Source organism: Streptomyces sp. NPDC057137, from assembly GCF_042670825.1.
In the GTDB taxonomy this organism is placed as follows: domain Bacteria; phylum Actinomycetota; class Actinomycetes; order Streptomycetales; family Streptomycetaceae; genus Streptomyces.
In genome coordinates this window covers 1-57,671 of sequence record NZ_JBHUUW010000051.1, presented here as the reverse complement: position 1 = coordinate 57,671, position 57,671 = coordinate 1, and the positions used below count along the sequence as shown (strand labels likewise).

General features: G+C 68.8%; 48 protein-coding genes and 1 tRNA gene (1 of these 49 running past the window's edge). 23 read left to right on the top strand and 26 right to left on the bottom strand.

Annotation, left to right across the window (positions count from 1 at the left end; translation table 11 throughout):
- The 4 genes from ACFT9I_RS30165 to ACFT9I_RS30150 all read right to left on the bottom strand — a co-directional run.
- On the bottom strand, positions 1-91 hold the 5' portion of the coding sequence (locus tag ACFT9I_RS30165; protein ID WP_382569432.1) for a sodium:solute symporter family protein. The gene continues 1,484 nt to the left of window position 1, outside the view; 91 of the gene's 1,575 nt are visible here — the first part of the coding sequence; the start codon lies at positions 89-91; its stop codon lies beyond the left edge, outside the window.
- A gap of 507 nt (positions 92-598) precedes the next feature.
- Positions 599-808 (bottom strand): DUF397 domain-containing protein, encoded by a 210-nt coding sequence (locus ACFT9I_RS30160; protein WP_078494319.1) that lies wholly within the window; start codon positions 806-808, stop codon positions 599-601.
- A 185-nt stretch (positions 809-993) separates the two neighbouring features.
- Positions 994-1,851, bottom strand: a complete 858-nt coding sequence (locus tag ACFT9I_RS30155; protein WP_382569430.1) for a helix-turn-helix domain-containing protein — start codon at positions 1,849-1,851, stop codon at positions 994-996.
- A gap of 291 nt (positions 1,852-2,142) precedes the next feature.
- Entirely contained in the window at positions 2,143-2,865 is a 723-nt protein-coding gene (locus ACFT9I_RS30150) for a GPP34 family phosphoprotein (RefSeq protein WP_381930669.1), read from the bottom strand.
- Positions 2,866-3,369: 504 nt separating this feature from the next.
- On the opposite strand from ACFT9I_RS30150, the gene ACFT9I_RS30145 reads away from it, so the two are divergent.
- Positions 3,370-5,886, top strand: a complete 2,517-nt coding sequence (locus ACFT9I_RS30145; protein WP_382569428.1) for a serine hydrolase — start codon at positions 3,370-3,372, stop codon at positions 5,884-5,886.
- 178 nt (positions 5,887-6,064) lie between these two features.
- A complete protein-coding gene (locus ACFT9I_RS30140; protein ID WP_382569426.1) occupies positions 6,065-7,921 on the top strand; it encodes an MFS transporter in 1,857 nt (618 codons plus the stop codon).
- A 47-nt stretch (positions 7,922-7,968) separates the two neighbouring features.
- Here ACFT9I_RS30140 and ACFT9I_RS30135 read toward each other — a convergent pair whose 3' ends face one another.
- The 5 genes from ACFT9I_RS30135 to ACFT9I_RS30115 form a co-directional block, all read right to left on the bottom strand.
- A complete protein-coding gene (locus ACFT9I_RS30135; RefSeq protein ID WP_382569424.1) occupies positions 7,969-9,054 on the bottom strand; it encodes a C40 family peptidase in 1,086 nt (361 codons plus the stop codon).
- A gap of 52 nt (positions 9,055-9,106) precedes the next feature.
- Positions 9,107-9,589 carry a poly-gamma-glutamate biosynthesis protein PgsC/CapC gene (locus ACFT9I_RS30130; protein ID WP_354607488.1) on the bottom strand — a complete coding sequence of 161 codons (483 nt, stop codon included), beginning with the start codon at positions 9,587-9,589 and terminating at the stop codon, positions 9,107-9,109.
- Positions 9,586-11,292: a poly-gamma-glutamate synthase PgsB gene (gene pgsB / locus ACFT9I_RS30125; RefSeq protein WP_382569421.1), complete on the bottom strand. Its 1,707-nt coding sequence runs from the start codon at positions 11,290-11,292 to the stop codon at positions 9,586-9,588. Before pgsB ends, ACFT9I_RS30130 begins: the two co-directional genes overlap by 4 nt.
- Positions 11,293-11,298: 6 nt before the next feature.
- Positions 11,299-13,665 (bottom strand): HAMP domain-containing protein, encoded by a 2,367-nt coding sequence (locus ACFT9I_RS30120; RefSeq protein WP_382569420.1) that lies wholly within the window; start codon positions 13,663-13,665, stop codon positions 11,299-11,301.
- Between the two features lie 621 nt (positions 13,666-14,286).
- Positions 14,287-15,582: a CapA family protein gene (locus ACFT9I_RS30115; RefSeq protein ID WP_382569418.1), complete on the bottom strand. Its 1,296-nt coding sequence runs from the start codon at positions 15,580-15,582 to the stop codon at positions 14,287-14,289.
- Between the two features lie 20 nt (positions 15,583-15,602).
- Here ACFT9I_RS30115 and ACFT9I_RS30110 point away from each other — a divergent pair, with 20 nt between their 5' ends.
- The 10 genes from ACFT9I_RS30110 (at position 15,603) to ACFT9I_RS30065 (ending at position 22,860) form a co-directional block, all read left to right on the top strand.
- Entirely contained in the window at positions 15,603-16,595 is a 993-nt protein-coding gene (locus ACFT9I_RS30110) for a hypothetical protein (protein WP_382569416.1), read from the top strand.
- A 38-nt stretch (positions 16,596-16,633) separates the two neighbouring features.
- Complete coding sequence (locus ACFT9I_RS30105; protein ID WP_382569414.1) at positions 16,634-17,026, top strand: VOC family protein; 393 nt, start codon at positions 16,634-16,636, stop codon at positions 17,024-17,026.
- Between the two features lie 133 nt (positions 17,027-17,159).
- Positions 17,160-18,488 carry a phytase gene (locus ACFT9I_RS30100; protein WP_382569412.1) on the top strand — a complete coding sequence of 443 codons (1,329 nt, stop codon included), beginning with the start codon at positions 17,160-17,162 and terminating at the stop codon, positions 18,486-18,488.
- A 284-nt stretch (positions 18,489-18,772) separates the two neighbouring features.
- Entirely contained in the window at positions 18,773-19,000 is a 228-nt protein-coding gene (locus tag ACFT9I_RS30095; RefSeq protein ID WP_382569410.1) for a hypothetical protein, read from the top strand.
- Entirely contained in the window at positions 18,978-19,490 is a 513-nt protein-coding gene (locus tag ACFT9I_RS30090; RefSeq protein WP_382569409.1) for a DUF6879 family protein, read from the top strand. Before ACFT9I_RS30095 ends, ACFT9I_RS30090 begins: the two co-directional genes overlap by 23 nt.
- Positions 19,491-19,542: 52 nt before the next feature.
- Positions 19,543-20,394 carry a helix-turn-helix domain-containing protein gene (locus tag ACFT9I_RS30085; protein ID WP_382569434.1) on the top strand — a complete coding sequence of 284 codons (852 nt, stop codon included), beginning with the start codon at positions 19,543-19,545 and terminating at the stop codon, positions 20,392-20,394.
- Between the two features lie 84 nt (positions 20,395-20,478).
- A complete protein-coding gene (locus ACFT9I_RS30080) occupies positions 20,479-20,892 on the top strand; it encodes a hypothetical protein (protein WP_382569407.1) in 414 nt (137 codons plus the stop codon).
- A gap of 83 nt (positions 20,893-20,975) precedes the next feature.
- Entirely contained in the window at positions 20,976-21,542 is a 567-nt protein-coding gene (locus ACFT9I_RS30075; protein WP_382569405.1) for a hypothetical protein, read from the top strand.
- A 35-nt stretch (positions 21,543-21,577) separates the two neighbouring features.
- Positions 21,578-22,372, top strand: coding sequence for a hypothetical protein (locus ACFT9I_RS30070; RefSeq protein ID WP_382569403.1), 795 nt, complete (start codon positions 21,578-21,580; stop codon positions 22,370-22,372).
- Positions 22,369-22,860 (top strand): GNAT family N-acetyltransferase, encoded by a 492-nt coding sequence (locus ACFT9I_RS30065; protein ID WP_382569402.1) that lies wholly within the window; start codon positions 22,369-22,371, stop codon positions 22,858-22,860. The genes ACFT9I_RS30070 and ACFT9I_RS30065 overlap by 4 nt, the downstream gene beginning before the upstream one ends.
- Here ACFT9I_RS30065 and ACFT9I_RS30060 read toward each other — a convergent pair.
- Both ACFT9I_RS30060 and ACFT9I_RS30055 read right to left on the bottom strand, forming a co-directional pair.
- Positions 22,857-23,066 carry a DUF397 domain-containing protein gene (locus ACFT9I_RS30060; RefSeq protein WP_382569400.1) on the bottom strand — a complete coding sequence of 70 codons (210 nt, stop codon included), beginning with the start codon at positions 23,064-23,066 and terminating at the stop codon, positions 22,857-22,859. The genes ACFT9I_RS30065 and ACFT9I_RS30060 overlap by 4 nt on opposite strands.
- A gap of 5 nt (positions 23,067-23,071) precedes the next feature.
- Complete coding sequence (locus tag ACFT9I_RS30055; RefSeq protein WP_382569399.1) at positions 23,072-23,950, bottom strand: helix-turn-helix domain-containing protein; 879 nt, start codon at positions 23,948-23,950, stop codon at positions 23,072-23,074.
- 272 nt (positions 23,951-24,222) lie between these two features.
- Between ACFT9I_RS30055 and ACFT9I_RS30050 the strand changes: the two genes are divergently transcribed.
- Together ACFT9I_RS30050 and ACFT9I_RS30045 are read left to right on the top strand one after the other, a co-directional pair.
- Positions 24,223-24,654 carry an ATP-binding protein gene (locus tag ACFT9I_RS30050; protein ID WP_382569397.1) on the top strand — a complete coding sequence of 144 codons (432 nt, stop codon included), beginning with the start codon at positions 24,223-24,225 and terminating at the stop codon, positions 24,652-24,654.
- The gene (locus ACFT9I_RS30045) at positions 24,654-25,085 is read left to right on the top strand and encodes a DUF6415 family natural product biosynthesis protein (RefSeq protein WP_382569395.1); all 432 of its coding nucleotides are present in this window, start codon (positions 24,654-24,656) and stop codon (positions 25,083-25,085) included. The genes ACFT9I_RS30050 and ACFT9I_RS30045 overlap by 1 nt, the downstream gene beginning before the upstream one ends.
- 175 nt (positions 25,086-25,260) lie before the next feature.
- Here the strand turns inward: ACFT9I_RS30045 and ACFT9I_RS30040 are convergent, their stop codons facing one another.
- A complete protein-coding gene (locus ACFT9I_RS30040; protein ID WP_382569393.1) occupies positions 25,261-26,196 on the bottom strand; it encodes an NADP-dependent oxidoreductase in 936 nt (311 codons plus the stop codon).
- Between the two features lie 67 nt (positions 26,197-26,263).
- On the bottom strand, positions 26,264-27,160 hold the full coding sequence (locus tag ACFT9I_RS30035) for a DODA-type extradiol aromatic ring-opening family dioxygenase (protein ID WP_382569391.1): 897 nt from the start codon (positions 27,158-27,160) through the stop codon (positions 26,264-26,266).
- A 123-nt stretch (positions 27,161-27,283) separates the two neighbouring features.
- Here ACFT9I_RS30035 and ACFT9I_RS30030 point away from each other — a divergent pair, with 123 nt between their 5' ends.
- Together ACFT9I_RS30030 and ACFT9I_RS30025 are read left to right on the top strand one after the other, a co-directional pair.
- Positions 27,284-27,757 (top strand): MarR family winged helix-turn-helix transcriptional regulator, encoded by a 474-nt coding sequence (locus ACFT9I_RS30030; RefSeq protein ID WP_382569389.1) that lies wholly within the window; start codon positions 27,284-27,286, stop codon positions 27,755-27,757.
- A gap of 94 nt (positions 27,758-27,851) precedes the next feature.
- A complete protein-coding gene (locus tag ACFT9I_RS30025) occupies positions 27,852-28,397 on the top strand; it encodes a DUF6882 domain-containing protein (RefSeq protein ID WP_382569387.1) in 546 nt (181 codons plus the stop codon).
- 67 nt (positions 28,398-28,464) lie between these two features.
- Here ACFT9I_RS30025 and ACFT9I_RS30020 read toward each other — a convergent pair whose 3' ends face one another.
- From ACFT9I_RS30020 to ACFT9I_RS29980, 9 genes are all read right to left on the bottom strand, one after another.
- Entirely contained in the window at positions 28,465-29,265 is an 801-nt protein-coding gene (locus ACFT9I_RS30020) for an enoyl-CoA hydratase/isomerase family protein (RefSeq protein ID WP_382569385.1), read from the bottom strand.
- Complete coding sequence (locus ACFT9I_RS30015; protein WP_382569383.1) at positions 29,262-30,509, bottom strand: cytochrome P450; 1,248 nt, start codon at positions 30,507-30,509, stop codon at positions 29,262-29,264. Before ACFT9I_RS30015 ends, ACFT9I_RS30020 begins: the two co-directional genes overlap by 4 nt.
- 92 nt (positions 30,510-30,601) lie before the next feature.
- The gene (locus ACFT9I_RS30010) at positions 30,602-31,981 is read right to left on the bottom strand and encodes a cytochrome P450 (RefSeq protein ID WP_382569381.1); all 1,380 of its coding nucleotides are present in this window, start codon (positions 31,979-31,981) and stop codon (positions 30,602-30,604) included.
- A gap of 10 nt (positions 31,982-31,991) precedes the next feature.
- A complete protein-coding gene (locus ACFT9I_RS30005; RefSeq protein ID WP_382569379.1) occupies positions 31,992-32,552 on the bottom strand; it encodes an ATP/GTP-binding protein in 561 nt (186 codons plus the stop codon).
- Between the two features lie 3 nt (positions 32,553-32,555).
- Positions 32,556-32,939, bottom strand: coding sequence for a DUF742 domain-containing protein (locus ACFT9I_RS30000; RefSeq protein WP_382569377.1), 384 nt, complete (start codon positions 32,937-32,939; stop codon positions 32,556-32,558).
- Positions 32,932-33,777, bottom strand: a complete 846-nt coding sequence (locus tag ACFT9I_RS29995; protein ID WP_382569375.1) for a roadblock/LC7 domain-containing protein — start codon at positions 33,775-33,777, stop codon at positions 32,932-32,934. Before ACFT9I_RS29995 ends, ACFT9I_RS30000 begins: the two co-directional genes overlap by 8 nt.
- Complete coding sequence (locus tag ACFT9I_RS29990; protein WP_382569373.1) at positions 33,774-34,952, bottom strand: ATP-binding protein; 1,179 nt, start codon at positions 34,950-34,952, stop codon at positions 33,774-33,776. Before ACFT9I_RS29990 ends, ACFT9I_RS29995 begins: the two co-directional genes overlap by 4 nt.
- Positions 34,953-35,821: 869 nt before the next feature.
- Positions 35,822-37,477 carry a hypothetical protein gene (locus tag ACFT9I_RS29985; RefSeq protein WP_382569371.1) on the bottom strand — a complete coding sequence of 552 codons (1,656 nt, stop codon included), beginning with the start codon at positions 37,475-37,477 and terminating at the stop codon, positions 35,822-35,824.
- 301 nt (positions 37,478-37,778) lie between these two features.
- On the bottom strand, positions 37,779-39,167 hold the full coding sequence (locus tag ACFT9I_RS29980; protein WP_382569369.1) for an MFS transporter: 1,389 nt from the start codon (positions 39,165-39,167) through the stop codon (positions 37,779-37,781).
- A 155-nt stretch (positions 39,168-39,322) separates the two neighbouring features.
- Between ACFT9I_RS29980 and ACFT9I_RS29975 the strand changes: the two genes are divergently transcribed.
- Together ACFT9I_RS29975 and ACFT9I_RS29970 are read left to right on the top strand one after the other, a co-directional pair.
- A complete protein-coding gene (locus ACFT9I_RS29975; protein WP_382569367.1) occupies positions 39,323-40,246 on the top strand; it encodes a helix-turn-helix transcriptional regulator in 924 nt (307 codons plus the stop codon).
- A 96-nt stretch (positions 40,247-40,342) separates the two neighbouring features.
- A complete protein-coding gene (locus tag ACFT9I_RS29970) occupies positions 40,343-41,665 on the top strand; it encodes a hypothetical protein (RefSeq protein WP_382569365.1) in 1,323 nt (440 codons plus the stop codon).
- Between the two features lie 203 nt (positions 41,666-41,868).
- On the opposite strand, the gene ACFT9I_RS29965 is transcribed toward ACFT9I_RS29970, so the two are convergent.
- The 3 genes from ACFT9I_RS29965 to ACFT9I_RS29955 form a co-directional block, all read right to left on the bottom strand.
- Positions 41,869-45,333 (bottom strand): type ISP restriction/modification enzyme, encoded by a 3,465-nt coding sequence (locus ACFT9I_RS29965; RefSeq protein WP_382569363.1) that lies wholly within the window; start codon positions 45,331-45,333, stop codon positions 41,869-41,871.
- Positions 45,334-46,128: 795 nt separating this feature from the next.
- The gene (locus tag ACFT9I_RS29960; RefSeq protein WP_382569361.1) at positions 46,129-48,204 is read right to left on the bottom strand and encodes an N-6 DNA methylase; all 2,076 of its coding nucleotides are present in this window, start codon (positions 48,202-48,204) and stop codon (positions 46,129-46,131) included.
- 1,300 nt (positions 48,205-49,504) lie between these two features.
- Positions 49,505-49,577: transfer RNA gene (locus ACFT9I_RS29955), tRNA-Arg, on the bottom strand.
- A gap of 328 nt (positions 49,578-49,905) precedes the next feature.
- Here ACFT9I_RS29955 and ACFT9I_RS29950 point away from each other — a divergent pair.
- From ACFT9I_RS29950 to ACFT9I_RS29940, 3 genes are all read left to right on the top strand, one after another.
- Complete coding sequence (locus ACFT9I_RS29950; RefSeq protein WP_382569359.1) at positions 49,906-52,125, top strand: MMPL family transporter; 2,220 nt, start codon at positions 49,906-49,908, stop codon at positions 52,123-52,125.
- Between the two features lie 68 nt (positions 52,126-52,193).
- Positions 52,194-53,441: a sensor histidine kinase gene (locus tag ACFT9I_RS29945; RefSeq protein ID WP_382569357.1), complete on the top strand. Its 1,248-nt coding sequence runs from the start codon at positions 52,194-52,196 to the stop codon at positions 53,439-53,441.
- On the top strand, positions 53,438-54,100 hold the full coding sequence (locus tag ACFT9I_RS29940; protein ID WP_382569355.1) for a response regulator: 663 nt from the start codon (positions 53,438-53,440) through the stop codon (positions 54,098-54,100). Before ACFT9I_RS29945 ends, ACFT9I_RS29940 begins: the two co-directional genes overlap by 4 nt.
- A gap of 81 nt (positions 54,101-54,181) precedes the next feature.
- On the opposite strand, the gene ACFT9I_RS29935 is transcribed toward ACFT9I_RS29940, so the two are convergent.
- Entirely contained in the window at positions 54,182-54,679 is a 498-nt protein-coding gene (locus ACFT9I_RS29935; RefSeq protein ID WP_382569353.1) for a hypothetical protein, read from the bottom strand.
- A 173-nt stretch (positions 54,680-54,852) separates the two neighbouring features.
- On the opposite strand from ACFT9I_RS29935, the gene ACFT9I_RS29930 reads away from it, so the two are divergent.
- Both ACFT9I_RS29930 and ACFT9I_RS29925 read left to right on the top strand, forming a co-directional pair.
- The gene (locus ACFT9I_RS29930) at positions 54,853-55,212 is read left to right on the top strand and encodes a DoxX family protein (protein WP_382569351.1); all 360 of its coding nucleotides are present in this window, start codon (positions 54,853-54,855) and stop codon (positions 55,210-55,212) included.
- Between the two features lie 304 nt (positions 55,213-55,516).
- On the top strand, positions 55,517-57,634 hold the full coding sequence (locus tag ACFT9I_RS29925) for a BTAD domain-containing putative transcriptional regulator (protein WP_382569349.1): 2,118 nt from the start codon (positions 55,517-55,519) through the stop codon (positions 57,632-57,634).
- The last annotated feature ends 37 nt before the right edge of the window (positions 57,635-57,671 follow it).

Here is a 57,671-nt window from a genome sequence, read left to right as displayed (position 1 = left end):
GGACGTCGCCCACGCGCTTGTGGGACCAGACGCCGATCGCGACCATCACACCGAAGTATCCGATGAGCACGGTCCAGTCGAGACTGTTCATGTGCCCCCTCCAGGGGTCCGCCTTGTGAACGTTGGTGCTCTTCGTCAGTGCGTCCGGTCAGCGGCGCCCCCGTGCGGGAGCGGGGACTTCGGGGATTGAATCGCTACTCACGCCAGTGGGTCAAGGGTTCCAGCGGTCATAAATGTGAACGTGGGTCAGAAAGCCGAACGATTTTACTAGTTCTTGACCTGGTGGGGCGTTGTCGTGAACGTGACGGGAACCACACGATGGGTGGGCGCTTCGTCAGAACGCGGTAGTAGGTAGCAGTACCGCAACGCAACAGAAACGACCGCACGGGATGCGGGTCCCGTGCGGCCGAGAGGGAGTTCGTGTGAAGTGAGGGCATGGCCGAGCCCCCTCGGCCAGGACGGCGGACAGGTCGAGAGGGCTCATTCCGTGCTGTGGGGCTCTGTTGCTGGGTGGTGCCGGTGGTGCCGGTGGTGCCGGTGATGCCGGGTGGTGCGGTGGCGCTGTGCGGCTCAGTTGGGGCGGTGGGGGGTAACGGGCTCAGCCGAGATCGAAGGCGCCCTGGTTCATCTCCTGCACGAATGTGGTCCACGATCCGGGGACAAAGGTGATCGACGGACCCTCGGGGGCCTTTGAGTCGCGTACGGCAATTGCCTGCACGACGGGAGACTTGACCTCGACGCATGCGCCGTTTCCGCCGGAGTACGAGGACTTGGTCCAGGTGTCCGTAGCGCCCTGAAGAATTGCCATGTTCGGTTCGCTCCGATTCAGCAAGTGGTGTCAATACGCCAACTTCTTGCTGGCAAGATCGACGCTACTAGCCGCGATCGACGCGTGGGGCGGCCGTTCACTCGACCGGATGAGATATCCCGGTGGACCCTTTCGGTACGAGTCCACCGGGTGTATTCTGCCGCCCCTGCTTCTCTCGAACTCCCTTAGCGGGCGTATCCCTTGGCGATGTCCGAGATGAACTCGCGCGTCTGGTCCGCATTCAACGCCTGCGCGCGAAGGTGTTCGTACATCACGCTGTACTTCTGGACGTCGTTCGCCTTCTCCAGATAAAGATCACTCGTGACGCCCTCGATGTAGACCACGCTCGAATCCGTGGCGTCCGGGAATTCGAGGATCGCGTAATGCCCGCTGATGCCCGGATGGGCGCCCATCTCGAACGGCAGCACCTGCACCGTGACATGGGGGAGCTGCGACAGCTCGACCAGGAACTCCAGCTGCTCGCGCATCAGATGCCTGCCGCCGACCACGCGGCGCAGCGCCGACTCGTCGATCACGGCCCAGAGCCGCAGCGGCAGTTCGGGCGCGTTGACCCGCTCCTGGCGGCGTACCCGTACGCTGACGCGCTTCTCGACGTCCGTGGGTGAGGTCTCCGGGAGCGCGCCGGTGATCAGCGCCTCCGCGTAGCCCCGGGTCTGGAGCAGGCCGGGCACGACCTGCGGTTCGTACACACGCAGCGAGGCGGCGTCCGTCTCCAGGCCGATGTAGACGCTGTACGGGATATCGCCGAAGGCGTGCCACCAGCCTTGCTGGCGCGAGTCCTTGGCCATCTGCATCAGCGACTCGACAATGCGGTTGTCCTCGACCTCGTACACACCGCAGAGGTCGCGGACATCGCGCTGGCTGATGGAACGGCGACCGTTCTCAAGACGGCTGATCTTCGACTGGGAGACCAGCAGGCGCTCCGCCACCTCCTCGGCCGTCATGCCTTTGACCTCGCGGAGCCGGCGCAGCTCCTGGCCCAATCGGCGTCGCCTGACGGTGGGATTGACACTGGACGCCACGGAAACGGCACCTCCTGCTGAGTAACTGCGTAGCTCTGTGTGTCTACGTCTCAGCAGACTGCCACCGATGGCCCCAACTGCGCTGGAAAACAGCCACAGAGGGGAAAGCACGGGCGGTAAGTGGACACGGCGCGGCCGGAGCCTGTATTCGGGCGCGCGACGCGCGGGGCAGCCGGTTGTACGGCTGACCCCGCGCGTCCTTTGCGGCTCCCGAACCGGGTCTCTGGGGACGTCGGCGCGGCGGATTGCGATACCCGCGTGCGGTCGTGTCCGTGTTCCGTCCGTGCTTTCTCAGTGCGCCGCGACGCGGGCCATGCCGCCCGCGCGCTGCGGCTGCATCGGTACGGCCGGCGGTCGGCCTCCCGGTGCGGGATTACGGCGCGGCTGAGCGGCCACACCGTTCTGGACGTCCATCACGGCATGCGCCACGAGACCGCCCATGGGGTCGTGTCTGATCAGGTCCCGGAGCCGGGAGCGCGACGAGCGCCCCTCGTTCCCGGGGTACAGGTGCTTGCCCAGTCCGACCGCGTGGGCCAGTGCGGCGAGCGCCGCGGTCCGCGGGTCCGGCGGTACGCCGGTGCGGATCGCACTGTCCAGCCGTGACCTGATGTCGCGGCTGATCGCTGTCTCCGTCGCCTGGTAGCGAGTCGTCGGCAGCACTCCGCACATCTGGCCCGCCACGGCATGAACCATGCCGCACCGCTCCAGATGCGAGAGGTAAATCTGGCGGAGCCCCAGTCGGGGCCCGCCGATCCAGTGAACTGCGCGAACCGGGCTGCCGCGTCGGCGCAGCAGTTCCAGCGCGGAGTCCAGAGTCGGATCTCCGGTCGGCCGCGGCATCACCACGGCGATACGATCCCCGTCAGGGGCTATCCGTCCTGCCAGAGCCAGCTCTACAAGCTGGGCTCCGGCCAGGCCGAGGTCGAGCGACTGCGGCTGCGCTGTGGTACCCGTGGCCGGGTCCAGAGCGAGCAACAGGAGCTCCTCCGGAATACTTCTGCGGCTCTTGCCCATCCATGCCTCCCCGCGTGGATGAATGACAGGGTGACCCCTCTCACATTGGTCTGTCGAGAGTGCCTGGCCGCTTTGTACGGGAACCGTTATGTATGTCGTTCTCGTCTGGCACTTGAGCTGTGGTTTCACACAGGACACTGATAATCGGTTCGGAGAGTGCGGCGGCGGAGCGCGCGAGCGCCGCCAGGGCCGCACATCGCATGAGGAGGCACGGTGGCGGGCGAGTCCCCCGACAAGTCGGAGCAGCGGAAGTCGTCGGGGGAGGCGACGCCGACCTCGACGTCGCCTCAGGACGCTCAGGAACAGGACCCGAGGTTCGCGGTCTTCCGTGAGTCGGCTGCGGCTGCCACTGCCGGGGAGGCGGATCAGCCGGCTGCCAACGGCAAGGACGCGACGGCGGCGACGGACGGTTCCTCGGACGCCCCTGCCGACCGGTCGGCGGCCGTTTCCGAGGCTCGGGGGGCATCGGACGGCTCCGGGGCTCCTGAGGCCGCTGAGGCGCGTGTGACGGCTTCTGAGGGGTCTTCGGCGGGGTCGCCCACGGGCGGGCGGGAAGCGGAACCGGCAGCGGACGCCGCCGCGAAGGCCGTGCGACCGGCGGACACGGCCGATCCGGAGGCGGAACGCGAACCGGAGCCCGAACTGGAATCCACGACCGAACCGAAGTCCGAGTCGCCGTCGGAGCGGGGCGCCGAGCCCGGATCCGCGTTCACGACGGCGAAGCCGGAGGCCACGCCTACGTCGCGGCCCACCCCCGACGAGCCCGGCGTCGACCAGCGGACGGCCGTCTTCAAGGCGTTGAAGCCCGCGCCGGAGTCCGCGCCTGCTGCCGCGCCGGGGTCCGAGGGCCGATCCGATTCCCGTACGGCGGCCGACGCCGGGCCGCAGTCGTCGGCTGAGGTCACGCCGGGCGGGCGTGACGGCGCGTCGGCGAAGCCGGACGGTACGTCCAAGTCCCGGTCCGCCTCCGGCGAACCGGAAGCCGAGCGCGGGTCCGCGACCGACTCGTCCGAGGTTGATCGGAAGACCGCGGTCTTCAAGACGTCGCAGTCAGAACAGTCAGAACAGTCCGAGAAGTCGGCGTCGCAGCGGGCGGTGGGCGAGCCCGCGTTCGCGCCGGCGAAGCCGGAAGCCGCACCGAAGTTGCGGCCCACCTCCGACGAGGCCACGTCGCGGCCCGAGGGCCGATCCGATTCCCGTACGGCGGCCGACGCCGGGCCGGGCGGGCGCGACAGCGCGTCGGCGAAGTCGGACGGCACGTCCGAGTCCCGGTCCGCCTCCGCCGAACCGGAAGCCGGGTCCGGGTCTGCGGCCGATGAGGACGGCGTCGATCGGAAGACCGCGGTCTTCAAGGCGTTGAAGCCCACATCCGAGCCCCCGTTCGCGCCTGCGAAGCCGGACAGCTCGCCGAAGGCGGACGGCGCGCCCCCGTCCCGACCCACCCCGGCCAAGCCGGAAGCCGGGCAGGACGCCGAGTCCAAGTCCGACACCGGGTCCGACGAGCCCGGCGTCGATCGGAAGACCGCCGTCTTCAAGGCGCTCAAGCGGCCCGGGGTCGACCAGCCCACCGCCATGCTCAAGCTCCCGCCGCAGACGCCCGCCCCCGCCCCGAGCGAGTTGCCCGCCGAGCGCACCAGCAGGTTCGTGCCTCTGCGGGCCGACGAGGTGCGGGTGCCCGCGAAGCCCGCGGGTGGGCCCGTTGTCGAGGCCGAGCGGACGCGGCAGCAGCCCATGCCGCCGTTGCCGCCGCTCGATCTGCTCGCCGAGCTGACCAACAAGCCGGCGCCGCCCGAGACTCCGACCCGTACCGTCGTCAGGCGGGTCAAGATCTGGACGCCGCTGCTCGTGCTCGTACTGATCATCTTTGCGGTCGTACAGTTCGTGCGTCCGCTCCCGACGCCCTCGCTGAACCTCACGGCGAAGTCGACGTACACCTTCGAGGGCGACAAGCCCGCGCTGCCGTGGCCCGGTGAGGGCCAGGGCTTCATGGCGGCGACCGGGCTCGGCACGGTCGACTCGTTCGGTGAGCAGAAGGCCGTGCCGATCGGCAGTGTGGCCAAGGCCATGACGGCGTACGTCGTCCTGCAGGACAAGCCCCTGAAGAAGGGCGAGAAGGGTCCGTCCATCACGGTCGACGCCAAGGCCGAGGAGGACGGCGGGCTCGACGCGCAGGGCGAGTCGACGCTCAACACCGTGAAGGAGGGCGACAAGCTCACCCAGCACGACGCGCTGGCCGCCCTCATGATCCCGTCCGCGAACAACATCGCCCGCCTGCTGGCCCGTTGGGACACGAACGGCTCCGAGGAGGAGTTCGTCAAGAAGATGAACGACACCGCCGAAGAGCTGGGCATGAAGAACACCACGTACACCGACCCGTCCGGCCTCGACGCGACGACGGTCAGCTCTGCCGAGGACCAGGTGAAGCTCGGCCAGAAGCTGGTCGAGATCGAGGCGCTGATGGACATCACCAAGCTCCCCCAGTGGACGGACCCGTCGGGCAAGACCTGGCGGAACTACAACACCCTCGTCCCGTACGACGGCGCGCTCGGCATCAAGACCGGCTCGACCACCAAGGCGGGCGGCAATCTCCTCTTCGCCGCGCACAAGATGGTCGGCGACACCGACCAGCTGATCGTCGGCGCGGTCCTCGGCCAGCACAAGTCGCCGATCATCGACACCGTCAACGCGGTGAGCAAGGACGTCATGCGCGCGACGCAGGACGAACTGGAGGGCGCGACGATAGTGAAGAAGGGCCAGGTCGTCGGCGAGGTCGACAACGGCATGGGGACGACCGTGCCGGTCGTCGCCGTCGAGGACGTGAAGGCCGTCGGCTGGTCGGGTCTCACCGTCAAGCTCGAACTGACCAGCGGTGCCAAGGCCGTACCGGAGACCGCCGCCGCCGGGACGCACGTCGGCACGCTCACCGTGGGCGAGGGCAAGAGCCAGGTCGAGGTGGCCGTCGCGCTCCAGGGCGACCTGACCGAGCCCACGTTCGGCGACAAGCTGACGCGGGTCGGCTGACCCGGCACGGGAGGGCGCCGGAAATGGCGCCCTCCCCGCCCCTGGCCGCGTGCTAGCGTCCGATCAAGGGCAGCCAGGCAACTCGGGACGCGTGGACGGCGTCCTTACTTCCTCCAGGGCCGGACGGACCGCAGGGGGGCCGGCACACCGGGCTGACGGTGAGACGGGGAGAGTCGCAGTGACCACCGCTGAGCCGACGCGCGCCGACGGCAGCACCAGCACGAGCAGCAGTACGAGTACAAGCACCAGTACGAGCACAACGCCGCCCACCGGGGCGACGGGGAAGACCGTGGGGGCCGGCCAGGCCCCCGAGCCCGCCAAGGACCTGCGCAGCCGCGTGCTGCGGCACCCCGTCCTGCTCACCGGCGTGGTCGCCGGGATCGTGCACGTCCTCTGGTTCTTCTTCCTCGCGAACAGCGGCGGCGACATCGCCGCGCAGGACGCGTGGGCCGAGTTCGTCGGCCGCCACCCGGACTCCGCGTACAACCTCGCCTGGTACGGCGGGATGCACCCCGTCTCGTACAGCGTCGTCTCGCCGTACCTCATGTCGCTGCTCGGCGTCCGTACGACGATGATGATCGTAGGGACCGTCTCGGCCGCCCTGACCTCGCTGATCCTCTACCGCGTCAAGGCCGTCCGGAATCCGCTGGCGTGCTCGTTCGCCGGGGTCTTCGCCTTCCTCTGCAACGCGCTCTCCGGCCGTGTGACGTTCGGTCTCGGCACGATGTTCGCGCTCGGCGCCGTCGCCGCCGTCTTCTGCTGGCCGCACCGCTGGCGCTACAAGCGCTGGGCCAAGGGCGTCGTCGCCGCGCCCCTCGCCGGGCTCGCGACGGCCGCCAGTCCCGTGGCGGGACTGTTCCTCGGTGTCGTCGCCGCCGCGCTCTTCCTCAACAAGCGGCGTCCCGGCGCGTACGCGGTCGGGCTCGCCCCGGTCGCCGTCGTCGCGCTCTCCGCCTGGCTGTTCCCGTTCTCCGGCACACAGCCGATGTCGCTCGGGACCGCGTCGCTGCCCTTCCTCTTCGCCGTCGTCGCCTTCTTCCTCGTGCCGCGCGACTGGCACACGGTCCGTACCGCCGCCGCCGTCTACGGCATCGGGACCCTGCTGACCTGGGTCATCGACTCCCAGATCGGCTCCAACGTGTCGCGGCTCGCGATGATCGTCGGCGGTGTGGTGCTGCTCGCCGCGCTGCCGTACGCCGTGCCGCGCTCACGCAAGTGGTACGCGCTGGTGCTGGCCTTCGCCGCGTTCAACTTCTGGATCGGCTACAAGGGCGTCGACGACATCATCCGCACCGCGCCCACCGCGTCCTGGACCCGTGAACTGGCGCCGCTGGTCAACGAGTTGCAGGAGGTCGGCGCCGAGCGCGGCCGGGTGGAGGTCGTCCCCGCCAGCAGCCACCGCGAGGCGTCGGCGCTCGCGCCGTACGTCAACCTGGCCCGTGGCTGGAACCGGCAGGCCGACATGGAGCGCAACCCGCTCTTCTACGACGACAGCCTCACCGACGACAGCTACCGCGCCTGGCTCGACCGCTGGGCCGTCCGCTACGTCGTGCTGCCCAAGGGCCGCCCGGACAACGGCGCGGGCCTGGAGGCGGAGCTCGTACAGCGCGGCCTGCCCTATCTGAACCACCTGTGGGGCGACGCCAACTGGCAGCTCTACGAGGTCCAGGACCCGATGCCGCTGGCCGACCCGCCGGCCGTCGTGCGGGAGGCGTCGGCCAACGAGCTGACCATAGAGGTGAAGACCGCCGGAAGGGTGCTGATCCGCATCCCGTACTCGCGCTGGCTCGCCGTCGTGGACGAGAAGGGCGAGAGCCTGGACCGCCCGGAGGAGACAGCCGCGTCCAAGGCGGACGAGGACGGCCCCAAGAAGTTCACCAACCCCAACGGCTGTGTGTTCCGGGCCGAGAAGAACACGGAGGGCGACGAGTGGACGGAGCTGCTGGCCCCGCGCCCGGGGACGTACCGTATCTCCGCTCCGTACCAACTCCGTCCGGGCACACCCTGCCCCGAGGAACTGCGCGACGAGGGCTGACGACCGCCCCCGCCGCACCGCTCCCGCCGCGCTCCTGGACCAGTGGCTCAGAGGCGCTTGGCGCTGCGCAGCGTCTTCGCGTAGTAGCCGTTGCCGTCCAGGCGTGACGTGCCGCCCTTGTCGCCGATCGTCGGGCCGTTGACCTCCTCGCGGCTGGACACGAATATCTGGTGGCCGTCGGTGTCGACGCCCAGATAGATCCCGACGTGGTCCAGCCGCTCCTTGGTCCGCGCGTCGAGCTTGAAGAACACCAGGTCGCCCGGCTGCAGCACGCTGATCGACTTCGGCCGCTCGAACGGCGTGCTGCCCCGCAGCTTGATGATGTCGGTGCCGGTCCCCTCCGCGCGGGCCATGCCGTTGGCGGTACGCGGCAGTCCGTCACCGCTCTTGTCGTCCGCCATCAGCGGGAACCGGCCCCGGTAGCCGAAGACCGTCCGGATGAAGCCCGAGCAGTCGATGGAGCGGTAGCGCTTCTGCTCCGGCTGGATGGTCGTGCCGTCGCGGAAGGTGTACGGAATGCCCAGGTAGTCGTAGAAGTCCGACTGTTCGAGCCGGTAGTCCGCGCCCTCACTGCCCTCGGGGTTGATCGGGCCGAAGTCCGCGTCACCGGCGTACGGGGTGCCCTCGTCGTCCTCCTTGACCGGGGCGCCCTCGACGTACTGGAAGGCGTACGCGAACAGGTCGTCCTCCTCGCTGCCGTAGAACTCCTCGAACCAGTCCTTGAACCACTTCTCCTTCTCGGCGGCCTTCTTCCACGGCTCGGGCATCAGCCGCACCCAGTTCTCCGTCACCACCCGGGACTTGGTGCTCGTCGGCTCGGAGAAGGTACGGCTCGGCCCGGTCAGCGTCGCGGTGCGCGCGCCGTCGGTGAAGGTGGCGAGTACGGCCCCGCTCCCGGAGCGCAGCACGGAGCGCTCGGGGTTCTTCAGCCGCTCCCACTTCTGCTCGCCGGACCGCGTGTCCCCGGCCGACGTCAGGTCCGGGGTGTCCGTGATCGCCTGGACGGCGGGCGCCTTCGCCTGCTCGTCCTTGCGGAGTTCGACGGTGAGGTACGCGCTGCCCGCGAGCAGCGCGATGACGGTGGTCGCGTGCAGGACGCGGCGGCCACCGCGTTTCTTGGCCTTGGCACTCATGAGAGGTCAGCTCCGGAGGCTTCAGTGGGCACGTGGGCGGTCGGTCGGCCGGTCACGTGGTGGGCAGGGCGCCGAGCAGGATGCCGGCGGTGAGGACGACGTACGCCATGAGCGTGACCGTGCCGGTGGCGAGGATGGTCGCCCCCTTCGGCTGGCGGACGAGCTGGTACGCGATGAGGCCCGGCACGATGAAGCCGAGCGTCTGGTTCGCGTACAGCAGGGGGAACTCCAGCGACAGCACGAACATCACCGTGGCCTGGAGAAGCACGCCGATGAGGACGACGGCGGAGAAGAGGCGCTTTCCGTAGAGGATCACGAAGCGCTGGACGAGGAGCGTGCTCACGTACGTCAGCACGGTCACGCCGACGACCATGGCGGCACGCTGGAGGTCCTCGACGAGGGTCAGCGCCAGCCAGCCGGGGGTGATCATGCCGCCGGGGGAGAGGTTGGTCGTCAGATAGCAGATCAGGGAGAACATCAGGCCCAGGCCGATGCCTATCGCGGCGATCTCGGGCGTGAGGACTGCGGGGATCAACGGGGTTCTCCAGGATTCTGCGGAGTGTGCGGGGTGCGGGGGGTCTGCGGGGGCTGTGGCTCGTGCCCGGGTCGGTGCTCGGGGGCGTGCCCGGGTTCGTGCTCGTCCGGCGCGGGGCCCGGCATCCGCACGGGCTCGAAGGGGCCGCGCGGTTTGGCGGCGGCCGGCCGCTGGTAGCGCTCCTCGTACGCCTGGGGGTAGGGCTGGAACGGGTCGATGTGGGGCGAGTAGCGCTGGAGCTTCATCGTCTCGTCGTGGCGCGGGTGTTCAGCGGTGCCGCCCGACGAAGCGGGGGCGGCGGGGGTGGTGGGCGCGGGCGGTTGCCCGGTCAGCCGGGCGACCAGCTCGGTGGCCGGCTCGATCGCGCGCCTGGGGGTCTGCTGCGGTACGACGACCACCGGGAGCGCCGCGGTCGCGGCCGGGTCGGCGGCCGGGGCCGGGGCAGGGGTCGGAAGCACCGCCGGGGTCCCTGTTGACGCGGGGACCGGGTCCGCTTCCGCTTCCGCCTCCGGGTCCGGCGTCTCGTCCGCCGGCAGCTCCGCCAGGTGCTCCAGCAGCAGCTCGCCCTGACCGTGGATGTTGCCGATCGCGACCAGCGACGAGTCCGGCCCGAGCTGCGCCAGCAACTCCCGCATGAACTCCTCGGGATCGCGCTTGTCACCGCCCAGGTCCACCGCGCGCGAACGCCACTCCGCCGGAATCGCGTCGATCGCGCTCTTCGCCGGGTGCCCGATGACGAACACCTTGTCCGGCTGGAGGTCGGGGACGATCTCGCCCATCTGCCCGTTGCGCTCGACTCGGTCGGGACGGCAGTTGATGACGACGTTCAGCGGGCGGGAGATCGCGCCCAGGTCGAGCAGCTGGTTGATGTTCATCAGCGTCGACTCGGGGTCGTTCGCGGCGAAGACGTTCGCGAACCGCAGCCGGTTGCCCTCCGGCGTGAGATACCGCTCGACCGACAGGACACCCGGGTCCGGCGGCGCGTCGTACATGCCCTGGAGCGCCGTCTCGCGCTCCACGCCCATCAGTTCGGCGACCTTCAGCGCGATCGACACGTTCTCCTTGAACGTGAACCAGCTGAAGCCGCGCAGCTCCTCGTCGCTGACCGTCTCCGGGTCCGCGTAGATCAACTGGCAGTTCCGCGCGTCCGCCTCCTCCTGGAGGATGTCGAATCGTTCCTTCTCCGCCGTGACACAGATGCCGTCCTCCGGCATCGAGCGCGACAGCGAGCGCGCGACGTCGTCCAGCGTCGGCCCCATCTCGGCGAGATGGTCCTCACGGACGTTGCACAGCACGCCGATCGTGGAGCGGATCAGCTTGGACTGGTTGATCTCCTGGAGGGCCGGCATGACGGCCATGCACTCGATGACCAGCGCGTCGGGGTTGTACGACGCGGCGCGCCGTACGATCCCGATCTGCTCCACCACGTTGGCGATGCCGAACTTCCGGTAGACCGGCTCCTCGGTCGCGTCCGGGTGGATGAAGCGGGCGGCCGTGCCGGTGGTCTTGGCGACGGTGACCAGGTCGCCGCCGCGCAGTGCGCCCGCGCAGAGGCGGGTGATGGAGGACTTGCCGCGGATGCCGTTGACCAGCACGCGGGCGGGGATGCGGTCGAGGTTGGTGAAGTGGCGGCGCTGCTCGACGACGCCGGCGACCAGCAGGAAGGCGGAGCACACCAGCAGGACGGTGTAGAGGAAGAGCACGGTCGGTCAGTTCCTTCCGGCGGGTGCGCGCACAGGGGCGGCGGCGGGGGCCGTCGCCCCCGCGCTGTCCCGTTTGCGTTGTTCGAGCACCTGCTGGCGCAGCAGTTCCAGGGAGCGGGCGATGGCGCCGACCTCGTCGTGGTGGCGCGGGTAGAGCACGGTGCGGCGGTCGCCGTCCGCCAGCGCCTCGGCCTGCTTGGCCACCTCGCGCAGCGGCCGTACGACGACGATGTGCAGCCAGCCCAGACAGGCCGCGGCCGCGGTGATGCCGAGGAGGCCGGCCAGGACGGTGCGGTTCTGGAGGTTGTACTCCGGGATCGCCAGTCCGGCGGCCGGCTGCCAGCTCACCACCATCCAGTTGAGCGACTTGGCGGCGCCGCCGCCGACGAACGGGGCCGCGCCCGCGACCTGCACGCCGCTGCCGTCGCGGTAGACGACACCGCCCGCGCGGGCGCTGATGCCGGTCTTCTGGCTGGTGCCCGCGGCCAGTTCCTCCAGCCGCGCGGAGGGCAGGTCCTCGAAGGCCAGATAGCCCGAATTGCCGCCGAGGACACGCCTTTCGGCGTCGACGACACGGATCTCGCCGAGGCCCGGCCGCTTGAGGAGGGAGTTGATGAAGTCGATACGGAACTCGCCGATGACCGTGCTGCCGTCGCGTCCCGGCAGTTCGGCGTAGCTCGCGATGACCGGCTCCGTACCGGAGTCGTTGAGGACGGTGATGGGGTCGGCGAACGGACGGCCGTCCTTGCTGTCGCCCTTCTTGTCCTCGGGCAGCCGGGGGGACTCGCCGGACTGCGCCAGGATCTTGCCGTCGGCGGCGCGTACGTACAGGGAGCGGTAGCGCGTGTGGTCGGTACGGGTGCGGTCCAGGACCTTCGTCATGTCCTCGGGCGAGGTGCGCGCGCCGAGCAGACCGGCGACGGACACCAGGTCGGCGTGGCCTTCGTTGAGCGAGCGGCGTACCCGGTCGGAGAGGGTGTCGGTGCGCTCGCGCTGGTCGTTGGTGATCTGTTCCGGTACGACGGCGGTGGCGTCGGCCCGGTTGAGCAGGAGCAGCATCGGGGCGGACCAGACGAGCAGCAGGATGCCGCTGACGGCGAGCAGGGCGCGGGCCCCGATCCGGCCTCGGCGGCCGGGCCGTGCGGTGTTCCTGCCGCCGGGCGTGCCCGCCCCGGCCTCGTCCGCGTCGGAGCGCTCCCCGAGGAGCTGGCGGCGCAGCCGCTCCAGCGCCTCCCCGATCCGGGCGGCCTCGCCGTGGCGGGGCACGCGGACCGGGCGGGTCAGATCGTCGCGGGTGAGCCGCCGGCTCTCCAGGAAGAGGCGCAGCAGCGGCCGTTGGACCGTACCGAGCAGGACGCCGACGGCGAGCGCGCCGATCAGCAGCAGCGCGCCGGCGGCGAGCAGCCCGAACAGCGGGTCGGTGACCCGGGTCGGGTCCTCGGCGACGTCCACCATGGCGACGACGGTCAGCCCGAGGGAGGTGGCGACGGTGCCCTTGCCGGCCTCGGGGCCGGAGAGGGCCGCGTAACCGGCGATGGCGCGGTCACCCTGGGAGATACCGCCGCGCAGGCTGCCGCTGACGCCCAGGTAGCCGCCCTCGCCGGGGTCGTTGGCCTTCAGGGGGTGCTCGTCGGCTCGCTTGGCGGCGACCTTGGCGAACGCCGTGAGCTGCTTCTTGGAGCGCTCGATGCCGGTGCGCTGGTACTCGGTGACGACCTGTTCGCTCTCCGGGATGCCGTCGCTGCTGAGGATGCGGCCGGTGCTGTCGATGACGGCGATGGAGCGGAACTTGCCGAGGCTGATGCCGGGGAAGCGCAGGCTGCTGGAGGCGATGAGCAGTTGCTGGGGCTGTCCCTTCCAGGACAGCAGTTCGAGGGAGAGCAGCCGGGTCTCGCCGTTGGCCAGGCGCACCATGCGGGGGCTGAGCCCGTCCTTCTCGGAGAGCTTGGCGGTGTCGATCGCGGCGACGGGCACGTTCTCGCCGCGGGCGGCGAGCATCCGGCCCGAGGAGATCTCGACGACGGCGGTGCCGACCCACTTCTGGTAGACGCTGCCGATCTTGTCGACGACGGCGTCCGGCTGGGCCGGGTCTCCCGCGTTGAACAGTCCGGCGGTTCTCGCGAGGTCGGCGGCGCTCTCGTCGATGGAGGCGCGCATCGCGACGGCGCCGTCCTCCGCGAAGTGCTGCTGCGAGGTCATGACGGCCTTGGGTACGGATTCCTCGCCGGCCCGGCCGAAGCCGAGGGCCGTGATTCCGGCGAGGGAGAGCAGCAGCGCGGACAGGACCGCGATGGGCGGGCGGATGCCGCCCAAGAGGGACATGTCGGCCCGCCTGCGGACCTTGTGCCGTCGCTTCGCGGACGAAGCGGCCATGAGCGTTCCCCTTCGGGTGTTCGTGATCGGCGGGTTCTGTGCGTGCGTGCGGGCGCGCGGAGAACAGCCCCAGCCGGAAGTGTCCGACTCGCAGGCCTTGGGGAAGGTTGCACGAGGAGTGACCGGTGTGATCTACGCGACGTTTGGAGCGGGTGATTCCGTCAACGCGCGCGGGTGGGCCGGGCGGGGCCTGTCCCGGCTGGTCGGGCCGCCCGTGCCTCCGGGCGTGCCGGGCTCGTGCCGACGGTGCGGGCGCCCGGGCCGGGCGGGACGTGGCGAGCCGGCCGGGCCGGTCGCCGGCCCCAGCCCGGTCCGCCCGCGCCGGGCGGGACGCGGGGTGATCGAGTTGCCCCGGGCACGGGCAGCACGGGCAGCGCGGGCAGCGCGGGCCTGTCCCGGCCGAAGGCCGGGCCGGGCGCGCAGCGTCCGTGCCGTCGGCCGGGCTCCGGTTCCGTCCGCCGCCTCCGGCAGCGTCCCACCGGGAGGGACGTGGCGAGCCGGCCGGCCCGGTCGCCGCCCGTCCCGTCGGCACCGCCCGCTCGGCCGGGCGGCCGACCCGGTCGTCGGTCACCCCGTCGGCACCGTCCGCTCAGCCGGCCGGGCGGCGGGCGGGCGGGCAGCTCAGTCCGGCAGTTCGTTCAGCGGCCGCAGGCCGTCCTTCGAGGCGCCCCGGTTGAGCATCGTGCCCCGGGTGCGTTCGAAGGCGAGGCGGTACTGGGCGCGTTCCTCGGCGGACAGGTCCTTGTCGGTGCGCAGCGCGCCCGCGATGTCCAGCAGGCGGTGGTCCTTCGCCGCACCCTTCGCGCCGGTGGTGGACTGCTCGACGGCCTCGCCGTCCGCGGTCGCCTCGCCGTCCTCCTCCGGCGGGATCGTGACGAACGTCGGCGCGTACCGCGCCTCCACGTCCCACCCGCCGCCGGACTTCTTGTGGAACTCGAACCAGCCGATGGCGCCTTCCTCGGTCAGCCCGGACGGCACGTCGTGCCGGGCGAGCTGGTTCCCGAGGCCGTACGCGATCCAGGTGCCGTCCACCTTCTCCATCGGCTGCACCACATGCGCGTGGTGGCCGATGATCAGGTCGATACCGGTCTCCTTCGCGAGCCGCCGGCCCAGCTTGAGCTGCGAGCCGCTGGGGTCGGGATGGTGCTCCCGCCCCCAGTGGATGCTCAGGATCACCGCCTCCGCGCCGGCCTTGCGCGCCGCCTTCTCGGCGGCGGCGATCGCGTCGAACGAGGTCTTGTTGGCGACCCAGGGCTTGTCGGCCGGCAGCTCGCGCCCGTTGAACCCGAGGGTGTACGAGAGCTGCGCGACTTTCACGCCCTTCACGTCCACGATCAGCGGCTTCGCCGCCTCGGCGGCGCTGCGCGCGGAGCCGGTGTGCTTCAGCCCGGCCGCGTCCAGGGCGTCCAGGGTGCGGGTCACGCCACCGGGTCCGTCGTCCATCGTGTGGTTGGAGGCGGTCGAGCAGGTGTCGTACCCGGTCGTCTTGATCGTCTTGGTGATCTGCGGCGGCACCAGGAAGTCGGGGAAGCTCCGGAAGGGGCCCTTGGGCCCGGCCACCACCGGCTCGAAGTGGCAGATGGCCAGGTCCGCCTTGCTGATGACGGGCTTCACCCCGGCCATGATCTTGTCGAAGTCCGGTTCCGGGACGTCGTCGCCGACCTTCTTGCCGACCGCCTCGGGGACCTCGGTGACCCCGGCGTCCCGGTACCCCTGCTCGGTCAGCTGCGGGTGGATCAGGATGTCGCCCGCCGCGGCGACGGTGAAGGACGGTTCGCCCTTGGGCCCCGCCGCGTCGCTGTCGCCGTCGACGAGGGAACAGCCGGCCGCGGTCGTGGCGAGGAGCGCGAGCGTGAGTGCGACGGTGTTCCGGGGCAGGCGTATGCCTGCGATGGACGTGTTTCGGTGTGTTCTCACCCTGATACTTTCACTCGAACATGAGCCCTGATCCGACCAAAAAGATAACGGCACCGGCGAACCTGCCACGCACCGCCGTACTTCTGGCGCTCCTGGTGGCAGCGGTCGCCGTGGTCGTCCCGGCGCTCGACAGGTCCCGTACCGACGCCCCGAACCCCGGCCCCGCCCCGACCGACGGGCCCTCGCCCGGTCTGGAGCGCCGGCTCTCCTCGTACGCCACCGGGGTCGTCGCCGACTCCCGCTACCGCCCCCCGGACCGCGCCGAACGCGAGGCCCTGGCCGAGGGCGTCGCGCTGTACCTGGACGGCGAGCACGCGAAGGGCGAGCGCAGGCTGGCCGAGGTGGACTTCGGCGTACGGATCGTGCGGGACGCGCCGCGCGACGGGGGCGGGTCCGGCCGCCGGTACGCGGAGATCGCCGACCGCACGGACGAGACCCGGCGCGGCTGGGGACGGGTCTACGTCGACCTGGACACCGCGCCGCGCTACAGCGTCCAGGTCCCGCACCCGGTCGCCGACGCGTACACCGACCGGCTCGGGGCGGGCATACTGCGCGGCGCGCCGGGCGGGGTCCTGGTCATCGCGGGCGCCCACCGCCGGGCGGGCGACGGGAACGCGGCCGATGTCGCCCACCGCCGGGACACCGTCTTCCACGCGGTCTCCGCCGAACTCGTCGCCCGCGGGCTCCCCGCCATCCAGGTCCACGGCTACGCCGACAGCAGCGTCCCCGGCCGCGATCTCGTCGTCTCCACCGGCGCGGGCGACCGCGCCCGCCCCCAAGGGCGCACGCTCGCGGACGCGTTGGACGACGACGGGTTCCGGGTCTGCCGGGCCTGGGAGGACACGTGCCCGCTCGAAGGGCGGAACAACAAGCAGGGGAGGCTCGCCGCCGACGAGGGGGTGCCGTTCCTGCACGTCGAGGTGAGCCGGGCGGTGCGCGGCGACGCGGCGCGCACGGCGCGGGCGGTCGCGGCGATGGCGACGGCGGTACGGGAGTGGGCAGCCGGAAATTGACCTGCGGGGTCCCCGCCCGCCGGTGCACAGTGACGGCCATGACTTCTCGCGTACGACACGTGACCATCGACAGCGCCGACGCCTACCGCCTCGGCACCTTCTGGGCCGACGTGCTCGGCACCACGGTGGACGCCGACGACAAGCCCGGAGACGACGAGGTACTGGTGGCCGCGGACGGCATCACGCTGCTGTTCGTGGAGGTCCCGGAGCCCAAGTCGGTGAAGAACCGTATCCACGTCGACCTCGAACCCCAGGACCGCACCCGCGAGGAGGAGATCGAACGCCTCCTGACCCTGGGCGCCACCCTGGTGGCGGACCACCGCGTCCCCGACGGCCGGGGCTGGGCGACCCTGGCGGACATCGAGGGCAACGAGTTCTGCGTGGAGCGCAGCAAGGGCGAACGGCCGGCGTCGGCGGCGGCCGCGGTATAGGTCCTCAAGTCCCGGTCCGGCCCGCGCTGTTCATGTCCGGGACGACTGGCCTTTCCGCCGGTGCGGGGAGACCCTTCACCCGGCGACTTCATGGTTGGTTGGCCGTGCTCGCGACATGAAAGGGACCACTTTTATGACTCAGCCGCACCGACCGCACCGACCGCACGCCACCGTCGGCCGTCTCACGGTGTTCACCGCGCTGGCCGTGCTCGCCACCGCCGTGCCCCACTCGGCCGTGGCGGCGGCCGGCGCGTCCGGCGAACTGCCGGGCGTGCGGCCGACCGCCGAGACGCCCGCCGTGTACGACGACGAGGCGGGCGGCAACGCGGACGCCGACGACCCGGCGATCTGGCGCGACCCCGCCGACCCGGCCCGCAGTCTCGTCGTCGCCACGCTCAAGGAGGGCGGCCTGCGCGTCTACGACCTCGACGCGCGCGAAGTGCAGTCGGTGCAGGCGCCGGCGGCCCCCGGCCCGGACGACGCCCCCGGCCGGTTCAACAACGTCGACCTCGTGCACGGCGTGAAGGTCGGCTCCGGCAGGAGCGACCTGGCCGTCACCAGCGATCGCGGCAGTGACCGGCTGCGGATCTACCGCATCGACGGAGACAGCTCCAAGACGCCCCTCACCGACATCACCGACCCCTCGGCGCCGCCGATCTTCTCCTCCTCGCAGGAGGAGATCAACGAGCAGCGCACCGCGTACGGCCTCGCCACCTGGACCGACCCGGCCAGCAACCGCTCGTACGCGGTGGTCAGCCGGCGCGAGCGCACCGCGCTGCGCCTGCTGGAGCTGACCCCGCGCGCCGACGGCACGGTCTCCTACCGCACGGTGCGCACGCTCAAGCTGCCTTCCGAATTCAGACTGCCGAACGGCAAGACCTGGACCCCGTGCGGCGAGCCGGGCGAACAGCCCCAGGTCGAGGGCATGGTCGTGGACCCCGAGACCGGCACTCTCTACGCCGGCCAGGAGACCGTCGGCATCTGGCGGCTGGACGCCGACCTCCGGGGCACCCCGAAGCTGATCGACAAGGTCCGTGAGTACGGGGTGCCGGGCACCTACGACGAGGAAACCGAGGAGTGCGCCCCCGGAGCGGACCCCGGCTACGGCGGCACACACCTGTCGGCCGACGTCGAGGGCCTCACCGTGCTCCACCAGAAGAACGGCGACGGCTACCTGCTCGCCTCCAGCCAGGGCGACAACAGCTTCGCGGCCTACGACCGCGAGACCGGCGACAGGAACGAGTACGAGGGCGGCTTCAAGGTGACCGCCGCCTCCGAAACCCTGGACGGCACCGAGGAGAGCGACGGAGCCGCCGTCCTCAACAAGCCGCTCGGCCCGAAGTACCCGCACGGCCTGCTCGTCGTCCAGGACGGCGACGACAAACCGGGCGAGCCGGACCGGGACGCCACGAACTTCAAGTTCGTGGCGCTGAAGCCCGTACTGGACGCGCTCGACGACTGAGCCGCCGGCTCCGTGCCGGCCCGGCGGGCGGCACGGAGCCTAGAACTCTCCTCCGGAGAGGGCGATGCGCTCTCGCCCGTCCCAGTGGCGTGCCCGTACCAGCAGTTCGCGGCCTCGCAGGCCGTGGTGGTCCGGCCACGACCTGGTGCACTCTGGACTGCCAGTCAGTACGCCGATATGTCGGCCCGTTCATGGTGGCAAGTTCAGGCAAGTCTCTGGCCCCCAAGGCGGACGCACGGCAACATCACGCATACAGAACGTCACTCGCGGCGGAGGTGCACATCATGGCCCTGCGGAAACTCGGCAAGGATCCCGAGAGTCCCAACGGTGGCTCTCCCACGGTGTATCTGGACGACACCACGGACAACTACCTTGTCCAGGGCTTGAAAGTTCTGGACAAGGAGCGCCTGACCCAGATGGAAATCCCCGAACACGAGACGGTGGTGGAGATCCCCAGGCGCATGGCGCAGTTTTTCCTGGAGGTGAAAAGTGGCGAAAGTGCCGACATTTGACGAGCTGTTCCAGAACTGCCGGACTTCGGCGGTACATCTGGAGATGCGTGACGGCTACATGAAGTCGGATCCGGTCTTTGTCGACTGGAGCGCCGGGCAGCGGATCGATCCTGCCGAGCGCTGGCCCGAGTGGTACGAACTGGTGTCCAGAGCGACCGGCCGCGGGGTGGAGGTTCGCCGGGCCCGCATCGTTTCGGAACCCGTCAGTGAATACATCCGTTTCGAGCACGAAGTGACGGAAGGGCTGAACATCGCGGCCGGGGAGAAGGTCCGTTGGCTCTCACGTCGTCACGCGACGAACATCGCACTTCCCGGCAACGACTTCTGGCTGTTCGATGAGAATCTCGTCCTCATCAACCACTTCGACGGGGACGGCGACTCCTTGCAGCACGAATTGACGGCCGACCCCGAAGTGGCAAAGCTCTGCGCCTCAGCTTTCGAGACCGTGTGGCAGCTCGGAACAGCGCACCAGGCGTATCGGCCGAGCTGACAACTATCCGAAGGCACACGGACAACCTCAGGTCATGCGATCCCCACGGCAAATGCCACAGCCATCCTCCTCAAGCGTCAAGGAGGCCACAAAGGCTCTGGGGCAACGGCTGCGCGAGATCCGGAAGGACGCCGGACTTACCGCTCGGGCGTTGGCTCGGCAAGCCGGCTGGCATGAATCGAAGTGCTCCCGCTTCGAGAGTGGGAGCCGACGTCCTTCCGAGGCCGACCTGCGCGCGTGGGCACTTCACTGCGGAGTTCCGCAGCTCGCCGAAGAATTGGTGACCACAGCGCGCGGTATTGAAGGCATGTATGTCGAGTGGCGTCGGATGGAGCAGCCTGGGCTCAAACGCGCTCAGGAATCCGTACTTCCCCTCTGGGAGCGAACTCGGCGGTTTCGTGTCTACTCGTCCTGGCTCATCCCGGGCCCCGTGCAGACAGCGTCGTACATCGAGGCCCTGTTGAAGTCCATCCGCGATCGTCGGCGGCTTGTCGACGATGTGGAGCAGGCCGTCCGGGTACGCGTGGACAAGCAGCGCGTTCTCCATGAGGGTGGCCATCGCTTCGCCATCATCCTGGAGGAGAGTGTCCTCCGCCACCGCATCGGTGGCCTGGAGGTCATGGCCGGCCAACTGAGGCACCTTCTTGTGGCCGCGTCCCTTCCTTCGGTGAGCCTCGGCATTATTCCCATGAATGCCGATCGCACCAGCCTATGGCCGGTTGAGGGGTTCTTCCTCTTCGATGAGGCGGAGGTGAATGTCGAGTTGATCTCGGCGCATCTCAGCGTCAAACACTCCCACGAGATCGACATGTACGTTCAGGCGTTTTCCGATCTGTCCGAACTCGCCATTTACGGTCCAGCAGCACGAGAATTGATCAGCGCCGCCATCGACTCTCTCCAGTGATTCCAGGCAAATTCCGGCATACTCATTGATGACGCCATTCCCCTACCTTTAGCTTCGGACTCCGCCAACCTGTTGGAGGAGCACATGAGCACCGCCACCAAGAGCAGTGTCGAACTGGTCGAGTTGGGCAAGTTCTTCACCGTCACCGCACGTCGGCTCGATGCCGGCCACACCGCGCCGGAGATGTTCTCCACGGCGATCGATGCCGTGTGGCACCAGTTGGCCGACGCACCTCAGGTTCACGCCGCTTTCACCACCGAGCACGCCGGTCGAAAACTGACCCACGTCGAGACGGCAGGGTGTGGGCTCATCGCCTGGGTGGCCGCGTACGGGGAGATGTACGGCCCATTGCCGGAGATCTGGTTCACCAACGCGGACGGCACGATCAACGAGCGGTCCCTGACCCTCTACCGGAAGACCGGCACGGTGGTGGCCGAGTGGGACTGCGCACCCACGCCCAGCGACGGCGACATGACGCCGAATGCGACCGTGCGGTGATCACCGCGTCATCCGACGGAGCGTCCCGGTTGACCGCCGGGGCGCTCCGCCTCATTGAGCCCCGGTCGGAGAATCCCGCGAGCGTGGACGTATCCGAGTACGTCGAGGCGATGTACGAGCACTGCCCGTTCCTCGAAGCGTCCACTGCCCGGGGTATGACGGGCTGGACGGTGTACGAGATCGCGACAGGAGCCGATCGGTACGCGGTCGAAGCGGAGTTGTTCCACGCCGCCGTCCAGGCCGCCGAGTGGGTACGTCCGCTGGTGAGGAGGCATGGCACGCTCGTCTGCGAAAACGTCGTCGTTCTGGCCGGTGTGTCGGACACGGACCACCAGAACCTGATGGCGTGGCCGCACTGGGCACTCAAGCATCTGTACGGGCCGGTGGGGATCATGTTCGGCAAGTTCGCCCGAGGCGTCCAGGAGCTGGACAGGTCCGGCCGGAACATCCCGTCGGCCCCGTTCTCGTTTCTCCCCGTGCGGGCCTCGGTGCGACGGCTTGACCCGAATTTCCTGAGGGGCACCCCCGAGCTCTCGACGGCGCTGGCCACGGCCGACGACGACGGCCGCGACGTATTCGAGAAGATCTCCTGCGACTGGAAGTCGGTAAGAGAATGGGCGAGTTCGCTCCCTGCCCCGCAGAAGCGCTGAAGGCCGCTGAGGCCATCTGCGGCCGCCCTGTCGACTTGACAGAGATCACCGACCGTCGCGGCTCCGCCGTGTGGAGGGCAACCGGGGCCGTCGCCACCGTGGCCGTCAAACACGGTTACGGAGAAGGCGAGGAGACGACCGTGCGGGAGGCCGCGGTCCTGGACCAGCTCTCCGGCTACACCGTCACGGCAGGGCGAGCCACTGGGGGTGTCTGGTATGTCACGCCATGGCTGGACGGGCCATCGACCTGGCAGGTCTTCGGACCGATTCGGGACGGCGGGGACGGCCGGGGCCGTCGGTGCGACCGTGCTTCGGTCCTCGCGGGGGCCGGTCAACTGTGCCGCGCCGTCGCCGATCTCCACGCCGCAGGATGGGTCCATGGGGACCTCCAGCCCTCCCACGGCATCCACATGGGGACCGGCGTCAGACTCATCGACTTCGCATGGTCGTGGCGTGAAGGTACGGGTATGGCCCCCTGGCCGAAGTTCTACGGCGGCATCACGCACCTGGTCGCGCCGGAACTGGCCGCGTGGATCACCGACGGGCCACAGCCCGTGACGCCATCCGCGCCGTCCGACGTCTATACCCTCGCCGGGGTGCTCTGGACCTGTGCGACCGGCAAGTGGCCGCTGGACTACGCGGCAGCGGGCATCGCTCCGGATGTCGGACCGACCCGTCGCCGGGCGGCTATCGCCACGGGCACGATCCCGCTGGATTCCGCGACCCCGTGGCCGGCGTTCCAAGACGTGCTGCGCCCGGTCCTGCTGTCCGGCCCGGACGACCGGCCCACAGCAGCCGAACTCGGCAACGCACTGGCGCCACTGCCGTGATCGAGCTGCGGGAGCTGAACGCGGAGGACGCGCGGGAAGTCCAGAGAATCTACAGCGGCCCGTCGTTGAGATTCCTCGGCCGTGGCCCGATGGGCGCCGATGAGACCGCGGCGTACATCGCCGCGGCGACGGCCCGATCGGCGGCCCAACCACGCCTCCAGTACACCCTCGGCGTCGACGTCGAGGGCGACTTGGTGGGCATCATCAAGCTGAACGCGACCAACGGCGAGGGCCGCCTGAGCTACATCCTGCGTGCCGATACCTGGGGACGCGGGTTTGCCACCGGCACGGTGACCGAATTGCTGGCCTTCGCCTTCGGCGGACTGTCCCTCTCGACCGTGCGCGCCAAGCACCAGGCAGAGAACAGGGCCTCGGGCAGGGTTCTGCTGAAGGCGGGGTTCACGCACACGGGAATGGCTGACGGCTTCGCGCATTACATGTCTGTGGGCTGCATCCGGGAGGGAAGCAGCCCACAGGACGGACGCTAGAACTCGCCGTCGGCGAGGGCCCCGACGAAGGCGGTCCAGGCGCTGCCGGTGAGGACGAAGGCGGGGCCGTGGGGGTTCTTGGAATCGCGTACGGCCATGGCTCCGCCGGGGAGTCGGGCGCCTTCGAGGCAGTCGCCGCCCTGGTCGTTGCTGTAGCTCGACTTGAACCAGTCGGCGCCGGCCAGCGTGTCCACCGTGGTGGTCATCGGAATCAATGCTCCTTCATCGCATCTTTGATCAAGCTCAAGGACTCCTGCGGCCCCGGAGCCATGGCTTGTAGGTCGGTAAAGGCTTCCTCGTGGCGCTCCACGTCCGTCTCACGACGGCTGACCCAGCCGTCAGCCAGATTCTCAAAGTAGACAATCGGCTTGAGCGCAACCCGGTCGCGGAACTGGAAGATCGTAAACGCCCCGTTCATACCCGGGTGCCTTCCCAGCTTGAACGGCACCACCTGGATACGGACGTTGGGCGCTGCGGTGGCCTCAACAATGTGCGCGAGTTGTGCGCGCATGATCTCCGGGCCCCCCACCTGCCGGTGCAGCACGGATTCGTTGATGATCGCCGTGAGTTTGAGCGGTGGAGTCCGGCGCAGAACCTCCTGCCGTGTCATTCGTACCTCAACGAGCCGATCGATTTCCTCCGCGCTGAGCCCCTGGTGGGCGCGCTGGTGGATCACGCGGACGTAGTCCTCGGTCTGGAGCAGGCCGGGGACGTACTCCGACTCGTACTTCTGCACAGCCGAGGCGGTGGCCTCCAGCCCCAAGTGGGCTTTGAATCCAGGGCTGATCACCGGTCGGTACTGCGGTGACTGCCACCAGTCCCGTCGTGTCTTGGTGACTGCCGCGTAGCCCTTCAGCACCTCGGTCGTCTCGGGCTCTGCCGCGTAGATCTGGCAGAGCGCCATGACGTCGGCCGTCTCGACAGACGCATTCTCACCCGTCTCCAACCGGGTCAACTTCGACGGGCTCCAGAGCAGCTTCCTGGTTACCTGACGTGACGTCAATCCGGCATTTTGCCGGAGTTCGCGCAGCTCGCTCCCGAGTTGGAGACGGCACAGAGCGGGCGTTGCCGACTCGATGTCCGTGATCATCTGCTGTCCTCTCTGCGCACTGTCCAGTGTGTCGGTGTTGGTTCGGCCTCCACAAGAACGTTCTGCGTCTGAGCGGGAGTCGCCGCGTCTCGGCGCGAACACCCCTGACAGGGACGGGAATTCGCGAAGAAACTTGCTCACAGAATCCCGTCAGAACAGTCCCGGTAGAGCCCGGTCTGATGCGAGGCTATACGCGCAGCTCACGCAACGCAGTCGATTCAACTCATTCCGTGAGCACGGAGATTCGACGACAAGGACTCCCCATGCCCCCCATGACGCGTAGCGCAACTCCGGCTCCAACCACCGCAGTCGACATACGAGACGCCGTCCGCCTCAACATCTCGTTCCGCCCCCACACCCGCCGCGTCGCGCATCTGCGCCACGTCACCGGCGCGGTCCTGCGGGAGGGCGACATCGGTCAGGACGCGGTCGAGACCGTGCAGCTCCTCGTCAGCGAGATCGTCACCAACGCCGTAGTGCACGGCCGCAGCGACCGCGTCCGGTTCTCGCTCTCGTACGACCGGAGCGGCGATGTGCTCATCGAGGTGGATGACGGCTCCCCCGCACGGATCGAGGTCCGTGACCCGGAAACCGACGACGAGACCGGCCGGGGAATACTGCTCGTCGCCGCGCTCGCCCGCGCCTGGGGTCGGCGCGGGACCTGCACCTGGTGCACGGTCGCCAGGCCGGAGGCGTCCACCTGATGACGTTCAACCGCCGTACGCCCGGCGCTCATTGGCGTCACCGAACGCCGAAGTTCGCCCAGGACTCGCAGACGCTCCGTCGTCTGCTCTCCGCCCTCAACCGTGACTCCTCCATCGACTTCGCGACCATTTCCCGAACGGTCACCGAGGCCCTCGCTTTCCAACTTCCGCTGCCCGAGCGCGCCTGGGTGGACCTCACCACACTCAAGCTCCGCGGCCATCTCCAGCTCCTGCTGGCCGAGTACGACGGGGACGCCGACGCCCCGTCAACACTCGCGCTCCACAGGGACGCCTACCGGCTGCTCACACTCTGCGACACCTTCGACGGGACCACCCCGCCCCTGCACGCGTACGAGCTGATGCGCGCCCTTGCTGAGACGACCCGCGCGTTCGTCGACCTCCACGAAGCCGCAGGGGAACCGGACCAGTGAGTACCGCCAAGGCGCAGGTCCTCTACGTCATCGCGGTCACCGCCGTCGGCGGCTCGATCGTCGTGGCACTGTGGCGCGGCTGCTGACCGTGCCGGACAGCACCTTCCGGACAACGCACCTCCGGGCCGCCCACCGGCGGGAGAGCGAACGGCGGGCGGCCCGGTCGGGGTGCGGGTCAGGGAGCGAGCACGATCGTCTTGCCGGGCAGCCGTCCGGCGGCGGCGTCCTCGTGGACGGCTGCCAGCTCGGCCACCGGGCGGTGGGCGGCGACGTTGAGCCGGAGCTTGCCCGCGTCCACCTTGGCCACCAGCTCGCTCAGTTGGGCTCCGTCGCTGCGGACCCACAGGCTCGCGCTGCGCACCCCCCGGGCAGCGTCCTCGGGGATCGGGCCGGCCGTGCTGGCGGCGACCCCGCCGTCGGCGACGTAGTCCGTCAGCTGCGCCAGCTCCTCCGGGGAGACGCGCACATGGTTCACCACGACGTGGAACGGACCGCCCACGGCGGCCGGGCCGGCGGCGAGGGCGAGGGGGCCGACGACCCGGTACGCGCCGTAGTCCCGAAGGCGGTCGGCGTGCCGCGGCGCGTCCACCGCCGTCACGTGCGCTCCCGCGTCGACGGCGAGCTGCACCACGAGGCTGCCCACCGCGCCCCCCGCCCCGTTGACCAGGACGGTCTGACCGGGCTTCAACTCGGCGAGTTCGAACGCCGTCTGCCAGGCCGCCAGGCCGGTCAGTGGCAGCGCCGCGGCGTCGACCAGCTGGGTCGTCCGGGGCGCCGGGGCCAGGGACTCGGCCGGGGCGAGCACGTACTCGGCGGCGCCGCCGGCGGAGTCGAGGGGCAGCATCGCCACGACCCGGTCGCCGACCGTCAAGTCGGCGACGCCCGCGCCGAGTTCGGCGACGGTGCCCGCCAGGTCGATCCCCGGCACGTACGGGAGAGCGATCGGGAGCATCTCGGCCATGACACCGGCGCGGATGTGGTCGTCGACCGGGTTGAACGACGTGGCCGCCACCCGCACCAGCACCTGCCCGGCGCCGGGGACCGGACGGTCGACGTCCTCGTAGCGCAGGACCTCACTGCTGCCGAACTCGTGGAAACGTATGGCCTTCATGGTGCTTTCCTCCAGGGTGAGTTGATGCCGGCGCCGACGGACGGGGCGATCGGGTGATGGGGCGCGCTCAGGTCAGCCGCACCGACCGGATGGAGTTGCCCATCACCATGCGGTCGATGGCGCTCACGGCGCTGCTGGGGTCGTCGGCGGCGCCGACGGTGAGCAGCAGCGGGACGAAGTGGTCGGCCGTCGGATGGGCGACCGCGGCGCCGGGTGCCTTGTCGCGGTAGTCGGTGAGGGCGTCGGCGTCGCCCCGGGCGAGGGCGTCGACGGCCCATTCGTCGAAGGCCGTGGTGTCGGCGGCGAGCTCCGGCCGGCGGAAGACGGCGAAGCTGTGCGTCATGAAGCCCGAGCCGAGAACGAGGATGCCTTCGTCCCGTAGCGGCCGCAGGCGTGCCCCGAGTTCGAGCAGGGCGCCGGGGTCGAGACTGGGCATCGACAGCTGCACGACCGGGACGTCGGCCGCGGGATACATGGCCATGAGCGGGATGAAGGCGCCGTGGTCGAGGCCGCGGTCGGCGAACTCGTGCACCGGCGTCCGGCCCAGTAGGCCGGTGAGTCGCCGCGCCAGGTCGGTGGCGTCCGGGGTCGCGTAGGGAAGGGTCTTGTAGCGGGGGTGGAAGCCGCTGAAGTCGTAGTGGAGCGGGGTACCGGCGGAGGCTCCGGAGATCGCGACCGGTGCCTGTTCCCAGTGGGCCGAGATGACGACGACGGCCCGGGGTTTGGGCATCGACCGGGCCCAGTCGAAGAGGTCGCCGAGCCACTGCGGATCGTCGAGGGTGAACGGGGCTCCGTGGCTGACGAAGAGGCTGGGCAGGGGCCCGTCGGAAGGGTTCCACACTCGCTGCTCACGCGCCTGTGGCAGGACCCGGGCAAGGAGGTCGTCGTACGCGGCGGCCGGTCTGCCCGACGGGGAGAGGGAAGTCAGGCCGTCCGGCGAGGCCAGGCTGCTCGTGGTGGTCATCGATATCAGCTCCTTCACTTGCCACAGCAAGTGTTTTCACTTGCCGAGGCAAGTTGAAACGTAGCCCATCGTGAGTTGCCCAGGCAAGTGATGCGAGTTGCCCGGGCAAGTATGATGAGGCTCATGGACACTCAGTCGCCCTGGCTCGACGACGACCAGCAGGACCTGTGGCAGGCGCTGCTCACGGTCGTGATCGCCCTCCCGGCGGCCCTCGACCGCCAGCTGCAGCGAGACGCGGGCATCTCCAACTTCGAGTACGGGGTGCTGGCCCAGCTGTCCATGGCCGACGAGGGCACGATGCGGCTCAGCGACCTGGCCCGGGTCTGCGACAGCACCCAGCCCCGCCTGTCGAAGGTGATGGACCGCTTCGAGGCCCGCGACTGGGTCGCCCGCCGGCCCGACCCGGGCGACGGTCGGTACACCCTCGCCGCCCTGGCCGACGCCGGCCGGCGGAAGCTCGTCGAGAGCGCACCGGAACACGTCGCGCAGGTGAAGCGGCTCGTGTTCGATCCGCTCAGCGCCGCTCAGCGCCGCCACCTGGAGACCGCGCTCACCCGCATCGCCGCCACCGTGCGCCGGGAACTCGAAGGAGGCTGAGCGCCGCAGGCCCTGTCCGGCCGATCCGCGCCGCGATCCCCGAAGGTCCTACGCTTGCCGTCCCGTACGACGAGTTGAGAGGGCCCCGACCCCGATGCCGGCACCCGTGCAGACCGACGACCGCTTCAGCCGGATGTTCAAGGAGGCGGGCGCGCACTACGCCGCCGGTGCCGTGGAGCAGTTGGGCGTCTACGAGCGTCATCAGCCCGTCGGCGGCGCCTGGTCGCTCAGCGACGAGACGAGTCTCCTGCGCGTCGGCGAGGTGACGGTGCATCAGTCGCCGCTGGGCTCGCTCGGTTACGACGGCAGCTGGCTCTGGGCCTGGGTCAACGAGCGCACCCATCCGCCCGGTTCGCCGCGGCTGAGCCTCGCCAACTGGCTGCGGGAGTTCGGCGAACGCAACCAGATCCACGAGTTCGTGACACCCCGACTGGAGTTGGCCGACTTCCCCGATCCCGAACTCGCTGCCCGGCGCCACGGGTTCGAGACCCATGAGGCGTCCGACGGGCGGCATGTGTACGGCGAGCGCGACGGGCGCACCATGGCCGTGCGGTTCACCGAGGACGACCTGGTCGCGGCGGTGTCGTACGGTACGCGTCCGGGCACACCGTCCCCCGAGGTACGGCGAGAACAGAACTGACGCTGCGAAGCCCCCGCACACCCGGTGCACGGGGACTCCGAAGCCGCGTGTCACGTACGCGTGTTACTCACCGCACCGCGGCCGGTCCCGGCACCCGGGGCTGGTTGAGGGTGGCCGCCAGCAGGTGGGAGTCGAGAAGGGAGACGTCCGCCGTCCGGTCGGCCTTCGCGTAGCCGGCGAGCATGCGCTTCGTCAGGACGAGTGCCTCGGGCGAGCGCCGTACGAGCGGCCGTGTCCAGGCGGTGACGACCTCGTCCAGTTGGTCCGGTGGGGCGGTCTTGTGCAGGAGGCCGAGCCGGTGGGCGGTGGCCGCGTCGAACACGTCGCAGGTGAGCATGAGTTCGCGGATCCTGGCCGCGCCGGCTTCGGAGACCAGGCGGCCCATGGCGCCTCCCCAGGCGGGCGGGAGCCCGATGCCGACCTCCGGCATGCGGTAGCGACTGGTGTCCGCGCCCACGCGCAGGTCGCAGAACGAGGCGAGCGCGAGTCCGGCACCGATCACCGCGCCGTGCAGCCGCGCGATGGTGACCGCGTGGGTGTTCTCCAGCGCCTGGCACAGCCGGTGGGCCTTGTCCGCGATGCGCCGCAGTCCGGCTCCGGTGGGGTCCGCGGCGAGCGCGTCCTGGTACTCGTTGCGGTCGCTGCCCAGGCAGAAGTCCGCGCCCATGGACGACAGCGTGAGGACGCGGATGTCCGGGCGTTCGTGGAGCTCGTCGAGCAGGTGGAGCAGATTGTCGAGGGCGACGACGTCGAGGACGTCGTCCTGCTGCTCCCAGGGGTTGAGCCGGACGTGGAGCACGGGGCCGTCCTGCTCGACACCTATCTCCCCGCGGGCGGGTTCGGCGAGCGTACGTCTGGTTTTCGTCATGCGAGGGCGACATCCAAGTTCAGCAGGCGCCGGAACGCCACCCGGGGCGCCATCGACGGGCTGCGCACGAGGGTGAGGCGGGGAAAGCGCCGTATGAGTTGACGGAGCAGGATCTGGGCCTCCAGCCGGGCCAGCGGCGCGCCGAGGCAGTAGTGGATGCCTCCGCTGAAGGCGAGGTGGGCGGGTTTGCGCAGCGGGTCGAACACGTCGGGGTCCTTGTGCTTTCCCGGGTCCCGGTGTGCCGCTCCCACCATGAGGTGGACCATCTCGTCCTTGGCCATCTCCCGTCCGCCCAGGACGCAGTCCTGCGCGGCGACCCTGCTGATGACATGGGTGGGCGGGTCGTAGCGGAGTGTCTCCTCCACGAACGCCGGCACGAGGTCGGGGCGGTCGGCGACGAGGGCCCAGCGCTCCGGGCGCTCGACGAGATGGAGCGTCATGGTCGTCAGGAGTGTCGAGGTGGTTTCCAGTGCGGCCAGAAGAACGAACAGGACCAGGAAGTAGACCGCCTCGTCGGCCTTGGCGCGGTCGGGTTCCAGGCCGTCCCACGTCTGTATCCAGCGGGACACGGGATCGTCGCCGAGCCGGGTGCGCCGCTCGCGTACCAACTCCATGAAGTAGGAGCGCAGTTCGGCCGTGGCCACGTCGGACCCGGCCAACTGGCTGGCGGAGGGCAGCAGTTCCTGGGTGAAGACCTGATCGTGGGTCAGCTGCCGCAGCCGGGGCCAGTCGGCGGCGGGAATTCCGAGCCAGTCTCCGATCGTGGCGACCGGCAGTTCCTCGCCCACCAGGGCCGCGAAGTCGGCCTCACCATCGTTTAAGCGCTCCGCCAGGGTGTCCAGAAGCTGATCCGTCGTCCGGCTCACGGTCCGGCCGATCTGCTCCACGGCTTTTCGGTCGAACGTGCCGGCCGCCCTGCGCACCCGTGTGTGGTCCGGGGGATTGAGCGCGGCCATCGTGTTGCCCATCTCCTGCGAGGAGGGGGCGTTCCAGCGCGTACCCGATCCCTGCCGTTCACGCCAGGCCCGGTCGGGCTCCAGCCAGTCACGGCTGCGCAGCACCTGGTCGCAGACGTCGAAGCCGGTCGCGAAGGAGCCGCCCCAGGGAGCGGGGCTGACCTCACCCCTCGACCGCAGTTCCTCGTATATCGGGAAGGGATCCGCCTGCCCCCTCGCCGTCCGCAGACGCGAGAAGAGGGAGGCGGACTCCCTGCGGCTGTACGACGGAGCTGTGGCAACTCCCATGTTGGGGGCCCCTTTCAGAGAACCAACCCGAGGCCTACCCGTATCGATGTTGAAGCATCCACTAACACAGGGGTCTCAGAGGGTTACTTAAATCACTCCCCTCTCGTCCATGCCAGGAATCGGCTGAACATGCCACCCTTGTGCTGAGCCGCCGAAGAGGACCTCGGCCGGGGCGCCTCGGCGCCGGAGTGCTGTTCGCCGGATCCCTGCTGGGGCGCATGGGTCTGGGCGGGCCCGGCAGCCATGGACGGCACCGTTCGGGGGCTGAAGCGGATCGGGACGGTCACCAGCGAGCGGCTCCACGGAGACGGCGCCCAGGCGAGTGTCTTGAACGGAACACGCATCTCGACATCGGGCAGCCGGTTGAGCAGGGCCTCGACGGCCGCGACCGCGATCACGAACGCCGGGTCCTTGGCGGGGCACGCGTGCGGGCCCGCGCCGAAGCCCAAGTGCGCCTTGGCGCTCAGCTGTTGGCGGTGCTCGGTCAGCTTCGGGTCGGTGTTGGCCGCGGCGAAGGAGATCAGCACCGGGTCGTTGGCGCGGACCACCCTGCCGCCCAGCTCGACGTCGTGGATCGGGTAGTGGGCCGCGTAGTTGGCGATCGGCGCGTAGTTCCACAGGCTCTGGGAGATGGCGTCCTCGACCGGCAGACCGCTCTGCCATTCCTCGTCGAGGTACAGCGCGCTGCTGGTGCCGATGACGGCGGTCAGAGGCGCGGTGCCGCCGGAGAGCAGCGTCACGAGCTGGTGCAGCACCTCCTCGTCGGTCAGCTGGGCCGGGTGCTCCATCAGACGGGTCGTCAGGTCGGCTGCCGGGCGGCGCCGTTTGAGGGCGATCAGCTCGGTGAGCGCTCCGCCCAGTACCTCGTCGGCGCCGGGGGTGCCCTCGAAGATGCCGCTGATCCCGGCGATCACGCGGTCACCGATGTCGGGCGGGCAGCCGAACAGTTCGCTGAAGACCAGCAGTGGCAGCGGCTGGGCGTAGTCGGCCATCACCTCCGCCTGGCCACGCGGCTCGGAGCTGAAGCGGCTGATCAGGTAGTCGGCGGACTGCTGTGTCTGCCGCACGAGTTGGAGCTCGTTGACCGTGGCGAGACTGTCGGTGACCGCCTGGCGCAGCCGGGCATGGGCCGCGCCGTCGCTGAACAGCGCGTTGGGGCGGTAGCCCATCATCGGCAGCGCCGGACTGTCCGCGGGGACACGGCCCTCGTTCAGGGCCTTCCAGCGGCGCGAGTCGCGGACGAAGGACGCGGGGTTCTGCAGGACGTACAGGGCGGCGTCGTAGCTGGTGATCAGCTCGACCTGGACGTCCGGTGCGATGTCCACCGGTGCGCTCGGGCCGAACGACCGCAGATGCGCGTAGTGGCCGTCGGGGTCGGCTCCGAAGGAGGGGCCGTACAACTGGACGTTCCCGACGTTCCCGTGGGCGGGGCAGCCGGGAGGTATCTCCTGGGCGTCAAGCGGCTGTTGCATGGTGGCGCTCCTAGCCGAATTGGGTCATGAGGTGTTGGACGAGGGTGATGAGCGCCGGCGCCGAGGAGCCCTCGTCGCGTACGTCGCACTTCACGACGGGGGTGTCGGCGGTCAGGTTCAGCGCTTCGCGGACTTCGTCGAGCGGGTAGTCCGTGTTGCCCTCGAAGTGATTGACGCCGATGGCGTACGTCAGGCCGAAGCTCTCGACCAGGTCCAGGACGGGGAAGGACTCGTGCAGCCGCTCCGGGTCGACGAGCACCAGCGCGCCCAGCGCGCCCCGGGACAGCTCCTCCCACATCTCCTTGAAGCGCTCCTGTCCGGGCGTTCCGAAGAGATAGAGGACGAGCGAGTCGCTGAGGGTGAGGCGGCCGAAGTCCATGGCCACGGTGGTGGTCTTCTTGTGGGGCGTGCCCGTCAGATCGTCGAAACCCTCGCTGGCCTCGGTGATCTCTTCTTCGGTCCGCAGCGGCTCGATCTCGGAGAGACTCGCGATGCAGGTGGTCTTTCCGACTCCGAAGTGCCCCACTATGAGGATCTTCACCGTCTGGGAGACGTCCGGATCCAGGTACACGCGTTACGCTCCGAATCGATTCTTGAGGCCTTCGAGCACGGCGCTGACCAGCTCTCTGTCGACACGTTCGGCGCGCGGTACCGGCCTCCTCACGAGGATGAGGCTGTCCTCCTCCAACTGCGCGAGCAGAATGCGCACGATGCCCAGCGGCAGATGTGTGTGCCCGGCCACCTCGGCCACGGACAGGAAACCCTCGGTGATCAGGTCCAGGACCTGGCCCACCTCGGGGGAAAGCGTGCGCGACACGCCCGCCGTGTCCGGTGCCGCCATGACCAGGGTGGTGTGCTCGTACTGGTGGTCCGGAGGCAGGGCGCGGCCGTTCGTGATCACGAAGAGAGGGACCAACGGGGACGTCAGCTCCAGCTCTTGCTCGGGCTCGTCAGGCATGGCCCGCCCTCTCTCCCCGTGCCGCCGGCGTCGTCAGTCTGGGCACCACCTCGTGCAGACGCGTGGTGAACTTCTCTATGTCGCAGTCGTGTTGGGCGGCGGCGGCCAGGAAGGCCCCGGGCCCGGCGGCCATGAGGAAGATCCAGCCGTGCTGGAACTCGATGACCGTCTGCCGCCACTCGGCATCCGCCAGGGCGCCCGCGAACTGCGAGGTGACCCTGCTGTACGCGTGGATGCCCGTCATGGCGGCGGCGATGGTGTCCGCCAGATCTCTGCTCATCCCACTGGTCGAGCCGCGGGGCAGACCGTCGGCCCCCAGCAGTACGGCGTGCCGGGCGCCCTCCACCTCGTCGACGACCTCGTCGAGCTCGGCGAGTACGAAGCCCGAATCGCGCCTGCCCTCACGTCTGGCGGGCCCGCTGCCCCGCGCGCCCGCCTCGTTCTCCGTCTTCAGCCTCGGCGGTGAGGTGAGGTTGTTGCCCAGCCGGGCGACCAGGCGTTGCATACGGAAGGAGATCTGCTGCATGTCCACATCGGGCGCCGCGGCGGCGGCCAGATAGGCCCCCTGCCCCGCTCCGATCAGGAAGCTCCATCCGTGGGAGAACTCGATGATCGTCTGGTTCCACTGCCGGTCCTCCTCCGGTCCGGCGAAGTGGGCCGTGGCACGGCTGAGCGACTGCATCCCGGCCATGGCGGCCGAGACGGTACGCACGTCCTGCTCGCCCAGGCCTTCGGTGGACCCACGGGGGAGGCCGTCCGCGGACAGCAGGACGGCGTGCCGTGCCCGGGGCACGTTGTGCACGATGTCCTCAAGCATCCACGACAGGTCTGCGGTCATGCGTCTTCGGACCCTTCGAGCGGCGTGGCATCAAGGTTGCGGCCGGAAAGCGTGCCGCGCTGGAAGGCCCCCAGACTGCGTCCGGAGAATCGGCTGGGTTCGGGGGCCCGGGGCGCCGGCGGGGTGCCCTCGGGGTCGGGCACGCTCGCGATGGGTGCCTGGCGCGATCCGCGCTTCGGCAGGCCGTGCGTCGTACGCGACCCGTTGGACGGGCGCCCTTCGGTACGCAGGATGTTGCTGACGGGGGCGTCGTAGGACGACGGTGTCTCCTCCACGGTCCACAGCTCCTCGGGCAACAGGACGACGGCCCGGACGCCGCCGTACCGGGAGACTCCGGTGACATCAACCCGGAAGCCGTACTGCCGCGCGATCAGACCGATCACCGGGAAGCCGAACTTCGGCTGGTTCCCGAGCTGCGACAGACGGGGGACGATGTCGCCGGACAGCAGCTCGGTCGCTCGCTGCCGGTCCTCGTCGTTCATGCTGACGCCGGCGTCGTCGATGACGATGCACAGGTTGTTCTGGATCCGCTGGAACGTGATCTCGATCGGTGCGTCGTGCTGGGAGAAGCTGGCGGCGTTGTCGAGCAGTTCGGCCACGGCGAGGGCCACGGGAGCGACCGCGGACGCCTTCAGCGCGAGACCGGTCTGCTGCATGACGGAGACCCGGTGGAAGTTGCGGATCTGCCCCTGGGCACTGCGCACCACGTCGTAGACGCTGGCGGCCCTCTTACGGCGGCCGAGCGGCGCACCGCACATGACGGCGATGCCCTGCGCCTTGCGCGCCATCTGCGCGTTGGCGTGGTTCACTTCCAGCAGGTCGCTGAGCACGGCATGGCCGCCGTACTTCCGCTGCACGTCGTCCAGGAGCGTCGTCTGCTCCGCCGCGAGACTCTGCAGGAAGCTGGCGGCACCCTTGAGGACCGCCTTGGTGTTCTCCTCAGCCGCTTCCTGGGCCTCTCGGAGAGTTCTGTCCAGATCGTTCGTGAACCTCTGCAACTCCGCTCGTGAGAGCTGGAGCTGGCTGTCGGACATGTGGAGCTGGCGCCTCAGTTCGGCGTCGCTCTGCTCCTTCTTGGCCCCCAGCGCTCTGTTGCGGGCGGCGAGTGCCACGACCGCGACAACGGCTATCGCCGCCACCGCAACCAAGCACCACACAAGTGCGTCTTGAATCATGGAAACCTTTCCCGGCGCATGTCATGCGGACGGCGACGGATGCACCTCGCGAGGACCCGCGACGCTGCTGTTCGGTCCTGCCCGGCCGCTGTTGGGTGGAGCGCGGGGGCGGCCGGTCGCGAAGCAGCGTCTGAGGCTGGTGGATCAAGATCACGAATGCCGGGATGCTATCACCGGCCCCTTCTGCGGACCGAGGTCCTCCAGGGCCCCTGATTCGACCGGCACGCGTCCCGTCGGGGCCTGTCGAGGCGGCGACTGCCTCCGCCACGGCCGGCCCTCGTACTCCCGCCGTCAACTCCCCAGTCATTCAAGGACCTTCACATGAGGGACGGGCGACGGGTGGGACAGGCACATGCCAGCGTCATTAAGAGCCATAACAAGCTTGGTGCGTGGGCGTGTTCGCCGCCACGGGCGGAAGGGGTCGTTCAGCGGTCGCTTGACCCCAGCGGCTTCACAATGTGAACCGCGCAAAAGCGGCTATTGGCTCGAACGCAAAGAGGCCGTCGGCGCGGCGCGACGGGGATGCGACCGCCAAACGATCGATATCGCCGGGTGGGGCGATCAGTATGGGGCCGACGGTGAGGAGAACTTGAGCGGGGCTTGAGGAGCAACCTCTCAAAGCACGCATTGGAATCCTCCACTCAACTCTGCCCAGCTGCAAGGGACTTCAATCATGCTTGACCTTCACAAGGGGGAGAATTGGTGGTCGCGGCCGTGAATGCCCGTGACGCGTGTCACTTCGGCCCGGCGTGACTTCGGGTTGGCGCTATTACGGGTCCGGCGTCGCCTTTTCCTCCGGCGCTACGCGTGCTCCGCCGCAACGCGCCCCCCGCCGCAACGCGCCCGCCGCCGCAACGCCCCGTCCGGCATCACTTCGTATCGATTTCACCGACGAAGCGCAGGACCTCGTCCAGCTGGTCCATGCTGAGCAGCCGGCTGCGCGGCCGGAGCATGCCGGAGCTGCCGTACGCCCCCAACTCCTGGCAGCGGCGAAGCAGCCAGGGCCAGTCGATCGACAAATAGTCTGCCAGGGCCCGCAGTCGGTGCGCGGACGAGGGTCCGTCGATCACGCTGTGTGCGCGGGCATGGTCGATCGCCTGGGTGTACGTACGGACCTGGGACCGCTGGTCCGTGATGCCGACCCGCCAGATACCGTCCGAGCGAAGCCAGTTGGCCACGATCACCCGGTCGTCGGGTGCCAGCACGAATTCGTCGATCTGCGAGTACTCCTCCTCGGCGCAGACCCACACGGTCAGTCCGTGCATCTCCATCAGCGCGACGGTGAGGAACAGCAGGATCCGCTCGTAGGGCTCGCTCTCCTTGACGGACTGCTCGGGTATGCAGAACGCGTGCCCCGGCCGGACGGCGGGATCGGCGCGCCGGGCCGCCGCACGGGTGAGGTGCTCGTGCTTGTGCCGGAAGAACAGCCAGGCCGCGCCTTCCTCGCCCGTCTGCTCACGCGTCCAGAAGACAGGCGGTTCGGTCACCTCGCCGAGATGGCGGTCGATGTGCAGCGCGCAGAAGTACGAGCCCAGCCAGGCCGCTCCCACCCGGGACAGTTCGGGTACCGCCGAACGTGCCACGGCTGAGCGGGGCATCGCTAAATGGCTCTCCAGCTCACGGTGTTCACTGTCGAGGACGTGGTCGTCCGCGAGGAGGCTGTCCTCCAGGTTGAGCATCGCCCACAGGATGCCGAAGGTCAGATCGTCCAGCCGGTACGGCTTCGGTATCGGCAGCGTCCCGCGTGGATCGGCGTCCAACTGGTAGCGCGCGCGGGCGGAATCGAGCACGAAAAGCCCCTCACCGCCGCTCCCGCCGAGCGAGGCCAGCAGCAAGGCGCGACGCGCGGGCTGCACGAACGCGCGTAGATGAGGATTCTCCTCGACAGCGATCGACACGACGTCGTCCTGGGACGCCGCCTCGTACATCTGGGCGGGCACCGCCGTACCGTCGAAGATCCGCAGACCGTCCAGATACCAGAGCCCGCCCGTGCCGGCCGCCGCCTCCGAGGGGGAGAGCGAGGAACTGGACCACAGGGCGTCCATCGAGCGGGCGGTGGCGAGCGACGAACCGTGCGGCAGCCGCGCGGGGACCACCTCGCGGCTCGGTACGCGCTGGAGCAGCAGGTCCACCTCGACGCCGAGCATGTACGCGAGGACGGTCGCGGCGTCGCCCTGGGGAGACTGCGTCCCGGCCAGCCACCGCTTGAAGGTGATCCGGGAGACGGAGACGTTGCCGACGCGGCTGTTGCCGTACTCCTTGGCGGCGCGGCGGGCGGCGAGGCTGAACTGGACGTCGAAGACGGCGAACTTGGCCCAGTTGAGTCGTTCAAGGAGCACCCGCAGGAGGGTCGGCGGGCGCTGTTCGGGGTGGCCGGGCTGGCCGGGGGACCGCTCGGCGGCGCGCCCGGCTGCCTTCCCGCCCCCCGTTTCGACGGCCGTCTCGACGGCCGTCTCGACTTCCGTCTCGACTTCCGTTTCGACTTCCGTTTCGACGGGGTGCTCGTTCTCGTCCGAAGGGGTCACGAGGCGAGCCCTCCTCGGGCAACCGGGGCGGCACGGTCAGATAGTCGAAGCGGAACTGCCATCCAGCTGACTCATCCTCACGGTCTCGAATGCCAAAAAATGACCCCGCAGCAGACACATGATCACTCCGAGTCCGCACCGCTGTCCAGCAGAACCCTGGCCACAGGATCGACGGATAGTCAACAGCCTTCACTATTAAGGCAGTTGGTGACCGTGTGAGATGGGGACGGCGACGACGGGCGGGGCGCGGACCCTCTCCGCACCCCGCCCGCCGTGGTCCGAGCCCCCGCCGCCCGCCGCGTCAGGCGCGCTTCCGTGTCAGCTGCGCCAGGAGCGTCAGGACCCCGAAGAGGAGGATGACCACCAGCCCCGGCCGCAGCATGGACAGCTCCGTGCCGGGCATGATCGCCGCCGTGACGACGGCGAGTCCGAACGCGCCGCCGACCTGGAGCGAACTGTTCAGCATCCCCGCGGCGAGCCCCTGTTCCTCGTCGGGCACCCCGCTGGTCCCGGCGACCATCAGCGTCGCGATGCTGAGCGCGAAGCCCACACCCCACAGCAGCGACGCGGGCAGCAGGACCGTCCACAGATCCGGCTCCGGACCGATGCGCAGCATCAGCAGATAGGAGGGCAGGAAGGCGAAAAGCCCGACCATCAGCACCTTGTTCACGCCGAACCTGTTCATCAGGGCGCCGAGCTTGGGCCCGATGACGACCACCATGAGCCCGGCGGGCAGTAGTACGAGCGCCATCTGCCACGGCCGCCAGCCCTCCAGGTCCTGGAGGTAGAGGGCCATCACGAACTGGAAGCCCATCGCGCCCCCGTACAGCAGCGCGATGCTGATGTTGGCGGTGACCAGCTCCCGGTTACGGAAGATGCCCAGCCGGATCAACGGCTCCTTCACAGTGCGCTCGATCGCGAGGAACCCGGCCAACAGCAGCCCGGACAGGGCGATCCCGCCGACGGTCCGCCACGACCACCAGCCGACGTCGGCCGCGGAGACCACGGTGAAGACGAGGAGCAACATCCCGGCGAGCAGGGTGGCGGCGCCGCCGAGGTCGAGCCGGGGGCGTTTCGTACGGGGCGGGTCCGGCGGCAGGAAGTACAGCGCGCCGATCAGCAGCAGTACGGAGAGCGGGATCGGCAGGATGAAGATGGACCGCCAGTTCAGCCCGGCGAGCAGACCGCCGACGAGCAGGCCGGAGGAGTACCCCGACGCCTCGAAGACGTTGAAGATCCCGAACGCCTTGTTGCGCTGCGGGCCCTCGGGGAAGGTCGTGGTGAGCAGTGACATGGCCGCCGGCGCGGCGAAGCCGGCCGCCATGCCCTTGACGAAGCGCGAGACGATCAGCAGGGTGCCGTCGTCGGCGAGCGCGCCGAACAGCGACACGACGGCGAAGGCGCCCATCGAGATCACCAGCACCCGCCGCCTGCCGAACAGGTCCGCGACCCGCCCGCCCAGCAACAGGAAGCTGCCGAACGCCAGGATGTAGGCGCCCACCAGCCATTGGGCGGTGGCCGTGCTCATCCCCAGCTCCTGCTGGATCTCGGGGATGGCGACGACGATCATCGAGATGTCGAGACCGTCGAGCAGGATCACCCCGCTGAAGATCAGCAGCGAGACCCACAGCCGCGCGGGCCAGCGCTGGGAGTCCTTCCGTTGTTCACTCGTGGCCGAGCTGCCTGACATGAGACGTGTCCCCTCACAGTGGATGACTCGCGGTGGATGCCGCGAGCCTCGCCCGTGGGACGGGGGCGTGCCAGGTCTCTGCTGAGCGTGTGACGGCGGTTCCTGCTACTGACAGGAACACCCACGCCGCGGCCGGCGCACGTACCGTGGATCGCATGGCCCTGGACCCGTTCGACCCCCACGCCGAGACAGGCGCGTTCCTGCGTACTCGCCGCGCGCGGCTGACCCCGCAGGAGGTGGGCCTGCCGGCGTACGGGCGCCACCGCCGGGTACCGGGCCTGCGCCGCGAGGAACTGGCGCAGCTCGCCGGGGTCTCGGTCGCCTACCTCACCCGCCTTGAGCAGGGCAGGGGCCACAACGTGTCGGCGGAGGTCCTGGGCGCGCTCTCCCGAGCCCTGCGCCTGACGGACACCGAGCACGAACACCTCACCCGCCTGGCCAAGTGCCACCGTACGAACAGACAGCCCGCGCCCCTGCCGTCTCAGCAGCGGGTGCGCCCGGCGCTACGGGAGATGCTGACGTCCCTGGACGGCGTACCGGCGTACGTGACGGGCTGGCGCTCCGACCTCCTGGCCTGGAACCGCACGGCGACGGCACTCTTCGGCGACTGGGACCAACTGCCACCCCGGGAACGGAACTGGGCCCGGCTGCTGTTCCTGGGCCCCGACTCCCGAAGGCTGTTCAAGGACTGGGAACCACAGGCGGCAGCCGCCGTGGGAGCCCTGCGCCTCCACGCGAGCTGCCGCCCCGACGACCCGGCGCTGCGGTCACTGGTGGACGAACTCTCCACCGCAAGCGACGACTTCGCCCGCCTCTGGTCCCACCACGACGTCAAGGAACAACACCACGGCACGACTCGCCTCCACCACCCCCTGGTCGGCGACCTGACGCTCTCGTACGAAACCCTCCAACTCCCGGACGGCTCCGACCAAACCCTCACCATCCACCACACCCAACCCGCCACCCCCGCGTCGGAAAACCTCCGCCTCCTGACCAGCTGGGGCACGACGGCCCCGGACGAGAGTCCGAGCCCGGTCGACGCCACCCCCTGGGAGAGAAGCCTCAGGCCGGAGAGGTAGTGAGTGATGCCCCGGTGCCTGCCGAGGGCGCCGCAGCTTGATGCAGGCGCTGTTGCTGACCGTCGCCAAGCTGATTGATAGTCATATGATCTGAGTGTGGGAATCGATAACGTCACCCGTGATCATGTGCTTCAAACACTGGCGGAGTATGACGGACTCGGCAGGGAGGTGTTCCTCGCCAAGTACGGATTCAAGCCGGCGCGAAGTTACTTGATCCATCATGACGGCCGTCGATATGACTCCAAGGCCGTTGTCGGAGTGGCTCACCGTCATGTGAACGGTCACGCTTTGGGATCAGGAGACTTCTCCGGAGGTGCTGCGACCGTTGTCCCGGTGCTGACCCGACTGGGCTTCCGCGTCGAGGGCCCCCGAGCAGGGAAGGACTCCGCCGACTCCGGCTTCGCCACACGACTCTTGGTCTCCCCGGCGTTCGGCAGTGCCGAGTCGCGCCGGCACTGGAAGGACACTCTGGACCAGCCGGTAACGTTCACCGATTCCAAGTACGCCGAGAGTTTGACGGACGACCAGCTGGGCCGTCTAAAGGAGTTCCACCCGGACGGGCAGGCCCGTTTCTGGGGTGCCACGTCAGGTCACGACGGCAAGATGGCAGAAGTCGCCGCGGGTGACGTGGTGCTCTTCACCGGGAAGAACCATGTGCGTGCCATCGGCGAGATCGGAGCCATCTTCCAGAACAGCTCTTTCGCCGACGTCATGTGGCCACCGAAGCAGGGCGGCGAGAGCTGGCACACGGTCTACAGCCTGCGCGAGTTCGGGCTGGCAGAGATTCCGTACACCACGTTGAGTGCCCTCCTCGGCTACAAGTCCAACTTCCAGTACCCAGGACAGTTGGTGCTCTCGGGTGAACGGGCTCGTGCAGGAATCGACGGTCTGCTCATCACCACCAGGACGGCCTTGGAGGATGCCGGCGCTGTGGCACCGCCCCGCCCGGTCAGCGAGTTGCCGGTGGAACGGCAGCACATCCGCTCCACAACGGTCGAGCGAGCTGCGCAGCAGGTCCTCTACAACCGGCACGAGTCGGCGTTGGTCATCGAATTCTGCGGAAGTCTCACCGACACGACAGCGATCCGTTTCGCGAGCGCGGCGGGCGTCTGTGACATTTTTCTGAATGGTCCCGAGGGTCGCGAGCTCATCGAGGCGAAGTCGCGGGTCGAGCGTGGCTACGTACGTGAGGCATTGGCCCAACTGCTCGACTACGCGCGCTATGCCCCCGGCGCGGTCGATCGTCTCACAGCGCTCTTCCCTCAACCTCTCGCGCCCAAGGAACGCCTCCTTCTGCACCACTACGGGATTGACATCATTCATCGGGTCTCCCCCGGTGTCTTTGAGCGAGTTCCCGCTTCAGATCAGGCACGTGAGCAGATGCGGAGCATGTGGGAGTCGCACGAGCTGAGCCGCTGACAGCGCCCTGAGCGGTGCGTTGCTCAAGCAGGTGGCGCGTCAGAGTCGTGGCGCACATACGGCGTCGCTGGTCGGTTCCTCAAAGGAGCAGGAACCCAGGACTCGACAATCCGTCAGAAGCGACAGGAGGAGCGGCGAGGTCGTCGGCAGCGGAGTGGGTGAGGGCGTACGCGAACCGCGAACTGACCCACCCTCCGCGCTGATCAGGCTCGGCCGCGGCGCCGTCGAGCGTGTGGGCCGGGCCGCACAGGTGAGTGCCGCCCGGGTGGCGCGGTAGCTGGGAAGTCGTTCGGGGGCGTCAGGTGGTCGACGGGTCCGGGCGGTTGGCCATCGACTGTTTCCATGCCTGGTAGGAAGGTGTCTTCCGGGCCGGTACGAGCGTGCTTGGCGTGCTCGGGCACTGGCAGGACGCAGCGTCGATTCAGCTCGGCGACATCGATGAGAGGGCCGGTCACGATGCGTTCGAGTAGCTCTGCCTGCTGCGGTTCCAGGGAGGTGAGGTGACTGAGTACGGCGAGGATCTCGACGAGCTCCCGGCTCCATTCGTGCTCCCAGTGCTCAGGGCGCTCGCGGTCCAGATCGCTGGTGATCTTGCCGGTGGCGCGGTCGCTGCGATAGCCGAGCCAACTGTCGAGTACGTTGCGCCCGCCGGTGGCGTAGTTGCGCATGGGCGGCGTTACGCCAGTGAAGACGCCTCCCTCGATGATCAGGTGCTCGTTCTCCGCGTCGTAGGTGATCGTGGAAGGGAGCACGTCAGGCGCGACTTCTCGGGCGTATGTGATCTCTGGGTGGAGGCGTCGCCACCAGTTCGACGTGCCTGCCGGGCGGCCGTCACTGGGATTGATGCAACGTGTGCCGAAGGTGGAGGCCCAAAGGACGTGGTGGCCCAGGCTGACGGCCTTGCGCCAGAGGTCACTGGCGGCGGTCAATGGGATGCGTACGCCGAGGGAGTTGAGGTCGTCTGCAAAGAGCTCGGTGAAGGAGGGGTGGGCGGTCACGGCGGCGATGTAAGCGAGCAGATCCTCAGGGGGGATTTCTTGGAGGCCGTAGGAGTTGGCGAGGTGGTGCAGAAGTCCTGGGGCGATGTTTGAGGTTCGGTCGGCGTGAAATAGCGGCAGGACGCGACCGCCGTTTCCCTTGAAATAGTCATTGTCGGGAATGAGGGCGGTAAAGAGCAGCGCCGGGCCGGACTTCAGGCGTTGTGTGTGCTGTTCGACGGCGAAGAGCTGGCCGTCGACAGCGGCTTGCCACAGCTCGGGACGAGAGCGGTCGATCACGCGGCCGTCGGGTATGAGCCATTGGCGATCCAAGGCTCGGCGTGCGATGCGTATCGGAGTAGGACAGGGGTTCTGCTCGTGGCGGAGAAGGGTCGGTGGGTGGGGGTGTCCGGGAATCTGGAGGGCCTTCTTGTCCAGGGTGCGATCGCCGGTCTCCTTGAACAGCGCCTGTTTCGTGGAGGGGTCGCGCTCTTGGACGAGGCGGTTCCAGCGTCGGTGCAAGGTGGTTCTGGACGGGCTGATGACCCAGTTCCGGTTGGCCTTGACGCCTGGCTTACACCACGGCATGAGATCAGTGATGGCTGGGAAGGTGTCCCAACCGCTGTGGGAGGCAGGTGTGAAGGGTGCTGATTCGACGAGCCGGGAGCTACGCCAGCCTGGACCGTTGATATGCAAGTCGTGCAGTTGCTCTTCTTTGTTCTGGCGGGTGCCATGGACGGCCGTGTAGTGGACCGGGGCCAGTTGATCCTGCCCCTCGCCCTGCTTGCGAACAAAGATGGCGATGGCCAACTCTTGCTGGACCCCAGGGAAGAAGCGGCTGTTGAGCGGAGGTCTTTTCGTTTCGGGAGTGAGGTCGATGATCCATCCCTCGGTGCAGGTGCGTCGTAGGTAGGAGCGCATGCCCTGGAAACCGGAACCGCGGATGAATCCACCGGTGCTGACGAAGCAGATGACGCCGTGGCGGTGGTCGTCGTGTTGGTCGAAGACTTTGTGGGTGGCCCAGCGCCAGAAGTAGGTGCACAGGTTCTTCAGTTTGTTCTCGTACACACCCGCCGCGCCGCGTAACCGGAAGGCGTCCAGAGGTGGGGCACCGCGGTCTGGCGAGCCCCTCTCGATCCATCCACCCTGTCCTTCTGCCTGTTCACGGTGAGGAGGGTTGCCGATGACGACGGTGATGCGTTCGTCGCGTTGGACGGTGCTGGCGGCTTCGGCGTCGTCACGCAAAGGCCCCCACAGAGCTCCGTAACGAGTGAAGAGTTCACTTGGCCGCCAAGGATCGGCAAGGGTGTCGGCCAGATGCAGGCGCATGTCGCCCAACCGAACCCGGGTGTTGAGAGAACGCAACATCTGCCCGACGCGCATCTGAGCGACGGCGAAGGCACCCATCTGCTTTTCGAAGCCGATCAGTCGGCCTGCGAGTTCTTGGACGGATTCAGCGCGGAAGCCTTCGTTGCCGCCCTCGGACTGCTTGCGGGCGACGAGGTCGATGATGCCGGTGAGGAACGTGCCGGTGCCCATGGCAGGGTCGATGATGGACACACCAGGGTCGGCGAAGCCGTCTGGGCAGTCCAATGTGGTGGCCAACACCTCGTCGACAAGGCGGATCATCTCCGTCATCAGCGTAGCTGGGGTGTAGTAGGTGCCGGAGTCCTTGCGTAATTCGGCGTCGTACTCCTGCAGGAAGTGTTCGTAAAGGTGGATGTGGAAGCCGGGGTCGCCGACCAGGGCACTCGGCCAGTCGATGGCGTTTATGACACGAACGAGCATGTCGAGGCTGTCGCGAAACTCTCCCTCGACTTGGTCGGTGAGGATCTGCAGAGCGCGCCCCATGACGGAGTGCTCCGCTCCCAGACGCCGACCGACTTCATGCAGGCTCACATTGGCCAGTGCCCCGTCGTGGCCATCGGCGGTGTCCGAACTGGCAAGCAGGAGTGCGAAGGTGACGGACTGGGCATAGCGGTCGGCAAAGGCCGCACGTTTGTCCCGGTCGTCGGTGGTGGGAAACAGATCGACTTCAAGGGTGGAGGCCAGGTCGGTGAAGGGACGCCGGTTGTGTGGAAGGCCGGCTTCGGCGTCGAGCCGGTCGTGGACGGCATCACGCAGGAGAGTGCACAGGGGAGCTACCTGCGCGACCACCTCCCGCATCGACGTCAGCGGATGTGGATGCCAGCCGAAGAACGCGGTCAGCATCGCTTCGAAGGCCGCCTCGCCGGCTATTGGCAGCCGCAAGCGGGAGCCGGCGGAACGCAGATCGCCTTCGAGATGGATGGCTTCGCCGTATTGTTCGCCTGAGCGGTACATGATCCACGTCTGGCCGTTGGTGTAGATCAAGTTGGGGAGTTTCGCCATGCCCTCCCACTGCCGGCGGTCGCGTTGGTTCAGCCCGCCGGGATGGATCACGCTTTTGTCCGGGCTCTTCAACTCGACGTAGCCGACGATGTCGCGCGGCAACTTTCCAATCCGCACAGCCAGGTCAGGGCGGATTCGGTGCTTGGCGATCGCGACCTCGGCATGCAAGACAACCTGCAGTCCCAACACGCTCGCCGCGTCGACGAGAAGCGTCTCTACTGCGTGACGTATCGCGGCTTCCTTCTGACCGTGCAGCAATGCCTGCTTGCACGTCACACCGAACTCGCTGACGATGCGCCGAAACCCGTCCCTGCGCTGCATCCTGCCCCCAGAGGCCAGCACACTCCCGCTATCCAACTCGACACACGGTAAGCGCGCCATCACCTTCCGTCGAGAGGGCGTTCATGGCTACGTACGTCCACACCTCTGCGCACCGTGCACGGTGCTGTAAAGGCAGGGGCCCCTCCGTCTACTGAGCGGAAGGGCCCCTGGCCTGTGTGTTTCTCTGTGCCCCCGGCAGGATTCGAACCTGCGACACCCGCTTTAGGAGTTTTCCCTGGGCGGGGCCGTGACCTGCGGAAACCGCAGTCGCGGGGTGTCTGGCCTGGAGAAACACCCCTCCGTAGTTCTCACGTGTTCGCGGTGTTTCCCGGTCTCATGTGTGCCGAATCCGTTCCGGCCGATTCTTCCTCGACTAGGCCCTGTCCGGCGGATCTTCGGAGGCCCGGGACGCCTGGCACGGCACCTCGCTTCGTTGTCGGAGTCGTCTAAGTACGTCTAGTACGAGCACGATCCTCCGCCTTGCGATGCACCGCACCAGACGCCCCGGGCTGATCCCCGAAGATCCGCCGGACAGGACCTAGCGTCGTTGCCGCAGTTGCTGGACGACTGGCACCGCGGCCAGGCAGAGCAGCGCCGCTCCTCCGAATGCTGCACCCGCCGAGAGGACAGCATCGGCGGACGAACTGCCGTTCAGCGCCTTCAGAAACCCGACACACACTGCTACAAGCACGGAGAACAGCACCATGACCAGTAGCCAGGGAATCCAGGCACTGTTTGCCGACTCGGATACCGACGTGGGAGGAGGCGTCGAAGCGGACGATTGGCGTGGGGTGTTCACAACGACGCTTCCTTCTCAAAACGATGGTGGGATGTTGTGTTACAGGTGAACGCGGAGGACGAGCCCAGCAGTGTGTCGGCAAGGGCGGCGCGGGTATGCCGCAACGAGGCGGCGACGGTCTGGTGTGCGCGGTCCAGCTCTTCCAGGCCGTTCAGTGCGGTCACGATCTCTTGTTGCTCGGTCAGCTCTGGCAGGGGGATGCGCAGGGATCCGAGGGATTCGGTCCGGAGCGACGGGGCCGCAGTAGCAGCGGCCCGGTCCTGCATCCAGGCGACGGACTCGTCCAGGCACAGGAAGTAGAGCAGGTATTCCGGTAGGACTCGGTTCCGATGCCCCTCAAGCACACGGACTCGGATGACATTCGGACTCATCAGCCAGCCGGCCTGGTGCTCCTGCACCAGCGCCGGAGGGACGATCGCACCTGAACGGACACACACGATGTCCCTCTCCCGCAGCTCGAAGCTCCTCAGTCGACGAGCTGTCTCCTCCGACACCCGCTCGTCCTGTGCGTCGGTGATGTAGCGGGCCCTCAGATGTTTAGGGAATACAACCGGAATCGGCCCTCCGCTACTGCGCTGAGCCTTGCCCAGTCTGGAATAGGACGGGCCGGCCTGGATCTGACACAGCGAGTCGAGGGAAGACATGGAGGCTGGCCGGACACTCTGAGGCAGCGGCCCACGGTTCGTGACGAACGGCAGCTGGGCGGCGGTGTTCTGGACTTCATGGAGGTGGCTCTCGGCATGGCGCAGCTGCTCCCAGGCGGACTCGAGCCCCCGCCCGTTGTTGTCTGCTCCGTCTTTCCGGTGCGCGACGTGATCAAGAGGATTGAGCGAGTAGTCGCTCCGCTGCAGTTCTTCCCGAGACACGATTGCACCGACGATCTGCCGCTCCGCCGTCGGTGCTCCGAGCGGAGGCGCGACCTCTCCCGGGCTTCTGCGAGCACGGTAGGCGCCGAGCAGGCTTTCAGCGTCCAAAGCGCTGAGGGCGCGACGTGAGCCGTCCTTCGTTCCCATGCTCCGTGCGTCGAGGAACAGGGTGCTGTCGCATGGGTCGTCGGGGTGACGTAGCAACCACACGGAGACTGGTACAGCAGTACTGGTGAACAACTTGGCCGGCAGAGCGATGACACAGTCGACGACGCCGCTTTCCACCAGGTTCTGGCGGATGGTCCGCTCGGCTTTGTGCCCTGAGTTGCCCGCCTTGTTGGGCATGATGATGCCGGCTCGGCCCCCCTTGCGAAGCTTGGACAGACAGTGCTGGACCCAAGCAAAATTGTCATTGTCGAGGGGCGGAGCCCCGTACGCCCACTGCCCCTCACGACGTTGTTCGCGGCCGGGGTCGCTCATGTTGAACGGTGGGTTGGTGAGCACGATATCGAACGACATCGGCGGAACCCGCTCCGAGCTGTCGGCCCAAGGGACTGAGCGCTTGAGGTCGATAGCTGGGGAGACACCGTGGAGAAGGAGATTCATGGTCGCCAGTCGCCAGGTGTCTGCACGCCACGCCTCACCGTACGTCCGGACGGGTTTCTCGCCCGGCAGGCCGTTGTTGTCCACGGCACAGGCGGCCACCGCCTCAATGAGGAACCCGCCGTCGCGGGCGTACGGGTCGTAGACGGATTCCGGCTCTCCGGGACCGAACTCCGAACAAGCCAGTCGGGTCATCAGCCGAACCACCGCACGAGGGGTGAAAAACTCCCCGCTGCCCAGCGCGGCTCGTTGTTCGTACTCGTCGAGAATCAGTCCGAAGACGTCCTCGTCGAGGCGACTCATCGCGTCCACGACACTGCGCAGATCACGAGCGGTCCTCGGTTCGAGCCGTCCCAGCGCCTCCTGCATGCTCGAATGAACCCCGAGACCACGCATGTCCTCGTCGGTCTCGCGGCCGATGTCCCGGAGCAACTGGGCGGCCTCGTCGAGACTGCGGACAGCGCGAGCCCTGGCGGCCAGTGTTTCGAACCGATCGGTGGCGGCATTGTGGAGATAGTGGAGGCAGAACAGCAGGCTCAGATAGTCGAGCGCGCTGGCCGCACCCCGGATTCGGTCCACGAGACCGTCCATCAGTTCGGTCACGATCCGCCGGTTCTCGGGGCGGGGTTCATCGACGGCGCCGGTCGGGATGCGGTACTGCGACCCGCCGTTGGGCTGGCGCCCTGTTGCCCCAGCCGGGACCCTCCCTGCTGCTTTCCTCTTCCGGGCCCGGTCCCCGTAAGTGGTACCGACGACTTCGTCGGCCGAAAGCCGTTCGGGTGGGACCAGCCGACGGTCCAGCCAGCTCAAGACCTCTGACTGTCGGTAGTAGTCTTGCCCGTTCGAGCGCCGGGGTGAGGGAAAGCTGGTCTCCTGCTTCTCCCAGCCGGTTACGGTCGGTCGGCTAACCCCCGCAAGCGCGGCGATCTGTGCTCGTCCGAGCAACGAATCCTCACCCGTCGGTGCGTACGACATGAGTGATGCCCCCTATTGCGCCGTGAAGTAGTGGTCTATGGAGAGCGATCCTAGGAGCACAGAACGCTGCAGACCAAGTGCGCACTCGCAGTGCGCAGCGAGGGGCGGAGCGAGGGACCAGTGGAGTTGGAAGCCACTCCACCCCATGAAATTAGGGATACCAGTGAGTTCTGAACACTTCCGTCCCCTTCCTGAGTGTCGAATAGGGTTTTAGGTTGGCCTTCCATGACTGGGATCCAGGTCCGCATGTACCGGCAGGGCTCCCCCTCAACACAGGCCAGGCAGCTACGGCGAGGGTCCCTTCGGAGGCGACGGGCTCAAGCCCCCGGAAGTCCGCAGTCGGCCCGGCCGAGCCGCATCTCCAACGACGTGGACGAGGCACAGCAGCTCACGCGCCAGACAGGCCCGGGCTGGGCGCTCGGTGCCGCCAAGGTGACGTGGGCGGCGTTCGTTGATCTGGCTGCCGCCGTGGACTGACGCGCATAGTCGTCCACAGAAGTACGAGGCGGACTGCTGCCGTTGGCCTCTGTTTGGTTCCCCCCGACGCGCTGCTGGAAGCCGTCGCACGCACTCAGCTCACCCCAACTCCTATAGATGAGCTGTCACTTCATCTCATTCGCCCTGCGAGCCTGGCCAGCGGTCGGCACGTGCGGCACACGGCGACTCGAACGCGTGCCGCTGTCCCGAAGGCGTGCTCCAGGACGCCTCAGTCGGTCTCGGCCCGCGTCGCGGCGGGCCAAGGCGGGGCCCCGAGCTCACTGACGCTCCTGGGCAGCACGCCGCACGTCCGTCAGTTTGACCATCTCTTCGAGGTCGCCGCCGCTCAGGGCGAGCTGCCCGTAGCCCCCTTCGTGTTGGGGCTTGAGGACCCCACACGCCGCCTGAGTCGCCGAAGGGCACCTACGGAGACCGTAGGTGCCCTTTCCTGTGCCCCCGGCAGGATTCGAACCTGCGACACCCGCTTTAGGAGAGCGGTGCTCTATCCCCTGAGCTACGGAGGCGGGGCTTGTGTGAGGCCTGGCGTGGGACTCGGTGGGTGAGTCGTGGCCAGGGCTCTTGGGCAAGCCGTGAGCGACCTGGGGCAGTTGCCGTGGTGGGAGGCGGGGTTGGGTCCGCGACCTGTGCCACAGCGCCCGCCGGGGCGCTCGGTCCACAGGGTACCGGATCGGGGCTTGGGTGGAGGCGGGTGTCCTACCTGGGGAGGGCTTGGGTGGGGGTGGCTCGTGCGGATTCAGGAGGGGAAGTGGGAGCAGGCGCACGATGCCGGGGGGAGGGGCGGGCGGTCAGTCTGGGGTTCTACCCAAGATCAGATGTGGAGACCCCGAACTCGTGGCTACTTTCCTTTATCGCTTGGGCCGTACGGCCTTCCGGCGGCGCTGGTCCGTCCTTCTCATGTGGGTGGCCCTCCTCCTCGCCGTCGGGGCCGGTGCCGTCACCGCGCCCGCCGCCGAGGAGGACGGCTCCTTCATGCCGGGGATCGAGGCGCAGAGTGCGTTCGATCTGATGGAGCAGCGCTTCCCCGGATCGAACTCCGAGGGGGCCGACGCCCGGATCGTGTTCGTGGCTCCCGGCGGACAGAAGATCACCGCGGCCGACCACCGGGTGGTCATCGACGAACTCGTGGCCGAGGTCGGCGGGGGTGCGCAGGTCGAGCGGGTCGTGAGCCCCTTCCGGGCGGGCGCGGTGAGTGAGGACGCCTCGACCGCGTACGCGACCGTCAGCTACAAGGTGAAGGCGGACGACCTCAGCGACGGCACCAGGAGCACGCTGGAGAACGCGATCGACGTCGCCCAGAAGCGGGGCATGACGGTCGAGGTGGGCGGAACCGCGCTGGCGACCCAGCCGGCCGCGGGCGGCATGGCGGAGGTTGTGGGGGTGGCACTCGCCGCCGTCGTGCTGCTGGTGACGTTCGGGTCGCTGGCGGCGGCCGGGCTGCCGTTGCTCACCGCGCTCGTCGGTGTCGGCATCAGCATGGCCTCCATCCTGGCCCTGGGCAGCACCTTCGGTCTGTCCCTCACGACCGGCACGCTCGCCACCATGCTCGGACTCGCCGTCGGTATCGACTACGCGCTGTTCGTCGTCTCGCGCTACCGCGAGGAACGGGCCAAGGGGCGCACATCACAGGAGGCGGCCGGTCTCGCGGCGGGGACCGCCGGTTCGGCGGTCGTCTTCGCCGGGCTCACGGTCGTCATCGCGCTCGCCGGGCTCACCGTGGTCGGCGTGCCCATGCTGACCAAGATGGGCCTGGCCGCTGCCGGAGCGGTCGTGATCGCCGTACTCGTCGCGCTCACCCTCGTACCGGCGCTCCTCGGCTTCTGGCCGGACGCCGTCCTCCCACGGAAGGTGCGCAAGGCACGTGGGACACGAAAAGACGCTTGGACCGACAACCGCGGTACTCGTTGGGCTCGCTTCGTGCTGCGTCGGCCGGTCGCGGTCCTCCTGATCGGCGTCGCCGCCCTCGGAGCCCTCGCCCTCCCCGCGACGGATCTGCGGATGGGCATGCCCGGCGAGGAGTCCAAGCCGGTCTCCACCACCGAACGCCGCGCCTACGACGCGCTCGCCGACGGCTTCGGCGCCGGCTTCAACGGTCCGCTGACCGTCGTGGTGGACGCCAAGGGCGCCCCCGACCCCAAGGCCGCGGTCGCCACGATCGCCAAGGAGGTCGGCGCCACCGAAGGGGTCGTCTCCGTCTCGCCCGCCCAGTTCAACCCCACCGGCGACACCGCGATCTTCTCCGCCGTGCCGGCCGACGGCCCGAACGACGAGACGACGAAGAATCTCGTCCACACCATCCGGGGCGAACGCCCCGCGGTCGAGGCGTCCAGCGGCGCGACATTCGAGGTGACCGGCAGCACGGCGATGAACATCGATGTCGCCCAAGCGCTTCAGGACGCGTTGATTCCGTACCTCGCCGTCATCGTCGGCCTCGCCTTCGTACTGCTGCTCGTCGTCTTCCGCTCCGTACTCGTCCCCGTCAAGGCGGCCCTCGGATTCCTGCTCTCCGTCCTGGCCGCTCTCGGCTCCGTCGTCGCGGTCTTCCAGTGGGGCTGGGGCGCCGAGCTGCTCGGTGTCGAGCAGCCCGGCCCGATCATGAGCCTCATGCCGATCTTCCTGGTGGGCATCGTCTTCGGTCTCGCCATGGACTACGAGGTCTTCCTCGTGGCCCGTATGCGGGAGGCTCATGTGCACGGGGACCGGCCGGCCGAGGCGGTCGTCACCGGGTTCCGGCACAGCGCACGGGTCGTCGTCGCGGCCGCTCTCATCATGATCGCCGTGTTCTCCGCCTTCATCGCCAACTCCGAGCCGATGATCAAGACCATCGGATTCGGCCTCGCCGTCGCCGTGCTCTTCGACGCCTTCGTGGTCCGCATGGCACTCGTGCCGGCGGTACTCGCCCTGCTCGGTGACCGGGCCTGGTGGCTGCCGCGGCGGCTCGACAAGGTACTGCCCAACGTCGATGTGGAAGGCGCGGCACTCCAGTCGCGTCCACCGGCGGTCGAGCGGCACGAGAGCACGCACGACAACGCGAAGGAGCCGGTACGTATGTGAGCGGCCCCGCCGTCGCACCACCGCATCACCGCTACACCGCATCACCGAACAGAACGAAAGTGAGACCGATGAACCCTCAGTCACAGGGCTGGACGGACCGCAGAGTGGACGCCACCGTGGTCCTGGGACTGTTGGCGTTCTCCATCGGCGGAAGCATCACCAGCGGTCTGATCTTCGACAGGCGGATCGGGATCTGGCCCGCGGTGCTCCTGTCGGTGCTCGGCTCCGCCGCCCTCTTCTGGCGCCGGAGCCGGCCCCGTACCGTCGTGGCCGTCACCGCCCTGTGCGCCGTGGCCGAGATCGCGCTCGGCTATCTGCTCACCGCCCTGCTGCAAGGCCCGCTCATCGTGGCGCTGTACTCGCTGGGCCTGCTCACCAACCGCAGGAACACCCGCGTCTGCGCCTTCCTCACCGTCGCGCTCCTGGTCACCACCGCTCTCCTCACCGACCCGCTCGATCACAACGTGCTGCTCACGACGGTCAACCCCATCGCCTGGGTGCTCCTGCCCGCCGTCCTGGGCAGCGCCGTCCAGCTGCGCCGCGCCTACATCGCCGCCGTGCACGCCCGCGCCGACCACGCCGAACGCACCCGCGAGGAAGAGGCCCGCCACCGGGTCGCGCAGGAACGCATGCGTATCGCCCGCGAGCTGCATGACGTGGTCGCGCACCATCTGGCCCTGGCCAACGCCCAGGCCGGTACCGCCGCGCACCTGGTGCGCGCCCAGTCGGACCAGGCGGGCGCGATGCTCGACAGTCTGCGGGAGACCACGGCGACGGCGCTGCGCGAGATGAAGGCGACCGTGGGGCTCCTGCGCCAGGACAACGAGAACGAGTCCGAGTCCGAGTCGTTGGGACCCGCCCCCGGACTCGCTCAACTCGACGAGCTGGCGGCGGCGTTCGCCACGGCGGGTCTCGTCGTCCGGACCGACGTCGAAGGGCGGGCCCGGCCCCTGCCGGCCGGGGTGGACCTGAGCGCGTACCGGATCGTGCAGGAGGCACTGACCAACGTCACCAAACACGCCGCCACCGCGACGGCGCACGTCCGCCTCGCCTACTCCCCGGACCATGTGACGCTGACCATCAGCAACGAGGGCTCCCAGCAGGCGTACGGCTCCGAGCAGGCGTACGGCTCCGAGCAGGGCGTCGGACACGGCTTCGGACTCGTCGGCATGCGGGAACGCGCCCACTCCGTCGGCGGGACCCTGCACGCCGGCCCCCGCCCGGCGGGCGGCTTCGAAGTCACCTGCACCCTCCCCCTCCCGCTGCCCTCGTCCCCCTCCCCCCAACAGCCGTCAGAAGGAAGCCGACCCACATGACCACCGTCCTGCTCGCCGACGACCAGGCCCTCCTGCGCGCCACGTTCCGCATCCTCATCGACACCACCGAGGACCTGACCGTGGTCGGTGAGGCCGTCGACGGAAGCGAGGCGGTGGACCTCGCCCGTGCCCACCACCCCGACGTCGTCCTGATGGACATCCGGATGCCCGGTACCGACGGCCTGGCCGCGACCGCCGCCATCTGCGCCGACCCCGGGCTGACGAACACCCGCGTCCTCATCCTCACCACCTTCGAGAACGACCAGTACGTCGCCGAGGCCATCCGCGCGGGCGCGAGCGGCTTTCTGGGCAAGGACGTCAGCACCGAGGTACTCCTCTCCGGCATTCGTACGGTCGCCGGAGGCGAATCCCTGCTCTCACCCCTCGCGACCCGCGCCCTCATCACCCGCTTCCTGGCAGCGCCCGACCCCGAGAAGCCACTCGCGTCCCCCGAGCGTCTCAGCGAACTCACCGCCCGCGAACGCGAGGTGATGGCCCTGGCCGCGCACGGGATGTCCAACACCGACATCGCCGAGGAACTCGTCATCAGCCCTCTGACCATCCGCAGCCACATCCAACGCGCCATGACGAAGCTCGACGCCCGCGACCGCGCGCAACTCGTCGTGATCGCCTACCAGAGCGGCCTCGTGCGGGCTTGACCGTGGGCGGTCGCGGGGTACGGGCGCTCATCGACCGGTGAGGCCTGCCAGTGTCGGTCTGCCCCTGTCGGTCTGCCCGCGTCATCGCCGGGTCGGCAGGATGCGGAGCACGGCTGTGTCGCCGTGGATCTCCAGGACCCGGAAGTCGGTCTCGTTGAACGTGGAGGCGCCGCCCTGGTCGGGCGTCTGGCCCGCGAACGTCGACGTCATGGCGCCGGGTTCGGAGAACCTGAGGTCTACGCCTGCCGGACCGATCCTGTCGATGTTCAGATCCGGTGCCCGGACGTCCTCCCCGAACGGGATGACGTCGCCTTCCCGGACCTCGACCGTGCACTTTCCGTCCTCGCAGGTGCCGAGATCCTTCGTGTACTTGTACTTGTACTTGTACGTGGGTGAGGGGCTGGGCGTGGACGGTGAACGCGGCTTCGACCCCTTGGAGTCGCCGTCGCCGTCGTCCTCGCCGCCGGACGCCCCGCATCCGGCCATCAACAGGCCTGCCAGGCAGCCCGCGACGGCGACGGCGACAGCGAGCCGGCGCCGACGTGCATTCGAGTCGTGCCGGTCCAGGTGCAGTTGCATGGTCTCTCCTCCGTCTGTCCGAACCGTCCACGGAGTCAAACGAGCGAGACATTGTTCAGGAATCTCGAACAGCGAGGTGTACAGGCCGCTTTCGCTCGATCAGGGGGAGTCGAGGGATCGGGCACAACTCGCCTGATGGCGCGGGCGTTTGGGTCGGTGATGGAAGGTGGCCGATGAGAGCCCTGCCCGATCCCGTGTGGCCCGTGCTCGTTCTGGCGTTGATTCAGGTCGGCGACGGGGTGCTCTGCATCGGGCCCGTTCGGTTCGTGCGTGAGTGTTTCGAGGGCGTGAAGTTTCCGCGTGAGTGGTGGTGGCTCGCGCCCGTCGTGAAGTTCGCCGCCGCCATGGGGCTGGTCCTCGGGGTCTGGGTGCCCGTGCTGGGGGGCGTCACCGTGTGGGCGCTCGTGGCCTATTTTCTCGTGGCCGTCTTCATGCATGTACGGGCAAGGGACTTCGGCAGAAACCTGTTCCTCAACGCGGCCGGCATGCTCGGCCTGTGCGTATGGGTCGCCCTCTACAGCTTCGGCCCGTAGGGCATCGCCGGAGTGAAATCGTCTGCTGCACAAGGTTATTGACACCCCGTATGGCAGCAGAGATCATCAACAACCTTACAGCAGAAAGCACTTCACCTTCACGCACCTGGCACGCGAGCCGCGCCCCCGATCGGGCGTGGCTCCCACCCGGTGTCGCGCGTGGAGGGTTCAGCGGAGGCAGAGATCAACGGGGCACGGGGAAGCAAGACGAGCGTGGCAGCCGCCACCACCATCGGGTGGGCGGTCGTTTCCGGCTGAGCGCTTCACGGTCCCGGAGAGACGATCCGAAAGGACACGACAGGTCTTGACGCACTCGGCGACCGAAAGCACTCACCATTCCGGCACCCACGGGGACAGCACGAACCCGCACAGCACGAACAGACACAGCGCGAACCCGGACAGCACGAACCCGCACGACTCCCGTCCGCTGCGCGTCCGGATCCTCGGGCCGATGGAGATCAGCGGGCAGGGGGAGGACCGTACGCCCTCCGCCCCGATGGCCCGGCGGCTGCTCGCCGCGCTGTTGCTCCACGCCAACGAACAGGTACGGACGTCCACCCTCATCGACGAGCTCTGGGACGGCGAGCCGCCCCGGCTGGCCCGTAAGACCATCCAGACCTACGTGTACCAGCTCCGCAAGCCCCCGCACTCCGGCGTGGCGGGCGCGGGTGGTCCCGGGGAGCGGGTCGAGACCTGTCCCAACGGGTACCGGATCAGGCTCGCGCCCGACGAGTTGGACCTGTGGCAGTTCGAGCGGCATCTCGCGCGGGCGCGCGCCGATCTGGGCGACGGCGACCCCGAGAGCGCCGCCCGCACGCTGCGCGTCGGGCTCGCGCTCTGGCGCGGGGACGCGTTCGCCGACATCGAGACCGGTCCGGCGCTGGCCGCCCGCGTCGCGCAGTTGGCGGATGCCCGGCTGGGCGCCCTGGAGCTGCGGGTCGAGGCCGATCTGCGGCTCGGCCGGCACCACCGGCTGATGGGGGAGCTGCGGCAACTCACCGCCGACCACCCGCTGAACGAGGAGTTCGCCGCCCAGCTCATGCTCGCGGCCTACCGGTCGGGCCAGCGCGGCACCGCGCTGGAGACCTTCGGGCAGCTGCGCCGGGACCTGGTCGACGAGCTGGGTATCGAGCCCTCGCACCGGCTCCAGCGGCTCCAGCGCGACGTACTCAACGAAGCGCCGTCGCTGGATCTGTCGCCGGGGCGGCCCACGGGGCCGGCGGGATCCGCGGGGCCGGCTGGGTCATCGGCCTTGACGGCCCCAGCCGCTCCACCTGCCGCCGCACCTGTCGTACCCGTCGCACCCGTCGCGGTGATCGCCCAACTTCCCCCGGACGCACCGGACTTCGTCGGTCGGCGCGCCGAGCTGGCCCGTATCGTCACGTACGCCAAGTCGGGCAGTGAAACCGCCCTGACGGCCCCTCAGGTCGTCACCGTCCTCGGCGGAGCCGGCTCGGGCAAGAGCACCGTCACCGTCCGCGCCGCGCATCTGCTGCGCGAGCACTTCGCGGACGGCCAGTTCTACGTACGGCTCCACGACGAGACCGACCGGCCGACCGACCCTGCGGCGGCGCTGCGCTCCCTGCTGCGGGACATCGGCCTGCGGGTGGACGAACTGCCTGACCAGGTCGACGAGTTGGCCCGTATCTTCCGCAGCTGGAGCGCGGACCGGAGTCTGCTCCTGGTCCTGGACGACGCCTGCGGCCCCGAACAGGTACTGCCGCTGCTGCCCGGCGGTTCGCTGAGCGCGGTCCTGGTCACCTCGCGCGTACGGCTGCCCGGCCTGCCCGGCGCGGCCAACGTCGAGCTGCCGCCGATGGAGACGGACGACGCCGTCGAACTGCTCGCCTCGCTCGCCGGGGCCGACCGCGTCGGCGCGGACATCGCCGCCGCCCGGCAGACGGTGCGCCTGACCGGCAACCGCGCGCTGGGCGTACGGGCGGCCGGCGAGAAGCTGGCGGCGCGCCCCATGTGGTCCGTCACCGAACTGGCCGCCCGGCTGGCCCCGGAACACCGCCGGCTGGCCGAGCTGGGCAGTGGCTCCCTCGACGTCCTGGGCCGACTGGCGGGCGCGTGCGCCCGGCTCGCCGAGCCGGACAACCGGGCGCTGGCCTGTCTGGCCCGCGCCGGAGCCGTACCGTTCGACATCCCGCGCGCGGCGCGGACCCTGGCGTTGGACACCTGGGCCGCCGAACTCCTGGTGGGACGGCTCCTGGACCACCATGTGGTGGAGATCGCCGAATCGGCGCCGGGTGCAGTGACGGTCTACCGCATCCCCGAGCTGATCCGCCTCGTCGCCCAGATGCACACCCAGGGGCAGGACATGGCGGTCGCCGAGCTGCGGCTGATGTCGGGGACGCCGCAGCGGGAGGGGCAGGCGGCCGTGCCGTGCTTCACTTCCGTACTTTCCACGACGGGTTGACCCCCTTCCGGCAATGGCATTGGCAACGGCTGTGGCC

Bases quoted from the DNA above. Each gene is read 5' to 3' on its own strand.
- ACFT9I_RS30160 (WP_078494319.1), bottom strand. From the start codon at position 808: ATGGCAATTCTTCAGGGCGCTACGGACACCTGGACCAAGTCCTCGTAC.
- ACFT9I_RS30150 (WP_381930669.1), bottom strand. From the start codon at position 2,865: ATGGGCAAGAGCCGCAGAAGTATTCCGGAGGAGCTCCTGTTGCTCGCT.
- ACFT9I_RS30135 (WP_382569424.1), bottom strand. From the start codon at position 9,054: ATGAGTGCCAAGGCCAAGAAACGCGGTGGCCGCCGCGTCCTGCACGCG.
- ACFT9I_RS30120 (WP_382569420.1), bottom strand. From the start codon at position 13,665: ATGGCCGCTTCGTCCGCGAAGCGACGGCACAAGGTCCGCAGGCGGGCC.
- ACFT9I_RS30110 (WP_382569416.1), top strand. From the start codon at position 15,603: ATGAGCCCTGATCCGACCAAAAAGATAACGGCACCGGCGAACCTGCCA.
- ACFT9I_RS30105 (WP_382569414.1), top strand. From the start codon at position 16,634: ATGACTTCTCGCGTACGACACGTGACCATCGACAGCGCCGACGCCTAC.
- ACFT9I_RS30100 (WP_382569412.1), top strand. From the start codon at position 17,160: ATGACTCAGCCGCACCGACCGCACCGACCGCACGCCACCGTCGGCCGT.
- ACFT9I_RS30095 (WP_382569410.1), top strand. From the start codon at position 18,773: ATGGCCCTGCGGAAACTCGGCAAGGATCCCGAGAGTCCCAACGGTGGC.
- ACFT9I_RS30085 (WP_382569434.1), top strand. From the start codon at position 19,543: ATGCCACAGCCATCCTCCTCAAGCGTCAAGGAGGCCACAAAGGCTCTG.
- ACFT9I_RS30080 (WP_382569407.1), top strand. From the start codon at position 20,479: ATGAGCACCGCCACCAAGAGCAGTGTCGAACTGGTCGAGTTGGGCAAG.
- ACFT9I_RS30060 (WP_382569400.1), bottom strand. From the start codon at position 23,066: ATGACCACCACGGTGGACACGCTGGCCGGCGCCGACTGGTTCAAGTCG.
- ACFT9I_RS30055 (WP_382569399.1), bottom strand. From the start codon at position 23,950: ATGATCACGGACATCGAGTCGGCAACGCCCGCTCTGTGCCGTCTCCAA.
- ACFT9I_RS30050 (WP_382569397.1), top strand. From the start codon at position 24,223: ATGACGCGTAGCGCAACTCCGGCTCCAACCACCGCAGTCGACATACGA.
- ACFT9I_RS30045 (WP_382569395.1), top strand. From the start codon at position 24,654: ATGACGTTCAACCGCCGTACGCCCGGCGCTCATTGGCGTCACCGAACG.
- ACFT9I_RS30040 (WP_382569393.1), bottom strand. From the start codon at position 26,196: ATGAAGGCCATACGTTTCCACGAGTTCGGCAGCAGTGAGGTCCTGCGC.
- ACFT9I_RS30035 (WP_382569391.1), bottom strand. From the start codon at position 27,160: ATGACCACCACGAGCAGCCTGGCCTCGCCGGACGGCCTGACTTCCCTC.
- ACFT9I_RS30030 (WP_382569389.1), top strand. From the start codon at position 27,284: ATGGACACTCAGTCGCCCTGGCTCGACGACGACCAGCAGGACCTGTGG.
- ACFT9I_RS30025 (WP_382569387.1), top strand. From the start codon at position 27,852: ATGCCGGCACCCGTGCAGACCGACGACCGCTTCAGCCGGATGTTCAAG.
- ACFT9I_RS30020 (WP_382569385.1), bottom strand. From the start codon at position 29,265: ATGACGAAAACCAGACGTACGCTCGCCGAACCCGCCCGCGGGGAGATA.
- ACFT9I_RS30015 (WP_382569383.1), bottom strand. From the start codon at position 30,509: ATGGGAGTTGCCACAGCTCCGTCGTACAGCCGCAGGGAGTCCGCCTCC.
- ACFT9I_RS30010 (WP_382569381.1), bottom strand. From the start codon at position 31,981: ATGCAACAGCCGCTTGACGCCCAGGAGATACCTCCCGGCTGCCCCGCC.
- ACFT9I_RS30000 (WP_382569377.1), bottom strand. From the start codon at position 32,939: ATGCCTGACGAGCCCGAGCAAGAGCTGGAGCTGACGTCCCCGTTGGTC.
- ACFT9I_RS29995 (WP_382569375.1), bottom strand. From the start codon at position 33,777: ATGACCGCAGACCTGTCGTGGATGCTTGAGGACATCGTGCACAACGTG.
- ACFT9I_RS29990 (WP_382569373.1), bottom strand. From the start codon at position 34,952: ATGATTCAAGACGCACTTGTGTGGTGCTTGGTTGCGGTGGCGGCGATA.
- ACFT9I_RS29980 (WP_382569369.1), bottom strand. From the start codon at position 39,167: ATGTCAGGCAGCTCGGCCACGAGTGAACAACGGAAGGACTCCCAGCGC.
- ACFT9I_RS29975 (WP_382569367.1), top strand. From the start codon at position 39,323: ATGGCCCTGGACCCGTTCGACCCCCACGCCGAGACAGGCGCGTTCCTG.
- ACFT9I_RS29965 (WP_382569363.1), bottom strand. From the start codon at position 45,333: ATGCAGCGCAGGGACGGGTTTCGGCGCATCGTCAGCGAGTTCGGTGTG.
- ACFT9I_RS29945 (WP_382569357.1), top strand. From the start codon at position 52,194: ATGAACCCTCAGTCACAGGGCTGGACGGACCGCAGAGTGGACGCCACC.
- ACFT9I_RS29940 (WP_382569355.1), top strand. From the start codon at position 53,438: ATGACCACCGTCCTGCTCGCCGACGACCAGGCCCTCCTGCGCGCCACG.
- ACFT9I_RS29935 (WP_382569353.1), bottom strand. From the start codon at position 54,679: ATGCAACTGCACCTGGACCGGCACGACTCGAATGCACGTCGGCGCCGG.
- ACFT9I_RS29930 (WP_382569351.1), top strand. From the start codon at position 54,853: ATGAGAGCCCTGCCCGATCCCGTGTGGCCCGTGCTCGTTCTGGCGTTG.